Source organism: Streptomyces sp. NPDC003691 (genome assembly GCF_053981115.1).
Genome location: NZ_JBSFNQ010000069.1, coordinates 1 through 40641, shown reverse-complemented (window position 1 = coordinate 40641; position 40641 = coordinate 1). Strand labels below are relative to the sequence as shown.

General features: G+C 70.1%; 29 protein-coding genes, 1 tRNA gene and 4 pseudogenes. 20 read left to right on the top strand and 14 right to left on the bottom strand.

Going from position 1 to position 40641, the window contains the following annotated elements:
• Positions 1 to 87: 87 nt before the first annotated feature.
• From ACWDR0_RS26385 to ACWDR0_RS26365, 5 genes are all read right to left on the bottom strand, one after another.
• Positions 88 to 960 (bottom strand): STM4011 family radical SAM protein, encoded by an 873-nt coding sequence (locus tag ACWDR0_RS26385; RefSeq protein WP_456354255.1) that lies wholly within the window; start codon positions 958 to 960, stop codon positions 88 to 90.
• A 39-nt stretch (positions 961 to 999) separates the two neighbouring features.
• Positions 1000 to 2349 carry an STM4012 family radical SAM protein gene (locus ACWDR0_RS26380; RefSeq protein ID WP_456354254.1) on the bottom strand — a complete coding sequence of 450 codons (1350 nt, stop codon included), beginning with the start codon at positions 2347 to 2349 and terminating at the stop codon, positions 1000 to 1002.
• The gene (locus tag ACWDR0_RS26375) at positions 2346 to 3185 is read right to left on the bottom strand and encodes an STM4013/SEN3800 family hydrolase (protein ID WP_456354256.1); all 840 of its coding nucleotides are present in this window, start codon (positions 3183 to 3185) and stop codon (positions 2346 to 2348) included. The genes ACWDR0_RS26380 and ACWDR0_RS26375 overlap by 4 nt, the downstream gene beginning before the upstream one ends.
• 67 nt (positions 3186 to 3252) lie before the next feature.
• Positions 3253 to 4542 carry an STM4014 family protein gene (locus ACWDR0_RS26370; protein ID WP_456354253.1) on the bottom strand — a complete coding sequence of 430 codons (1290 nt, stop codon included), beginning with the start codon at positions 4540 to 4542 and terminating at the stop codon, positions 3253 to 3255.
• Positions 4543 to 4546: 4 nt separating this feature from the next.
• Entirely contained in the window at positions 4547 to 5506 is a 960-nt protein-coding gene (locus tag ACWDR0_RS26365; RefSeq protein ID WP_456354252.1) for an STM4015 family protein, read from the bottom strand.
• A gap of 240 nt (positions 5507 to 5746) precedes the next feature.
• Here ACWDR0_RS26365 and ACWDR0_RS26360 point away from each other — a divergent pair, with 240 nt between their 5' ends.
• The 3 genes from ACWDR0_RS26360 (at position 5747) to ACWDR0_RS26350 (ending at position 7977) form a co-directional block, all read left to right on the top strand.
• Positions 5747 to 6244 (top strand): hypothetical protein, encoded by a 498-nt coding sequence (locus ACWDR0_RS26360; protein WP_456354251.1) that lies wholly within the window; start codon positions 5747 to 5749, stop codon positions 6242 to 6244.
• 111 nt (positions 6245 to 6355) lie between these two features.
• Positions 6356 to 6682, top strand: a complete 327-nt coding sequence (locus tag ACWDR0_RS26355; RefSeq protein ID WP_456354250.1) for a hypothetical protein — start codon at positions 6356 to 6358, stop codon at positions 6680 to 6682.
• A gap of 158 nt (positions 6683 to 6840) precedes the next feature.
• Positions 6841 to 7977, top strand: coding sequence for a DUF6745 domain-containing protein (locus ACWDR0_RS26350; RefSeq protein ID WP_456354249.1), 1137 nt, complete (start codon positions 6841 to 6843; stop codon positions 7975 to 7977).
• A gap of 106 nt (positions 7978 to 8083) precedes the next feature.
• On the opposite strand, the gene ACWDR0_RS26345 is transcribed toward ACWDR0_RS26350, so the two are convergent.
• From ACWDR0_RS26345 to ACWDR0_RS26325, 5 genes and pseudogenes are all read right to left on the bottom strand, one after another.
• Positions 8084 to 8716 (bottom strand): TetR/AcrR family transcriptional regulator, encoded by a 633-nt coding sequence (locus ACWDR0_RS26345; RefSeq protein ID WP_456354248.1) that lies wholly within the window; start codon positions 8714 to 8716, stop codon positions 8084 to 8086.
• Positions 8713 to 9420: a DUF4166 domain-containing protein gene (locus ACWDR0_RS26340; RefSeq protein WP_456354247.1), complete on the bottom strand. Its 708-nt coding sequence runs from the start codon at positions 9418 to 9420 to the stop codon at positions 8713 to 8715. Before ACWDR0_RS26340 ends, ACWDR0_RS26345 begins: the two co-directional genes overlap by 4 nt.
• Positions 9421 to 9427: 7 nt before the next feature.
• Positions 9428 to 10111 (bottom strand): annotated as a pseudogene (locus tag ACWDR0_RS26335) (hypothetical protein); the annotation flags it as partial.
• 153 nt (positions 10112 to 10264) lie between these two features.
• A complete protein-coding gene (locus tag ACWDR0_RS26330; protein WP_456354246.1) occupies positions 10265 to 10885 on the bottom strand; it encodes a TetR family transcriptional regulator C-terminal domain-containing protein in 621 nt (206 codons plus the stop codon).
• A gap of 406 nt (positions 10886 to 11291) precedes the next feature.
• Entirely contained in the window at positions 11292 to 12482 is a 1191-nt protein-coding gene (locus ACWDR0_RS26325; RefSeq protein ID WP_456354245.1) for a Glu/Leu/Phe/Val dehydrogenase dimerization domain-containing protein, read from the bottom strand.
• 584 nt (positions 12483 to 13066) lie between these two features.
• Between ACWDR0_RS26325 and ACWDR0_RS26320 the strand changes: the two genes are divergently transcribed.
• The 8 genes from ACWDR0_RS26320 (at position 13067) to ACWDR0_RS26285 (ending at position 19675) form a co-directional block, all read left to right on the top strand.
• Positions 13067 to 14302 (top strand): MBL fold metallo-hydrolase, encoded by a 1236-nt coding sequence (locus tag ACWDR0_RS26320; RefSeq protein WP_456354244.1) that lies wholly within the window; start codon positions 13067 to 13069, stop codon positions 14300 to 14302.
• Positions 14303 to 15058: 756 nt separating this feature from the next.
• Entirely contained in the window at positions 15059 to 16990 is a 1932-nt protein-coding gene (locus tag ACWDR0_RS26315) for an ATP-binding protein (RefSeq protein ID WP_456354243.1), read from the top strand.
• A 7-nt stretch (positions 16991 to 16997) separates the two neighbouring features.
• Positions 16998 to 17432 carry a roadblock/LC7 domain-containing protein gene (locus ACWDR0_RS26310; RefSeq protein ID WP_146483355.1) on the top strand — a complete coding sequence of 145 codons (435 nt, stop codon included), beginning with the start codon at positions 16998 to 17000 and terminating at the stop codon, positions 17430 to 17432.
• A gap of 5 nt (positions 17433 to 17437) precedes the next feature.
• Entirely contained in the window at positions 17438 to 17809 is a 372-nt protein-coding gene (locus tag ACWDR0_RS26305; RefSeq protein WP_456354242.1) for a DUF742 domain-containing protein, read from the top strand.
• The gene (locus ACWDR0_RS26300) at positions 17787 to 18473 is read left to right on the top strand and encodes a GTP-binding protein (protein ID WP_456354241.1); all 687 of its coding nucleotides are present in this window, start codon (positions 17787 to 17789) and stop codon (positions 18471 to 18473) included. Before ACWDR0_RS26305 ends, ACWDR0_RS26300 begins: the two co-directional genes overlap by 23 nt.
• On the top strand, positions 18470 to 19054 hold the full coding sequence (locus ACWDR0_RS26295; RefSeq protein ID WP_456354240.1) for a GAF domain-containing protein: 585 nt from the start codon (positions 18470 to 18472) through the stop codon (positions 19052 to 19054). Before ACWDR0_RS26300 ends, ACWDR0_RS26295 begins: the two co-directional genes overlap by 4 nt.
• Before the next feature lie 42 nt (positions 19055 to 19096).
• Positions 19097 to 19465, top strand: a complete 369-nt coding sequence (locus ACWDR0_RS26290) for an MmcQ/YjbR family DNA-binding protein (protein ID WP_456354239.1) — start codon at positions 19097 to 19099, stop codon at positions 19463 to 19465.
• A 136-nt stretch (positions 19466 to 19601) separates the two neighbouring features.
• Positions 19602 to 19675: transfer RNA gene (locus tag ACWDR0_RS26285), tRNA-Pro, on the top strand.
• A gap of 31 nt (positions 19676 to 19706) precedes the next feature.
• Here ACWDR0_RS26285 and ACWDR0_RS26280 read toward each other — a convergent pair.
• Complete coding sequence (locus ACWDR0_RS26280; RefSeq protein ID WP_456354238.1) at positions 19707 to 20633, bottom strand: tyrosine-type recombinase/integrase; 927 nt, start codon at positions 20631 to 20633, stop codon at positions 19707 to 19709.
• Positions 20634 to 21862: 1229 nt separating this feature from the next.
• On the opposite strand from ACWDR0_RS26280, the gene ACWDR0_RS26275 reads away from it, so the two are divergent.
• From ACWDR0_RS26275 to ACWDR0_RS26250, 6 genes are all read left to right on the top strand, one after another.
• The gene (locus ACWDR0_RS26275; RefSeq protein ID WP_456354237.1) at positions 21863 to 22204 is read left to right on the top strand and encodes a CU044_2847 family protein; all 342 of its coding nucleotides are present in this window, start codon (positions 21863 to 21865) and stop codon (positions 22202 to 22204) included.
• A complete protein-coding gene (locus tag ACWDR0_RS26270) occupies positions 22204 to 23946 on the top strand; it encodes a VMAP-C domain-containing protein (protein WP_456354236.1) in 1743 nt (580 codons plus the stop codon). Before ACWDR0_RS26275 ends, ACWDR0_RS26270 begins: the two co-directional genes overlap by 1 nt.
• 17 nt (positions 23947 to 23963) lie before the next feature.
• Positions 23964 to 24995 (top strand): AAA family ATPase, encoded by a 1032-nt coding sequence (locus ACWDR0_RS26265; protein WP_456354235.1) that lies wholly within the window; start codon positions 23964 to 23966, stop codon positions 24993 to 24995.
• Complete coding sequence (locus tag ACWDR0_RS26260) at positions 24985 to 28311, top strand: NaeI family type II restriction endonuclease (RefSeq protein ID WP_456354234.1); 3327 nt, start codon at positions 24985 to 24987, stop codon at positions 28309 to 28311. The genes ACWDR0_RS26265 and ACWDR0_RS26260 overlap by 11 nt, the downstream gene beginning before the upstream one ends.
• A gap of 90 nt (positions 28312 to 28401) precedes the next feature.
• Positions 28402 to 28938 (top strand): SAM-dependent methyltransferase, encoded by a 537-nt coding sequence (locus ACWDR0_RS26255; RefSeq protein WP_456354233.1) that lies wholly within the window; start codon positions 28402 to 28404, stop codon positions 28936 to 28938.
• A gap of 250 nt (positions 28939 to 29188) precedes the next feature.
• The gene (locus tag ACWDR0_RS26250) at positions 29189 to 32209 is read left to right on the top strand and encodes an NB-ARC domain-containing protein (RefSeq protein WP_456354232.1); all 3021 of its coding nucleotides are present in this window, start codon (positions 29189 to 29191) and stop codon (positions 32207 to 32209) included.
• A 154-nt stretch (positions 32210 to 32363) separates the two neighbouring features.
• Here the strand turns inward: ACWDR0_RS26250 and ACWDR0_RS26245 are convergent, their stop codons facing one another.
• Entirely contained in the window at positions 32364 to 33233 is an 870-nt protein-coding gene (locus ACWDR0_RS26245) for an IS5 family transposase (protein WP_456354231.1), read from the bottom strand.
• Between the two features lie 275 nt (positions 33234 to 33508).
• On the opposite strand from ACWDR0_RS26245, the pseudogene ACWDR0_RS26240 reads away from it, so the two are divergent.
• Positions 33509 to 33980, top strand: a pseudogene (locus tag ACWDR0_RS26240) (IS5 family transposase); the annotation flags it as partial.
• 56 nt (positions 33981 to 34036) lie between these two features.
• Here ACWDR0_RS26240 and ACWDR0_RS26235 read toward each other — a convergent pair.
• Positions 34037 to 34675: pseudogene (locus tag ACWDR0_RS26235) on the bottom strand (TIGR02391 family protein); the annotation flags it as partial.
• Between the two features lie 123 nt (positions 34676 to 34798).
• On the opposite strand from ACWDR0_RS26235, the gene ACWDR0_RS26230 reads away from it, so the two are divergent.
• Complete coding sequence (locus ACWDR0_RS26230) at positions 34799 to 35722, top strand: restriction endonuclease (RefSeq protein WP_456354230.1); 924 nt, start codon at positions 34799 to 34801, stop codon at positions 35720 to 35722.
• A gap of 519 nt (positions 35723 to 36241) precedes the next feature.
• On the opposite strand, the gene ACWDR0_RS26225 is transcribed toward ACWDR0_RS26230, so the two are convergent.
• A complete protein-coding gene (locus ACWDR0_RS26225; RefSeq protein ID WP_456354229.1) occupies positions 36242 to 39559 on the bottom strand; it encodes a hypothetical protein in 3318 nt (1105 codons plus the stop codon).
• Positions 39560 to 39798: 239 nt separating this feature from the next.
• On the opposite strand from ACWDR0_RS26225, the pseudogene ACWDR0_RS26220 reads away from it, so the two are divergent.
• A pseudogene (locus tag ACWDR0_RS26220) lies at positions 39799 to 40008 on the top strand (transposase); the annotation flags it as partial.
• Positions 40009 to 40641: the final 633 nt, after the last annotated feature.

The following is a 40641-nucleotide window of genomic DNA, read 5'->3' as shown; positions in this document are numbered from 1 at the left end:
AGCCGGGCCGCGGTGCCGACGTCCGCCGCCTCCTGCTCGCTCCGGGATTCCCAGGTGCCCTGGGCCCCGGCGGTCAGGGCCCGGCGGTCAGGGCCGGGCCGGGCCCGTGCCGAGCACCCCGGGCGCCGGTATCCGCTCCAGCACCCCGCCCGCGAAGACGTCGTACAGCGGCAGCGATTCGAGGTGGACGTATCCGATGTGGCAGTCGCAGACCGCCAGCGGACAGGCCCGGGGGCGCAGCGCGGAACGGTAGGAGCCGTCGTAGAGGTTGCCGAGCGGCGCCGGGACGAAATGGCAGCGGCGGACCGTGCCGTCACCGTCCACGGAGACCACCGACTCGCCGGTGCGGCAGGGCAGTCCGGCCGAGGGGTGCGGTCGGCGGCTGTAGGGGAACAGCGGGTCGATCGCGGTCCATCCGGCGGCCTCGGCGTCGGTGTAGGTGTGCCCCTCCGCCGCGTTCACCCAGAGATAGACGTGCTCCGGCAGCGCGGCGCGCAGCCGCAGGGCGGGCTCCCGGTGCTCCGGCAGCCCGACGATCCCGACGCTGAACCGGATCCCCCGGTCCGCCAGCTCGCCCGCTTTGCCGAGGAACCGGTCGTACGGTGTCTGGCCCGGGTGGTAGGTGCACCACAGCGCCACCTTCGCCGGGTCGGCCTCGGCCAGCCAGTCGGTGCGGCAGCTCAGATTGGTCTGCATGGCCACCCGTCGCACCTGGGGCAGCCGGGAGAGGTCCACCAGGGCCCGCCGGTACCAGGAGCGGACCAGGCCCTCGCCCCAGGGGGTGAAGAGCACCGAAAGCCGGTCGTCCGCCTGGTCGGTCACCCATCCGCAGAAACGTTCCAGCGCGGTCCGGTCGGCCCGCAGTGTCTCCGGATTGTCCCGCCGTTTGGCAAAGGGGCAGTAGGGACAGTCGTAGTCGCAGGAGGCCAGCGGCCCCCGGTAGAGCAGGGTCAGATCCACGGTCCAGGGTCTTTCTTCCGGAAAGAGAGGCCGGAAGCCTCACTTCGGCTCGTACGCCGCCATCCGGGCGCGCACGGCGGGGGAGAACAGCTCGGGGCCCAGCGCGTCCGAGTGGGCGAGCCCCTCCGGGCCCAGCCTCAGCAGACCGGCGGGCGCACCCCGGTCCAGCCAGCCCAGTGCGGCGAACCGCGCCAGCTCGGGGGCGAAGTCGTCCCCGGGCTCGGTCCCGAAGCGCTCCCGGTACTCCTCCGTCGCCAGCCCCCGGGCCTGGAGCAGGGACTGCAGCAGATGCCGCCGCCGGGCCTCGTCCCCGGCCACGGCGAAGCCGACCTCGGCATGCCCGAAGTCCTCGGTGCGCGTGTAGTCGTCGATGATGCCCCGGACCTCGGCGGCGCCCACCGCGTAGTCGAACGAGTAGTGCAGCCGGGAGGTGTACGAGCGGGCGCCGCAGCCCAGGCCGATCATGCCGTCCGTCTGGCAGGCGTAGTCCTCCGGGCCGCGCTCCTCGCCCGCCCCCGGGGCGTCCGTACGGCGGAACATCCGCATCGACACCTGCTCGTAGCCCCGGTCCAGCAGATGGTCCCGGCCCTGGCGGTAGAGCGCGAGCCGCCGCTCGTCCCACTCCCGCTCGCTCTCCCGGACCCGCCGGTCGAGACCGGTCAGCGGCCGGACGTACAGCGGATAGAGATACAGCTCCTCCGGGCGCCAGTCGAGCGCGGCGTCCAGGGAGTACCGCCAGCTCTGCGCGGTCTGGCCGCCGATGCCGTAGATCAGGTCGATGTTGAGGACCGGGACGCCGCTCTCCCTGATCCGGCCGAGGGCCGCCGCCACGTCGGCCGCCCGCTGGGGCCGCACGGCCGCCTTCGCCTCCTCGGCGACAAAGCTCTGCACCCCGATGCTGAGCCGGGTGGCGCCGCGGGCCGCGAGTACCGCCAGCCGGTCGGCGGTGGCCGTCGACGGCGAGGTCTCCACGGAGAGCGGCACGGCCGTCAGATCCGCGCCCATCCGCTTCTCGGCGATGTCGCAGAGCCGCTCCAGCTCACCGGCGGTCAGATAGGTGGGGGTCCCACCGCCGAAGGCCGCCGCCGCGAACCGCACCGGCTCCCCGTCGCCCAGCGCGTCCCGCACCGCCGTGGCCTGGCGGTCCAGGGCATCGAGATAGCGGGTCGTCAGTTCTCCGGGCGCGCCGATCCGGGTGAACAGATTGCAGAAGCCGCAGCGCACTTCGCAGAACGGTATGTGCAGATAGAGCGAGAGCGCGTCCTTGCGCTCGCCCGCCCACAGGGAGCGCAGCGCCGGGCGGCGGTCGCCGAGCGGCCGGTAGGCCGTCTTGTGCGGGTAGGCGTACACATAGCTCTGGTACGGGCGCGGGGCCGGCGGGGTGGTCATACGGCGGCCTCCGGCCGGACACCGGGCGCCCCGGCCGGCGGGTCGAGGAAGAAGTGGGCGTACGGCACCGTCCAGACGGCCTCGTGGCCCAGGCGGTGGCCGGTGTAGCCGTCGTCGCCGTAGGTGGTGCCGTGGTCGGAGCAGACGATCGTGAAGCAGCGGCGGCGGCTCGCGGCGGCCGCGAACAGCCGGCCGATCCGGCGGTCGATGTACTCCAGGGCGGCGGCGTGGCTGGCGCGGGAGTCGCCCGCTTCCCGGGTCGCGCCCGGCAGATGGAACCAGTTGGGCTGGTGCAGGGACGGGACGTTCACGAAGAGGAAGAGCCGCTGTTCGCGCGGCAGCCCGGCGACGATCTCCTCGACCCGATCGACCTGGGACGCGAAGGAGGTGGGCGAGGCCACCCCGAACTCGGGTTCCCAGTGGCTCTCCTGGAACATCCCCGGCAGTACGGAGCCCAGCGGCCCCTGCCGGTTGAAGAAGCCGACCCCGCCCACGCACACCGTGCGGTACCCGGCGGCGGCCAGCCCCGACACCAGATCCGGGGTGTCGAACACCCAGGTGCGGCCCGCGGTCGTCTCGCTGCCCGCGAACCGGGCGGCGAAGAGCCGCGGATGGGGCCCCGGGGACGCCGGGGTCGGCAGGAACCCGGCGAACATTGCCTGGTGGGAGGCGTAGGTGAAGCTGCCGGGGGCATGCCGCCGCTCCCAGGCGCCGCCGGGCAGATGCCGGGCCAGATGCGGGATGCGCCCGGCCGCCGCCAGCTCCTGGGCGACGTCGTACCGCAGGGTGTCCAGGGTGACGAAGAGCAGATCGTCCCGGCCGACGACCGCGTTCATATCCGGTTCCACGGCGGTTTCCGGGGCCGGGGGACGGCCGCCCGGCGGGCGGATCCCGGTGAGGGTGTCAGAGGTGGGCACGTTCTTTTCCTGCTCTCGGTGCGGTGTTCGGTGGTGCGGTGCCGGGCCGCGGCGCGGTCTCCGGCGAGGGGCCGGACGGCCCGGTGTGCGGCGGCGTGCCGCCCGGAGAGGCGGTGCGCGGCGGGGTACCGGGGCTTCTGCCGGCCCCGGCCCGCCGCCGGATCGCCGCGATCTGCGCCCCGTAGGTGTCGAGTCCGGCGGCCGGGCCGTCCGGCAGTCCGCTCAGTCCGGGCAGCAGATCACCGAAGGCGTTGACCTCGCCGACGGCGAAGCCCTGCCAGTTGCGGAGCGGCAGCAGGTCGACACCGACCCGCAGCGCTCCCGGGAAGCATGCCGCGGCCCGTTCGCAGATCTCCAGCGCCTCGGCCCAGTCGCCCCCGGCGCGGCCGATGGCCGCCCGGGCGGCGGCGAGATCGCCGCGGGCGCCGCCGAGATGGAGATTGGTCATGGGGGAGCGGCTGGTGCGCACGACGGCATGGGTGGCCCGGCCGTCCGTGACGACGACCCGCAGATCGGCCCGGCGGCCGTCCTGGGACGCCTTCGGCAGCCACCGTTCGATATGCAGCCCGTCGGGCGCGAGGGCGTCGACGACGGCGGCGACCTCGGCCTCCCGCGTATAGCGGCGGACCCGCAGGGAGTTGAAGAGCCTGCCGTGCGCGTCGCGCTCCACCGATGTCGTCGCCTGCACCCGGCCGCCGCCCGCCGTCTCGACGGCGAGCACCCCCGAGGCCGACGAGCCGTGGGCGAGCTTGACGAACATCCGGGCCAGCCCGGCGTCCCGGGCCAGCGCCCGGACGTCGTCCCAGCCCCGGACGGGCGGGGCCAGGGGGCCCGAAGTCGGCGAATCGGGCACCGGCACCCCCGCCTCCCGGAGCGCTCCGTGACAGAGCCGCTTGTCGAACAGGACGGCCGGCAGGCCGGGGTCGTCCAGCGCGGTCGCCCCGGCCGCCGAGGCCGCGGCCGACACCTCGCGGACCGCGGCGACGAACCGCGCGTACCAGCGGCCGCTGCCCTCCACCCGGGTCGGGTCGCCGCCGCCGCGCAGGAACGCGTCGGCGGTCGGGTCCTCGCCGGGGGACTCGATGCGCACCCACTCGCCGGGGCGGAACTCCGCCCGGCCGTGGAGGGCGTCGCGCCACGGGACCACCCGGACCGGGGGGAGCCCGGCGGACCGGGCCGCCTCCCGGAAGAGGGCCACCCGCCGGCCCTCCGGACCGCCGACCACGGCGATCCGGGGTTCCCCGGGCGGTACGGCGGCGGACGTCGTCGCGGTCATGGCGTCATTCGCCCACGGAGACGTAGCGGTTGTCCCAGTCGCGGTCCTGATCCCACTCGTCGAACAGGCTCTCGCTGAGGTTCAGATCGACCCCGGCGGCCCCGATCGTGGCGCGCAGCCGCTCCTCCATGGCCTCCGTCAGATAGTGGTGGGAGAGGTCGAGCTTCTTGAGGTGGGTCAGCGGCTGTCCCTCCAGCAGGGCCTGGGCGCCCTCGTCGCTGAGGGTGCCCATGGAGAGGTCGAGGACCTCCAGCCGGGCGACCACGGGCGCACCGGCGAGGGCCTCGGCCACCGCGTCCTGGATCTCGCTGTTGTGCAGTGCCAGATGGCGCAGCTTCGGCAGCCGGGCGCCGGTGAGGAACGGCTCCAGGTCCGCCGGCTGGGACGTCGCCCCGTACTCGGAGGTGCCCAGCCAGATGTCGAGGACCTCCAGCGCGGGGAAGTCGGACGCGGCGAGGTTCCGTACCACCTCGGCGCCGAGCCCGCCGGTCTCGACGGTCAGGGAGCGCAGGCGCTCGTGGCGGACCTGCTCCAGCCGCAGCCCCTGGCCGCCGCGGACGCCGAACTCCTCCAGCTGCGGGAAGTTCTCCAGTAGTTCGGTGACCGAGCCCTGGATGATCCACGAGATCTCGCACTCGTCGGACGAGATGTCGCCGAAGAACAGCGAGCGCAGTGCGGGGAACCGGTCGGCGGCGTCGACCAGCGCCTTGACGATCGGTTCGGGGGAGGTTTCGTACGTCTCCTGCCAGGCGCCGACGACGAACGCCCGGATCCCGGTGGTGTCGACCTGGGCCAGGAAGTCGGCGAACTCGTCCTCCCAGGGCACCTCGCTGTCGTAGCTGTCGACCGCGATCCGCCAGGCGACCGCTCCGGCCTCGGGCAGCGCCTCCGGCTTCTTCTCCCTCGTGCCCTTGGCGGGGAAGTCGAAGACGGGCAGGCCGAACAACTCCTGCAAATCGCTCATGGAAGAACTCCAGACACCGAGGGTGGTCGATCAGCTGATCGGTTCGATGGGCAGAAGTTGTACCAAGGCCCACTGACAACTCGCACTTCCGGGGTGCCCCGGAGCTGCCGTGCTCCCGCCCGTCCGGCCGCCGCACGGTCGGCTCGTTGCGCACCCTGGCCCCGCCCGTATCTGCCGGGACCTGCGGCGTTAATGTATTGAACGCGTTCAAAAATTGGCGCAGGGGCAGGGGGTACGGGGATGAGAAGCAGGACCATGTACATGGTGGCCGTGGCGGCGTTGCTGGCCCTGGTGTCCGTCGGCTGCGAGGAGGGCATCGAGCGGGCGCCGATCGACACCCGGGGCCTCACCGGAGACTGGGCCAACGAGGCGGGTACCCGTTTCGCATTCCGGGCCGACGGCACGGCCACCGGGACCGGGCTGCACGGAAGTCTGCCACGGGGCACGGCCTGCCCCGATACCTGGAACGGGGCCTGGGCGTTTCTGGGCCTGGAGGTCGGCGAGGGCGAGGAGCCGCCGGAGAACCCGGACGGCAGCCTGGCCGCGGGCGATGTCCTCGACCTCACGGCGTCCGGCGCCGGGGCGGAGTGCTCGGCGCAGATGAGCGTCGGACGGGACGAGAAGGGATTCGGCCTCTGTCTGGTCGAGGACCCCGGAGTCCCGTGCACGGGCCGTGAACTCCTCCGCGGTGCCGGGCAGTCCGCCACCGGGCGCCCGGCTCCGGACTCCCGTCCGTGAAAGGCCAGTTCGGAGCCGGTGCCGGGGCCGTATCCCGGGTCGTTGTCAGACCCTCCCCTTAGCGTCTTCACCAGTTCGGCGCACTCGGCGCCGGGCGTCGAGGGGAGAGCTATGTACCGCCAGGGAGACGTGCTGATCGTGCCCGTCACCGAAGAGAGCGTCCCGCCGCACATCGACGGCGCCCCGGACGTGGCCCGCGACCCGCGCGGCCGGCTGGTGCTCGCGCTGGGCGAGGTCACCGGCCATGCCCATGCGGTGCTCGGCGCCGGGCGCCTGGTGCGGGAGCCGGGCCCCTTCGGCCCCCTGGTGCTGCACCTGCCCAAGGGCGGCAAGGTGGTGCACGAGGAGCACGCCGCCATCGACCTCCCGCGCGGCTGGTACCGGGTCGTGCGCCAGCGCGAGTATCTGCCGGGCGCGGTCCGTATCGTCGCGGACTGACCGCGCGACCGCACCGGATGCCCTACGGCGAACGGTCCCGCCGCTTCCGGACCGGCACAGCAGCACCGGCGCAACAGCACTCGCACACCGCACCACTGGTACAGCGGAAAGACGACAAGCCCGGGCCGGCACCGGGGGACAAGGGGACGGGGAATCCGATGCAGAAGTTCGCCGATGTCGAGCAGACCGAGCACACCGAAAGCGCCGAGCGCACCGGGAGCGCCGGGGAGGCGGGGAACACGGGAGGCGCCGACACCGTCGCCAAGTGGCGGGCCGTCGCGGCGGCCACCGGCGCCGCGGACCGGGCCGCCGCCGAGGAGGCCGTCCGGCTGGCCTACCGCGGCGCCGGACTGCCCGAGCCGGAGCGGATCGTCTGGGCCGGATCGCCGCTCGCCGCGGTCGGCCTGCTGCGTGACCTCGGAGCGGAGAAGGGCGCCTCCGTCCGCGACCGGGTGCGCACCAAGCCGTGGGCCGACGAGCGCCGCCGGGTCCACGACGCCCTGGGCCCCGGCGGCTGGATGGAACTCTGGAGCAACACCGGCGCCCGGCTCTGGGACACCACCCGCTCGCTCGCCGACCGGATCCGCGCCGGGATACTCGACCGGCTGGCCGAAGCCGCCGGCATCGACGAGGCTTCCGAGGACGGTCCGGCGGAGCGGCTCGCCCTCGAAACCGAGACCCGGCAGGTCCTCCTCGACGCCGTGCTCGGCCAGCACGACGCCGCCTGGCTCGCCGCCTTCGACAGACGGAGCGAGCGCCTCGAACCGCTGGCCCGGATCGCGGCCGCGGCCGGCTGGTGGTGGCCGTACGAGAAGGCCGTGGTGATCTGCGAGCGCCCCACCGAACTCCACCGCGACGAGGCCGGACGCCTCGACCACGGCGCCGGACCGGCCCTCCGCTTCCCCGACGGATTCGCCCTCTACGCCTGGCGCGGGATGCCGGTGCCCGCCGCGTTCCTCGACGAGCTGTCGTCCCTCACCCCCCTGCGGATCCGGACCGAGGAGAACGCCGAACTGCGCCGGGTGATGCTGGAGTTCTACGGCTACGAGCGCTATCTCGCCGAGGTCGGCGCCCGGCCCATGGACCAGGACGAGGCCGGCAAACTCTGGCGGATCCCGATGACCGGCGACGAGGACGTGGTGATGGTCGAGGTGGTCAACTCCACCCCGGAGCCCGACGGCACGTACCGCACGTACTGGCTGCGCGTCCCCCCGTCGACCACCACCGCGAAGGAGGGCGTCGCCTGGACGTTCGGCCTGGACGAGAAGGAGTACACCCCGCTGCGCCAGACCTGAGCGGGGAGCGGGCCGCGGCAGAACCGCGGCGGCCCCTGCGGAGGCACAGCTCCGGACGGGGACGGACCCGCCGTCCGCCGGGGGCCGGGCCGCCCGCCCGGCGGGCTCAGCCGGTGGTGTGCCGTCTGAGCCGGTGCCGGACCGCCCGCTGGCCCAGCGGCCCCAGTCCGTCGAGCACGGCGGCCAGCTCGGCGAGCCGCTCCAGCGCTTCGAGGGCCTGCTCCGCCCCTTCCGGATCGACGCCCTCGTACAGTTCCAGGCCGACGAAGGAGGCCGAGACGGCCCGGGCGAGGCCCGCGGGGTCGGCGAACTCCGCCAGGGGAGTGTCCGCCAGCACCCGGACGAGCACGGCCTCTATCTCGGTGATCCACAGCTCCAGCCCGGCCGCGGTCGCGGGCCCCAGCCGGGGCTGGGTCTGGGCCCCCGCGAGCAGTTGGGCCAGTGCGGCGACACTGCCCTCGGCGCGCTCCTCCCGGTGCATCTCCCGCCCGAATGCCAGCAGTTCGGCGAGGGTGGAGACCGCCGCGAGCCGTTCCCGGTAGTGGTCGACACGCTGCCGGGCGCCGTGGCGGCAGGCCTCGGCCAGCAGTTCGTCGACCGAGCCGAAGTGGTAGAAGACCAGCGCCTGATTGACCCCCGCCGTGGTGGCGATCGCCCGGGCCGACGCCTTGGCGATGCCCTGCTCCCGGAGTGTACGCAGGGCGCCGTCCAGCAGCTTCAGCCTGGTCTCCTGGCTCACGCCCGTATCTCCTCGCGTACCGGGCGCAGCCCGGCGCGCACCCCGCACGAGCCTACGTCGTGGTACGAGACGGTGAACGTCCCCTCGTACCCGAACAGCGGCCCGAAGCGGCGGTTGGTCACCCGGACCCGTATCCGGAAGCGGCCCGTGGTCTCGTCGTACGCCTCCCGTACCTCCGCGTCCCCGCCGATCAGCTCCGGGACCCGGACGTCGACGGGCCCCTCCCGGAAGCGGTGGATCCCCGAGCGGATCAGCAGCGAGCCGTCGGGTTCGGCGGTCGGGTGGAGTTCGCTGGCCAGATGCTGGTGGGTGCCCAGATAGTCGACGATGCGGTCGCCGCCCGGGCCGAGGACCATGGTCGCGTCGAACCGCCGCGGCCCGCCGGGAAAGGCGAAGGTCCGGACGAAGGTGACGGTCTCCCGCCCGAAGGAGTCCCGGTAGGGCACGTTCTCAATGGTGAAGGGGATCGCCCGGCCGGTGCGGGGCAGCAGGACGTTCCGGGTGGCTCCGAGGGCGAGGAACGGCCTCAGCAACGGGGCGGCGAGAAACGGCCCGCCGTGCCAGACCCGGTCCATCACCCCGCGCCCCGTACAGGCCTCCCCGCCCGCCAGCCCGACGGAGAACCGGCGCCGCAACTGCGGGTGCAGCCGGTCGAATCCGTCGCCCATGACGGTGCGGAACAGCGAGGCGGGCGCGGGCGTCATCGGTGTGCTCCAGGGCGGTGAGCAGGGTCGGGGTACGGGCCGGTGAGGGCGGGGTGCGCAGACAGCGCCGGGCCGCCGGAGTGCCGGGCAGAGGCGGCAGCAGCAGTACGGCCGCGATCGCGGCCGGTACCGCGACGGGGCCGGCCGCCAGGGCCGCGACCACGACGGCCAGCAGCCGGACAACGGTTTCGGCGACCGCCCGCAGCAGCGCGCGCTCGGGACGGATGCCCCGTTCGCACCAGAGCCTGAGCCGGTCGAAGGACCATGCGGTGGCCCATCCCATCAGCGGCCGGACGACCAGCCGGTCGGCCGTCCCGCCGAGTGGACCGCTGCGGGGCCGGTAGTCGTATCCGGTCAGAAAGCGGATGCCGCCGGGGACGGGTACATAGCGCCAGTAGCCGCTGCCCTCCCGGATCGGCGAAAGCGGATGGGACGAGGCGAAGCGCAGCGCCGACACCCGCCCGCCGTCCGGCCGGTGCCGTTCGCCCGCGCTCACCCCGACCCCGGCCACCGTGAGGAACGGCAGCACCCGGGTGGCGTACCGGAACCTCCGGGGTTCGTGCGGGGCGGCCGGCAGACAGTCGATCTCGGTGAAGCGCGCGTCCCAGCGGCAGTGCAGGTCCGGATCCTGCGTGCGGTCCCACAGGGTGTCCATATCGGTGCGGATGAGCGTCTCTATATAGAGGCCCATGGCCGTTCCCCCTCGTCGCGGCGAGTTTTGAGCGACTGCTCAAGTCGACGGTACCGAGTTTTGAGCAGTCGCTCAAGCGAGGGTGCGGCTATCGATAGTGCAAGGTCATGGGCATGACAAAAATGCGCACGGCCGCGAGGGAGCGGAACCGGTTCAGCGAAGGGCGGCGGTCAGTTCCGCCCGGGCCAGGCCCAGTTCGCGGGCGAGTGCCTCGTCGGTCCACTCCAGCATGGCGGCGCGGGACAGGGATCCGGCGTACGAGGTCATCTGGACGGCCAGTCCGTCCAGAAACGCCGTCAGCCGCCAGGCGGCCGCGGCCGGGTCGGGGCAGGGGAACTCCCCGCGGGCCGCGCCTTCCGCGATGACCTCGGTGAGCGCGGCCTTCCATTGCTGGTCGAGATCGCGGGCCACCTCGCGCAGCGCGGGCTCGCGCAGCGAGGCCGCCCAGCCCTCGATCCAGAGTTTCCAGCCCTTGGCGGATCCGGTCGGGGCGTACCAGCGGACCGCGGCGCGCAGCCTCCGTACCGCGGAGGTCCGCCGGCCCAGCAGTCGGCGCAGATGGGCCAGATCGGCGTCGGCGGCATGTGCGAACGCGGCCGCGACCAACTGCTCCTTGGTGGAGAAGTGGTAGAGCACCAGGGCGTTGCTGACTCCCAGGGACGCGGCGACATCGGCGATCCGGACGTTCGCGACACCGCGCCGCTGGATCTGCTCGACGGCGGCGCCGAGGAGTTCTTCCCGCCTCTGTGCCACGCTCAACCGGACTCTTGCCACGGTTCTCACCCTACACAGCGGATTCCGTCGTCGACCGGGGGCGGAGGGACCGCGTCCGCCGGCCCCGCGGCCCGGGCCGACCGGTGGCCGAACGGACGTGGCACGACCGGGAAGCCCGGCCTCCGGCCCCCTGGTCCGGCCCCCGTCGGCCCCGGTCCGGTCTCCGCCGCGGCGACCGGACCGGACGCCGCCGTTCCCGCCCCGCGCCCGGACCGGGGTCGCCGTCGCCGTTCGCCCCGGCGCGCCGGTTCAACCCCGGCCCCGTTCATGCAGTGTTCGTGGCGGTTCAACCGCGGCCCGGTTCGTGTCCGGTTCGTGCCGGGCCGTACGGCTGCCCGGTTCGTGCCCGGCCCGTACGACTGCCCGGCACCGGCCCGCCCCGCCCGCCACCCGCCCCGCCCGCCTCTCAGCTCCGGTCGGCGAACCGCTCCGCGATCACCGGCAGCCGTTCGGCGACGATCGCGTGCGCCGCCGCGCGCGGTGTGGTGCCGTCGGCCTCCGCCCGGGCGAGCATCGCCTCCACCAGCGCCCGCATCGAGCGGCGCAGATGCGCGAACGCCTCGTCCGCGTCGGCCCCGATGTCCCCGAACAGGGTCCACCACCACCAGGCGTTCGTACCGGAGTTGACCACCACGTCGGGCAGCACGGTCACCCCGCGCCGGGCCAGTACCGCCTCCGCCTCCGGCAGGACCGGCATATTGGCGGCCTCGACCACCCAGCGCGCGCCGATCCGGGCCGCGTCGGCGGTGTCGATCGCATAGGAGACGGCGGCCGGAACCAGAACCTCCGCCGGCTCCGACAGCCAGGCGTCGCCCGGCAGTTCGCGGTCGCCGGGGCGCAGCGCGGAGCGGTCGACCGTGCCGTAGGCGTCCCGGGCCGCCAGCAGCGCCTCGACATCCAGTCCGCCGGGACAGGCGATGGTGCCCTTCAGATCCGCCACCGCGACGATCCGCAGGCCCGCGCGGGCCAGGAAGCGGGCCGTGGCCCCGCCCATCGTGCCCAGCCCCTGGAGGGAGACCCGGGTGCCCCGGTACGGCACCCCCGCCCGGTCGAGGGCGGCGAGGACCGACTCCGCCACTCCGCAGCCCCCGGCCAGCTCGTCGAGCCCGATGCCGTCGACCTCCACGGCGAAGGCGTCCGCGAGCCGCCGCCGCGCCGCCGCCTCGTCGTCCAGCAGGCCGTAGACGGCCTGCACCGACGAGACCAGACCGGCCTCGCGCACCGCCCTGTCGACGGTGTCCTGGGTCAGGCCGAGGTCCTCTCCGGTGGCCCACACCGTCTCCAGATACGGGCGGACCGCCCGCAGGAAGCGGACCAGCACGCCGTACGCCTCCGGATCGCGGGGGTCGCAGTCCAGGCCGCCCTTCGCCCCGCCGAGGGGGAGGTACTTCCCCGCGGGGCCGTCCGGGTCGTAGTGCAGGGCCTCCTTCATGGTCATCCCGCGGGCCAGCCCCGTCACCTCCGCCAGGGTGCAGCCCGGCCGCATCCGCAGCCCGCCGCTGGCCACGCCCCGGACCAGCCGGTCGACGACAAGATGCCCCTGCCGGCCCGTGACCGGGTCGGTCCAGGTGAGCGAGAGCAGAGGGTGGTCGTTCATGGCGGGCTCCAGGAAGCGGGCCGCGGCCGCCGCCGGCCCCCGGGGCGACCGGCGTGCGGTCCCCGGCGGATCGGTCGGGCGGCCCCCGATCCCGCCGGGCCCGGCGGTCCTGCCGCTCCGCAGGAGCCGCCGGGGTCCGTCCGGTCCGTACGCCCCGGCACGGCCGCCGGGGCCGGACGCCGGGCCGCGCGTCCCGGGAGGGACCCGTGGGACGGGCCCGCCGCACGGGCGGCGCGAAGCAGGGGCACCGGGTGGCCGCACAGACACCCGGCTGAATCACCGTTCAGTATCGGAAGCCGCTCCACCCGCTGTCAATGTGATCGTCAATCCGCCGTTGGAGTGGTGTGCCAGCGTATGGAAGCGCGGAACGGGCATGCGGCGGGCGGGGTATCGGCGCCGGTCACCGGCTCATGGGGCGCGGTCAGGAACATCCGTGCCGGCGCCGGCGTTGACCGGGCACGGCGGAACGGGACCCGGGGGCGTCACCCTTCCGTGCCTCGGCAGGGCGCCCGTGCGGGCGATTCCGCCTCCGCACCGCCGTACCCCGCGCACATAATGAGAAGACCCCGACACCAGGAGGTGCCGTGACCGGAGCCGGTTCACCCCGCACACTGCGATCCCGGCTGCGCGCCCTGCGCCCCGAGCCGTTCGGCGCCGACCCCTCCGGAGCCCGGCTGGAGCGGATCCGGCGCTCGCCGAACTTCGAGGACGGGTCGTTCCGGAATCCGGTGGGCGCCAGGACCAGGCCCTCCGGGGCGTCGATGGCGGAGTTCGCCAAGATCTACTTCCATAAGGAGTCCCGGGTCCGCAGATCCCCCGCCGGGCCCGTGCCGGTCCATCCCGGCACCGCCGCCGACCTGGCGAAGCCCCCCGCGACCGGCCTCCGCCTCACCTGGATGGGGCACTCCACCGTCCTTGCCGAGCTGGACGGCCGCCGGGTCCTCTTCGACCCGGTCTGGGGCGAGCGCTGCTCCCCCTTCTCCTTCGCCGGGCCGAAGCGGCTGCACCCCGCGCCGCTGCCCCTGGAGGCGCTCGGTCCGGTCGACGCCGTGGTGATCTCCCACGACCACTACGACCATCTCGACCTGCCCACCGTCAAGGCGCTCACCTCGGCGGACACGGTCTTCGCGGTCCCGCTGGGCGTCGGCGCCCATCTGGAGCGCTGGGGAGTTCCCGCCGCCCGGCTCCGGGAACTCGACTGGCACGAGTCCGCGGACATCGCCGGACTGCGGTTCACCGCCACGCCCGCCCGCCACTTCTGCGGCCGCGGCCTGCGCAACCAGCAGCACACGCTCTGGGCGTCCTGGGTGGTCGCCGGTGCCGAACACCGCGTCTACCACAGCGGCGACACCGGCTATTTCCCCGGCTTCCGCGAGATCGGCGCCGCGTACGGCCCCTTCGACGCCACCATGATCCAGATCGGTGCTTACAGCGATTACTGGCCCGATATCCATATGACACCGGACGAGGGCATGCGGGCCCATCTCGATCTCCAGCAGGGCGAGCCCGCCGGGGTGATGCTCCCCATCCACTGGGGCACCTTCAATCTGGCCCCGCACCCCTGGGCGGAGCCCGGCGAGGGCACCGTCGCCGCGGCCGCCCGCAGTGGCGCCCGGCTCGCCCTCCCGGTCCCCGGCCGCCCCTTCGAACCGACCGCCGGGGACGCCCCGGACGCGCCCTGGTGGCGCGCGGTGGCCGCCGCACCGGCAGGTGGCTGGGACGCCCCGGCCGCCACCGCGGAGCGCCCGGCCACCGCACCGGCCGGCACGGACGGGCCGCAGCCCGGCACGGACGACCGGAAGGTCGCCCCCTCGGCCTGACCCGGGGCCGTCCCCGGGGCGCCGCCGGGACCAGTGGGCCTTCCGCGCCCGCGGGTGCGTGGCGCGCCGATGGGCGCGCACCGGGAGCGCCCGGGTAGCGGAGGCTGTCCGTCGGCAGGCCACCGCGCCCGCCGCGGGCTCCGCGCCCACCGTACGGCCGTCGCGTCGCAGAGCGCGGAGCAGCGGCACCGGTCCGGGCGGCCCGGGTGACCCGGCCGACCTCCTGGCGGGCCGCCGCCCCACCGCCTCCCGGCTCCGGGCCGGCCGCGCGCCGTATGCCCGCGGCACTCCGCCTTGCCACGGGCCCGGCGGCACGGGCGCCGGACACCGGCCCCTCCCGGACCGCCACCGAACACCGGGCTGCCGCCGGACACCGGCCCCTCCCGGACCGCCACCGAACACCGGGCTGCCGCCGGACACCGGCCCCTCCCGGACCGCCACCGAACACCGCCCCCGGCGGCACCGGCGCCGCACACCGCCCCCCGGCGCCGAACACCTACCCTCCACCCTCCCCCCCAGCGGAATCGTGCTGGGGTGCGACCCCTCATACCAGAGCGGGACCTACGGCGGGCAAGTTCGGCAACTGCCGGACACGCCCGACCCCGTCGCGACTACCGTGTGTTGCCGGTGATCAACAACGTGTGGCATCTCGGAGGCCGTGAAACGCCGTGAGCCGACCAGCGGGACCCGGTCACCGCGCCCATCACCCGGGACACGGCATGCCGAGGTCCGGGGAACGACGCACCGAGGACACGGATGTCTCAACAACGCCCACCCGCCCCCCGGACCGGCGGCCGTGACAGCGGCGGACGGCACGGCAGGCAGGCCGCCGCCCGGCCCGGGCCGCGGCCGGACGGGCCCCGGCCGGCGCGTTCCCGCCCCCCGCACCGCCCTGCGCACCACCCCCCGGACCAGGAACACCACTACGGCCGGGACCAGCGGATCCGTCCGCAACTGCTGCGCACGACGGTCCTCCCGACGCTCGCCGCCGCGCTGAGCGGCGCCACCGCCGTGGCGTTCACCGTCCAGACCACCGGCGCCCACCCCTCCACCGCGCTCTGGACCGCTCTGGCCACCTCCGCGGTACTGGCCATGGCGTCCGTCGCGGCCGCCGCCATCGGTGCCGACCGGCTGGCGACCACCGTGCTGTCCCGGGCCGCCGCCCTGCGCCGCGCCGCCGAGCGCGACCAGGCCGATCTGGCCGCCGCCGTCGAGGGAATCCGCCGGGGCGAGCGCCCGGCGCCGCCCCGCCCGCCCGCCCCCGTACCCCCCGACGGAGACGAGTTCGACCTGCTCTCCCGGGAGCTGGGCAGACTGCGGGAGGGTGCCGTCGCCGCCGTCGTCCAGGCCTCCCGGCTCTCCACCAGCGTCGGGAACGAACAGAAGGTCGAGGTCTTCGTCAATCTGGCCCGGCGGCTCCAGTCGCTGGTCCACCGGGAGATCCAGCTCCTCGACGATCTGGAGAACGAGGTCGAGGACCCCGAACTCCTCAAGGGCCTCTTCCACGTCGACCACCTCGCCACCCGTATCCGCCGCCACGCCGAGAACCTCGCCGTGCTCGGCGGCGCCGTCTCCCGCCGCCAGTGGTCCCATCCCGTCACCATGACGGAGGTGCTGCGGTCCGCCATCGCGGAAGTCGAGCAGTACCCCCGCGTCAAACTCGTCCCACCGATCGACGGCACGCTCCGGGGCCACGCCGTCGCCGACGTCATCCACCTCCTCGCCGAGCTGGTCGAGAACGCCACCCTGTTCTCCGCCCCCCACACCCAGGTGCTGCTGCGCGCCCAGTACGTCACGGCGGGGCTCGCGGTCGAGGTGGAGGACCGCGGTCTCGGCATGCCCGGCGACGAACAGGCCAGAATGAACGCCCTCCTCGCCGACCCCGACCAGGTGAACGTCGCGCACCTCCTCCAGGACGGGCGCATCGGGCTGTTCGTCGTCTCCGCCCTGGCCCGCCGGCACGGGATCGCCGTACGGCTCCAGAACAACATCTACGGCGGTGTGCAGGCGGTTCTCGTCCTGCCGCGGGGTCTCCTCGGCACCGACCCGGAGGGACTCCGGGCGGGCGGCGGTATCGCCCCGTCCCCGTCGGGGCGCACCCGCCGGGCCCGTACCCGCTTCGACGGACCGCCGCCGCCCGTGACCACGGCCGCCGTGCCGGTACCGGCCGGCGAGACCGGACCCGCACTCCGCCCGGCCACGCCCCCCGCACCCCGTATGCCGGGCATTCCGGGTGTTCCGGGCCCGCTCCCGGTACGCACCGAGAACCCCGGCCGCCGCAACCCGGCCGGGGCCGCGCTGACCGGCACCGTCCCCCGCCCCGCCGACACCTTCCCCGACCAGGACTTCCCCCGCTACGAACCGGTCTACGAACCCCGGCACGCCGCCCCGGCCCCGTCCGGGGAACCCGAGCGCCCCAGCCTGCCCCGGCGGCGCGTCCAGGAGCACATCGTTCCGCAACTGCGCACGCCACCGCCGCCCCGGCGGCCCGACGAGAACGCCGTCCACGACCCCGGGCTGATGGCCGCCTTCCAGCGCGGCATCACCCTCGCCGAGGCCGCGGAGGCCGAACACGACCAGGAGCGGCTGCACACGCCGCTGCCGCACCACGAAACCCCGACCGCCTCGCACGCCCCCCCGACCGCGCCCGGCGATCCGCGGCGCAACGACACCACCACCAAGGAGTAGATACTCGATGGCGAGCGACGTGCCGAACGGCCCCGTGCCGGATCTCGACTGGCTGCTCAGCGGCCTCGTCCAGCGCGTGCCGTACACCCGGAACGCGGTCCTGCTCTCCTCCGACGGACTCGTGAAGTCGGTCCACGGCCTCGACCAGGACGCCGCCGACCATATGGCGGCCCTCGCCTCGGGCCTCTACTCCCTGGGCCGCAGCGCCGGAGCCCGCTTCGGCGACGGGGGAGAGGTCCGCCAGGTGGTCGTGGAGCTGGACTCCACCCTGCTCTTCGTCTCCACCGCCGGATCCGGTACCTGCCTGGCGGTCCTCGCGGGCCGCGAGGCCGATGCCGCCGTGCTCGGCTACGAGATGGCGATGCTGGTCAAGAGCGTACGGCCGTATCTCGTCACCCCGGCCCGGCAGCAGGCCGGAGCCGTCGGCGCGCCGGGGCACTGAGGCCGGTGCCGCTCCCCCTCGACCGCCCGCTGCTCGACGACGCGGCGGGCAAGCTGATCCGCCCGTACACCGTCAGCGGCGGGCGGACCCGCCCCACGGCCGCACTCGACCTGCTCAGCCTGGTCCTGGTCACCGGCGCCGCCCCGGCCGGCCAGCCGGGCCCCGAACACCTCCAGGCGCTCGCCCTCTGCCGGGGGCCGCTCACGGTCGCCGAACTCTCGGCCCATCTGAAGCTGCCCGTCGCCGTCACCAAGGTCCTCGTCTCCGACCTGGTCGACGGGGGAGCGGTCACCGTGCGGCCGCCGCATCACCACGACCACCCCACCGACCGTTCTCTGCTGGAGGCAGTGCTCGATGGCCTACGACGACGGCTGTGAACCGGACGGCCCAAGGGAAGAGGCCGCCCCGCCGAGCCGCTACGACCCGCCCCCGGGCGGCCCGCCCCCCACCGGCCGCGATCCGTTCCCCACCGCGCTGAAGATCCTGATCGCGGGCGGTTTCGGGGTCGGCAAGACCACCTTCGTGGGCGCGGTCAGCGAGATCGACCCCCTGAGCACGGAGGAACTGCTCAGCCAGGCCGGGGTCACCACCGACCACCTCGACGGCATCGAGTCCAAGACCACCACCACCGTCGCCATGGACTTCGGCCGGATCACCCTCGACGACCGCCATGTGCTCTACCTCTTCGGCACCCCCGGCCAGGAGCGGTTCTGGTTCATGTGGGACGAGCTGTCGGAGGGCGCCCTCGGCGCGGTCGTCCTCGCCGACACCCGCCGTCTGGAGGACTCCTTCTCCGCCGTCGACTTCTTCGAGGCCCGCGGCATCGGCTTCGCCGTCGCCGTCAACGAATTCGACGGCGCCTACCGCTACGACCCCGAGGAGGTGCGCGCCGCCATGGATCTCAAGCCCGATGTGCCGATCGTGCCGTGCGACGCCCGGATCGCCAGCTCAGGCATCGGGACCCTGGTCACCCTGGTCCAGTACCTGCTCATCACCGCCGCCGTTCCGGCCCGTGCGACGACCCGGGGAGTGACGTCGTGATCTACGACCCGACCAGCAGCCTGCTGCTCACACCCGTCGACCGCGAGGCCCCGGAACGGACCCGGCGACTGCGCACCCTCGGCCTCGGGGACCGCCCGGACGCGGGCTTCGACGCCTTTGCCCGCCAGCTGGCCGGGGTGTTCGCCGCCCCGTACTCCATCGTGAATTTCATCGACGAGAACCGTCAGTTCTTCGCCGGACTGCACACCCCCGCGGACACCCATCGCGGCAGCGATCTGACGGCGACGGCCGCGGCCGCCGCGGGCTCGTCCGGCGGCGTGGGCCGGGTCATGGCCCGCGACCGGGGCTACTGCCCCCATGTGGTGGTCCGCCGCAAGGCACTCGTCCTGGAGGACGTCTGCGACTACCCCCGGTTCGCCGGCAACCCGGTGGTCGACGAGATCGGCGTCCGCTCCTATCTGGGCGCCCCGCTGATCGACCGCACCGGGATGGCGCTCGGCACCGTCTGCGTCGTCGACACCGAGCCCCGGCCCTGGGGGCGGGTCGGGCTGGAGAACATCAAGGCCATGGCGGGCGAGCTGGTCGAAGAGATCCACCGCCGCGAGGACGGCCTGCTCTGACGTGCGGCCGCGGATGTCGGTGCCGCGCCGTACCGTCGTGCCATGGCCACTGCCGACGACGTACGCCGTATCGCGCTCTCCCTGCCCGGCGCCCTGGAGAAGCTCGCCTGGGGCATGCCGACCTTCCGGCTCGCGGACCGCGGCCGGATCTTCGCCTCCCTGGACGACGACGACCGGACGATGGGGGTGAAGTGCCCCAGGGACGAGCGGGCGGAGCTGATCGCCGCCGAGCCGGAGAAGTTCTTCCTCCGCCCCGGCCACGACGACAACTACGCCTGGCTGCGGGTCCGCCTGGCCGCCCTGGACGACGACACCGAGCTGTACGCGATCCTCCTGGACTCCTGGCGCCAGGCCGCCCCCCGCTCCCTCCTCACCGCCCACCCCGACCTGGCCACCCCACCCACCCCCTGACCCCGCGCCGCCACGCACGGTGACACCCCCCTCCCGCTCCGCCACGACCCGAAAGCCGTTCGTGACCACGCCTCGGAGTGCGGTATTGTTCTCATGCGCGTTCGGCACAGGGGGAAACCCCAGGTCAGACGGGCAACGGGACGTGGCGCAGCTTGGTAGCGCACTTGACTGGGGGTCAAGGGGTCGCAGGTTCAAATCCTGTCGTCCCGACTTGTGTTTTCGCAGGTCGGAGGTCGTTCTCTCATCCATGAGAGGGCGGCCTTTCATGCGTCTGAGGGCCGTGGTGGTCGCAGTGTGGTCGCACGCCCGTCCGGGGCCGGTTCGCCAGGGTGCTGGTGGCGGATCGGGCGTGGGCGTGGAGCCGATTGAGGGCTTCGCGGAGGCGGTGGAGGTGGTCGCGTGGTGGTCGCAGCCACGCAGGCTGGTCCGTACGGACAGTCGTCTGCTGGGCGCCGCTGAGGACGTGGTCGATGGTGTCGACGGCCTGGTGCGCGGCTTGTTGGGTGAGGTGGCTGTAGAGGTTCGCGGCCGTCGACAGGGTGGAGTGCCGCAGCGTCTTGGAGACCACGGTGAGGGGAACGCCGGCGGTGATGGTGATGGTGGCGGCGAGGTGCCGCAGGTCGTGGACCGTGACCCGGGGGACGCCAGCTTCCTCGGACAGTCGGTGGAGGCGGTCGAGCACCAGGTGCGGCCCGAGCGGGCGGCCGTCGGGCCGGCAGAAGACCAGCCCCGCGAACGGCTCGTTGGGGTCGCCGCGGAGACTTGGAGCGGATCGTGCGCGGCGGCGGAGGGCGGTGGCGACGCGGGGTGAGATGGCGATCCAGCCTCTGCTCGATCGGGTCTTCGGCGTGGTGATGACGAGGCGATTGTTGTCGATGGCGGAGAGCGTGCGGCGGATGTAGAGCATGCCCTGGTCGAGGTGGACGTCGTTCCAGTGCAGACCGAGGGCCTCGCCCTTGCGTATGCCGGTGCCGATGAGCACTTCGAACAGGTCGGCCATCTCCGGGTCGGCCCGATGGCAGTAGGTGAGGAAGCGGGCAGCCTCTTGCGCCGTCCAAATCTGCCGCTCCGGCGACGGCGGCCGGCGCAGGACCGGGGGACAGGCCGCGTTGTGAGAGAGGCGGTGCTGGCGGACGGCGTCGCCGAGGGCGCTGGAGAGGGTGGCCATGCACCGGTAGAGGGTGGTGCGGCCGCGGCCGGCGGCGAGCTGGCCGGTGACGAAGGCCGAGATGTGGCGGTGTGCGAGCTGGTCGAGCTGAACGCGGGGACGAGATCATTGCGGACGTAGTCGCGGTACCGGGCCATCGTTGTCGGCTTCAGCACGAGCGCCTTCGCTGCAAGCCATGCGTTCAGGTAGGTGGCGACGGTCTGGTTCGGGTCCGCGTCGAATCCGCCGGCTTCACCCTCGAGGAACCGCCGCAGGGCCTCTTCGGCCGAGTCCTGGCTGGTGAAGCCGCCCCGGCGCACCGTCGTCCGACGGTGGCTTGGGTTGGGGATGTCTACGGCGAAGCCCCAGGTCCCGTGGGTGCTGTCGGCGAGTAGATGAGGGCAGCGGGCACCTACTTGGTGACACTGGGTGTCCCGGCAGCCACAACGACGGTAGACGCGGCCTCGGCCGGTGCTGGTACGCATGGTGATCGCCTCCAGGGGGCGGAGGAAGCCCTGGCATCCTCAGCGTGCGACCACGCGCGACCACCACGCCTGTCGGAGAGGTAGTGACCAGCGGTTTTCCCTTGCATGGGCGCCAAGGGTCCCGCGGACGCTCAGCAGATTTTGGTCTGCTTGTGGTAAATGGATCCAACCCTCTGGCCAGCAGGAATGCTCATTCCGACCGCAACCGGCCGGATCTTGGCCCGCGTATGGTCCGGATCATGGTTCTGTGATGCGGCAGTGGCCGGGTGGAAGTGCAGGGTCCGCCGCGTACTCCAGATGTGAGTCATGTGGTTCAAGACAGGTGCGGGCCAGAGGCTGCCCGGAGCACGGGGTTGCAGCGAATTCCGGGCCCGGACGTCTTTGCGTTACCGGGTGCCGGGGGCAGAGGACCCGGGGCGGCCCGGGAATGCAATGCCGCGGTCACCGCACGGCTGCAGGGAGGCTCCTTGGACTCGGGGACCGGTGCGCCCGGTCCCCGAGTCCACCGATCGCAGGGCCTTCGCCGGCAACGTCGCGTACACCCCCGAAGCGCCGGTAGTCATGGCCGCCGCTATGGCCTCCCGCCGATGTGCCCTCGGGGGAGTGGTCAAGAACAGTGAGCTGGGAAGAGCGCCAAGTCAGAGGCTTTTGCTGGCCCATCTGGGGGATACCGGACCAGCGGCTGGCTGGGGCGGGCCGGGCGGGGTCCAGCGGCTGGTGTCTTAGGATGACGTTGCTTTTTCGAGGCCGGGCGTGGGGGGACATATGGAAGAATTTGTCGAATTTAAGACGGACAGCGGTGCTTCGGTCGTGGTTGCCGTGGATGACGACAGGCCCGGTGCCCGGCCCGTGTCCCGTGGAGACGGTGTGCTGCGGCAGGCGGGGCAGACCTTCAACGGTGCGCTGGAGAGCATCCACACGGCGGCCGAGTCGGCGCTTCGTGTCTTTCGTGACGGGCAGCTCAAGCCCGACGCAGTGGAGATCGAGTTCGGCGTCAAGCTCACTGCCGAGGCCGGGGCGGTCATTGCGAAGACCTCCATGGAAGGACACCTCGTGGTGAAACTCAGCTGGACGCCGGGTGCCGATGGGGTAACTCCGGTCAGCTGATGGGTTCGCAGTCCTGGCAGGTGCGGGTCCTGGCCAATGGTGTCGGCTCCGGGTTCCTGCTGACCGACCGGCATGTGATGACCTGTGCACACGTCGTAGCTGGTGCGGAGCGCGTCGAGGTGAGGTTCGCCCAGTATCCGGACCTTGGCCCGCTCGAAGCGACCGTGGTCATCGGAGGCGAATGGCCCGGTGCGGATCACCTTCGCGGCGATGTCGCTGTTCTGGAGCTCGACCGGCCGGTGCGTGTGGCGCCTGCCAGATTCGCCGCCCTCGACGCGCAGTACACGCGTCTGGCGGCCAAGCTGACCGCGTACGGCTTTCCCCGTGGCTACGACGAAGGGATCCTCGGCGAATTCCGGAGCGCCAGCGATCAGCGGATCGCGGGGGAGTGGCTTCAGCTGGAGGCGTGGACGGGCCATGGTCAACCCCTGGACGAGGGGTTCAGCGGCGCGGCGGTCATGTGGGAGGACACCGGCGAGGTGGTGGGCATGGTGACCGCCAGGTACGCGGAAGGAGGGGGCGGAAGGATGCTCCCCTCCTGGGCCCTCGTCCGGCACTGGCCAGGGGCGGCAGGACTGGTGCCCGTGCCCGGGCACAGCTCCGAGGCGGTGGCCGGGCTGCGTGACCTTGTCCAGAGATGCGTGGTCGACTGCGCCCCGGAGATCGTGTACGGGAGCGTCATGGGATCTTCGCTCACACTTGCGCCCGCCGACGGCTTTCTGTCCTTGTGGGACGTGGCCTGGTTCCTGCTGACAGAGGTCAGCCCCGCCCCTGGCACCGCACCCTGGGCGGACTTCGCCGGGTACCTCGCGGACCGAACCCAGGACGGCGCCGTCCGGCGCGCACTGTACACATGGGCGGCGGACCATCGACCGGGACCGGCACCGCAGAAGCCGACGGCCCACCTGGTACCGGACGGAGGCACGAAGTGGTCCCCGATCCTTGTCGAGATCGAACGCAGCGGCGCCGACCGTGACGCTTACCTCGTCTCCGTCTACGCGATCCGTGACGGCCGCACGTGGCTCGTGGCCACTGACACCCTCGCCAGACGGCACGTGGAGGAGTACGTGACGGACCGCCTCGACCACGCCTTCCGGCAGATCGACCGCAGCGGGGACGAGCTCATAGCCTTCGCGCTGCCCAGGGACTGGCTCGGTGAGCCCGTCGACGAATGGCGGACCAGTGCGGACGACCCGACTCCGCTGGGCTGCTCGTCGCCCGTAGTGGTGATGGATCTCGGCCGGCGACGGCAGTCCATGCTCCAGTTCAAACTGGAGAAGGTCTGGCGGACTCTCGACCGTCGATCCGGCACCGACTGGCACCGGGTCGAGTGCGGCAGCCCCCAGGACCCCGCCAAGCTCACCGTCCGGCTCAGAGGGCTGGAGACCGCCGTGGGGTACGGGACACCCCCCGAAACCGATCGGGCGCGCGGGCTGCTGCAGGCGGGTCTGAACGCGGCTGTGCCGATCATCGTCTGGCCGAGACCAGGCTGCTCCGGCCGGCACAACAGTGACGGCACGGGTGAAGACTCCTGCGCCGGTACTCGGTTTCTCGACGCCTTGGACGAGCGCATGGCGTCGCTGCCCCCGGGGGACCTCCCCCGCCATGTCCGTGAGCTGCGGTGCGAGGCGTATACGGACGAGGAGACCAAACCGCACTGGGCCGCCGGTCTTTCCCTCGTTTGGGAGGATCCGCGGTGGTTCCCGGAAGCCCCTGTCTATTCGCAGTCCCCGGTCAGCTGAGCGATCTGGAGAACCCCATGTCCGCGTGGCCCGTGTACACCGCTTCGGAAGAGCCGCACGACGGTGTGTCCCGTCTGCCCGATCCGCCGCCCTGGCGGGCCTTCGACGGCGGACCCGTGCTGCCCCTTCCGCCGCAGGACGACGACTTCGCGTCCCCCGACCGCAAACACCGGGCGAGTACCTACCAGGCCACCGCGGAAAGCGTTGAGCTGGTGAACGCCGCCCTGGTCCTGCGCAGGCCACTGCTGATCACCGGCCCGCCCGGTAGCGGTAAGTCCTCTCTGCCCTATGCGGTGGCCAGGGAGCTGAAGCTCGGACCCGTACTGCGCTGGAACATCACCAGCCGGAGCACCCTCCAGGACGGGCTGTACCAGTACGACCCGATGGCCCGCCTCTACGCCGCCAGCAAGGGCGTGCGGCGCGGCCGGCCGGAAGAGGCCGACAGTGGGGACTCCTCGGGCGACGCCATCGAGGACCATCTGCGGCTCGGGCCCCTGGGGACTGCGCTGCTTCCCTACAAGCTGCCCCGTGTGCTGCTCATCGATGAGATCGACAAGAGCGACCTCGATCTGCCGAACGACTTGCTCAACGTACTTGAGGAGGGGCAGTACGAGATCCCCGAGCTGGTCCGGACCGCCCGCCACACTCCCACGGCGCGGCTGACGGTCTCGGACAGCGAGGACCCTGTCGCCGTCGAGCGGGGGCGTGTGCGCTGCCGCGCGTTCCCGTTCATCGTGCTGACCAGCAATGGTGAGCGGGAGTTCCCGCCCGCCTTCCTGCGCCGGTGCGTGCCACTGCACCTCCGCCGGCCCGAGCCGGACCATTTGGAGTTGATCGTACGGGCGCATCTCGGTGAGCTGGACGATGAGATGAAACGGATCATCGCGACATTCCTTGAGCGAGGCAGCACTGGTGAGCTGGCCACCGATCAGTTGCTCAACGCCATCTACCTCTCCAAGGTCCCGGGTCTGGAGGCCGGCTCCCGCGAGGCGCTGGCCGCCGGCCTCATGACCCATCTCGGCCCCGCAGCGGAGTTCCATGACTTCTGATCCGGCTCAGCCGTCGTCCCCGTCCACGCCCCCGTCCGAGCTGAAGCGCCTTCTCGACGTCCTCGACCGGGCGGGTGGGCTCGGCGCGTCCTCGACCGAGCTCGCCGAGCTGATCTGGCTGGCGAGCCACAGCAGCATGCCCGCGCAGGCCACGCAGGCAGGGTCTGGGCAGCTGGCCGATGAAGAATCCTCCTCCGCACCTGCCGACGCGGTGGGAACCGCTGGTCCCGGCAGCGGTCCGGAGCCGCCACGCATGCCGGGCCGTCCTGGTCTGCCGCTGTCGCAGCGGCTCGACACCGAGCCGGTGGACATCGGCTCGCACGCGTCGTTGCTGGCCCCGCTGCCGCCCATGCTGGGGGACCGGCTCCAGCTCCAGCGGGCCCTGCGCCCACTCCGACGCAGGGTGCCCTCGCGTCTGGACATGGAGCTGGACGAGCGGAGCACGGCGTACCGGATCGCTCGCCAGGGGGCGTTCCCCGGTTTCTGGCTGCCAGTACTCCGGGCAAGGCCTGAGCGCTGGCTCACCCTCTACCTCGTGTACGACACGGGGCCGACGATGCCCATCTGGCGCCCGCTGCTCCGGGAGCTGCACCACGTCATCGGCCAGACAGGCGCGTTCCGGGGAATCCAGCTCCTGGAGCTGACCGAGAACGGCCGGCTGCGCCGGTCGCCCGGCGGGCGACCGGCCGGTTCACCCCCGCGCGACGGCCGGTCCGCCGCTCTCATCCTCAGCGACTGCGGCGGTCCTCAGTGGTACCCCGGCAGCGAGGCCTCCGCGGAGTGGTACCGGACCCTGAGCCGCTGGGGGCGCTCCATGCCGGTGGCGGTCGTCCAGCCGCTTCCGGAACGGCTCTGGCGGCGTACCGCCCTCCCCAGTTCCGCAGGTCTGCTGACGGCGCGCGGACAAGCCGCCCCCAACTCGACCGTGCGGTTCAAGCCGTTCGACCCGTCCGGGGGAAGCCCCGCCGGGCTGCTGCTGCCCGTGCTGGAACCCTCCGCCCGCTGGTTCGCGCACTGGGCGGCACTGGTGGCGGGGCCACCCGGTACTGAAATACCAGGGGTGGTCGCCACGCTGCCCGCCGACCCGTCGGCCGTCTCTCCGGAAGCCGGACGGTCCGTCCCCCACGCCCTCTCCCCGGAGGAACTGGTCCTCGGCTTCCGCGCCCACGCCTCGCCGCAGGCACTCCGGCTCGCTGCCCACCTGGCGGTGGGGGAACCGAGCCTTCCCGTGATGCGGCTGGTCCACGCTGCCACGGAAGCACGACCGGAGCCACAGCACTTGGCCGAAGTGATCCTCAGCGGCCTGCTCACGACGGTCCCCGGCAGACCGGCCGCGGCGGGCCACTACGCCTTCCGGCCAGGGGTGCGTGAGGTGCTGCTCCGCACCCTGCCCCGTTCGGCGGCCGCGCGCGTCGGTGCCGTCATCCAGCACTTCGCCGGTTCCCGGCCCGGAGAGTTGCCCCTGGTGGTGCCGGCCGGGAACGCCGAGAGAGGGCGAGGCCGCCCCCACGGAGAACCCCTGGCAGTGGTGACCGAGAAGACGGTACGGAGGCTGGGCGGCGGCCCGGACATGCTTGCCGGTAGCCCGAGCTCCCTCGTCGACGGACGTTACCGGCTGGACGAGCGACGCGACGTCGGACCGACATTCGACATCTGGCACGCGACGGACGAGCAACTGGACCGAGCGGTGATTCTCAAGCTCTTCCACGTGTCCCTGACGGATGGCTCCAGAAGAAACAGGTTCCTCGCCGATGCGAACCGACTGGCCGCAATCGACACTCAAGGGCTAGTGCGGGTCGGCGGCTACGGGTTCCACGACGGCCGTCCGTACATGGTGATGGACCCGGTCGACGGAGTGGGCTTCGGGGAATGGCTGAAGCGCGCCCCTGAGGGCCTGCCCCTGGAGACGGTCAGGGCGATCGGCGGACAGATCACCGAGGCACTCGCCGAACTTCACCTGAACGATCTGCCCCATCTGGATCTCAGCCCGGCGGCTCTGGTGATGCGCCGCGACGGGCGGGTGGTCGTCGCCGATCCAGGTCTGAGTATTCATGGTCGGCCGGACAACGACAGCGGTGAGTACCTGAACAGGTTCCTCGATTCGTCCGGCCAGCTGTCCGATCATCGCTCGTTCCAGCAAGTCTCCGGTCCGGTGGGTGATCATCGCAGCGACCTGTACTCCCTCGGCTGCCTGCTCTACGAGATGACCACCGGTGCCGCGCCCGACGCCCGCGCCCTGCGCGACGCCTGGGCGCACGGAGTACGGCCCGCTCACCCGGAGCTGCCTTCCAGCTTCCCGCCCGAGTTCCGCGAGCTCGTCACAGACCTCCTCGCCGCCGACCCCAGGAACCGGCCGGCCCATGCTGAGGAGGTCCTGGCCAGGCTCATGGACACGCGGACGGACGACGGGGAACTCGACGCGGTCGCCCGTGCCGTGCTGGCTCTGGACCCGAGCGGTGCTCGTATGGGGCGTGTCCTGCGGGACGCCATCGACCAGGTGCTCGACGGCCCCCGGACCGGCCGCTACGACTGGAGGACCCTTTTCAAGACGGAAAAGGTGCATTTCGGGACCCTGGTCGAGATCGCCATCCAGCGTGAGTTCGGGTTCCGGGACGGAGCCGAAATGGACTACCGGATCGCCGGGGTGGAAGTGGACTGCAAGTATTCGCAGCAGTTCGGTGCCTGGATGATTCCACCCGAAGTGCACGGACACTTGTGCCTGTTGGTCTGGGCGGACGACTACAAGAGCCATTGGAGTGTCGGCCTGCTGCGGATCAGGGAGGAATGGCTCAATGCCAGCATGAACCGGGACCTGAAGTCGACGCTCAAGGCTGAACACCGAGACAAGGTCGTCTGGCTCTGGCACAACGCGGACCTCCCGGAGAACGCCCTGCTGCACATACCCGCCGACGACCGTGAGGCGATCCTTCAGCAGCCGTCCAGTCAGGCTCGGCTCAACGAGCTGTTCCGGCGCTGCCAGCAGCGCCGGATCGGACGCAATGTGCTCCACACCCTGGCTCAGCAGCAGGACTACATGAAGCGACTCCGCGGAACATTTGGGTCCCGCTCAGTACTTAGGCACGAGGGGATCATCATCCTGGGCGACTACCGTGCACACCAAAACATTGCCCGTCAGCTTGGGCTCCCCGTCCCCCAGGAGGGAGAGTTCGTCAGCACTCGGCTTGTACCTGCTGTGCCCGGGAACGACATGCCCGTCGCCGAGATCAGCGGTGAACTGTGGTCTCAGGCCTCCCCGGGAGACCCTGAGGCTACCGGTCCGGCGCTTCCCATGCCTGCGGCCGAGGGCAAGCCGTGAGTACTGACCCAGGAACAGGACCGGCATCGACGCGGCACCCTCGCCGGTGCCTACTACTCCGCTCGGCTCGCTGACGAGCAGACCGAGACTGTGATCGTGGATGGCGTGGCCCTCGACGGGAACATGCACGTCGGCTACTGGGACAGCGCCGCGGACGACCGCTTGCTTTGCCAAGCCGCCGACCGGCTCACCGATCTCGTGGGCGAGCGGCTGGTCGCCGCACCCGGTTGGCACGTGCTGGACGTCGGCTGCAGAACTGAACGGCCCGTCCTGCGCATTGCCCGGGTCGCTGGCGCCCGTGTGCCAGGAATCTGGGTAGCGACCACGACATCGGCCTCGCGTGAGCCCGGGCCGGAACTCACGGCGCTCACTGACCAGGTGGTCTTCCGGTATGCGGACGCCTGCACGCTTCCCATCGAAACCGCGCCCCTTCGGCGGTGCCTGTGCGATCGAGCCCATGAACGCACATCCACGGCCGGACCACCGCCCTCACTGAGATCGAGCCTTCCTACCGAAGGGGCTTCCGGTAAATTTGATCAGCTGTCGTTCACGTGGTGCGTCATCGGAGTCATGTCCGGATTTTCCATCCGGAGAGAACCACAGGTGAGGGGATTGTCTGCCTACTGAACTCAACGGCGACGCCACTGGGTCGCTACGGAAAATGCTCACCGACGCAGCAAGAGCTTGGACGTCCTGAACCCTCGCGGGGGTCGGATCCTCTTCCCGAGCACCCCGGCGGAGCAAAGTCCGCCTCACACCTCGAGACCGATGTCAGAGGTGACCGGTAGGTTGGGTCACCTTTCTACGGACGGAGGGGCACCGGGTGGCGGAACGCGGAGGACAGGCGGCATCGGATGGATTTCAGTACCAATACCTTGTGACGCTGGAAGCGCTTCTTGATGCAGCGGAAGACCACATTCCCCGCGTCGCTGCGGCCCTAATCGAGCCGTCGATCGATCCGACTCAAGACTCGACGGACCCTGACGCAATCGACTTCGAACTCGTCGACCACAACCGCCGTAGCGTGCATGCAGCACAAGTGAAGTCCGGCGGGTCAGGCACGGAGATGTCGGCTCCCGACGCCTTCGGAATTCTGCTTCGGATGATCCGCGCGCGACCATGGGCCGAGTCGTACCGGCTGATCACGAATATGCGACCGCACCCCAAAGTGCGCCAGCTGAATCGGATCTTTGGCATGGGTGATCTACACGAGCTCCGCGAGAACCTGCGTCAGCTGATGGCGCGCAGCCGCTGGCGTGACGAAGCGGCAGACGTGAGTGATGGCGAGCTGACCCAGATACGTCGCGCAAGAGTCTCGGTGGATTCCAGGCAGCGTTACCAGCTGCGTGACCAGCTCCGAGAGCGCATGCGACGACTTCGCAACGAGCACCGCAGCGGTCTTGGTCATGAGTCGGCTGGCCGTCTCACGAACTATCTGGCCTTCGAGATTCATCGTCGTGCTTCGGGTGAATTCAACGGGGAATTCACACTGGCGGATTTCCGTGAGGAAATCCTGACCCCGGGACGGAATCTTGCCTATGAACTCGGCTACTTCGACTGGGGAGTCATGGTGGGGGCGATGCCAGCCCCACCAGACATCCCCCGACCGGATCTCATCGACAGTATTCGTACGGCACTGACGAGTGGAGGGCGGGAGCGCGAGGTGCGCACCTGTGCGCTGCTTGGCCCCTCCGGCATCGGCAAGACGAGTGCCGCCGCGGACTACGCCTACGACCATGCTGACTCGTACGATCACATTTTCTGGGTGAACGGTGAGAGCAGTGCTTCCCTGCGCACCTCCTTCCAGAATATTCATGACTGGCTACTCCGTCGCACAGACGCAGGCCCTGATCCGGATAGTGGTCGGCTCCGTGACCAGGTACGAGCCCTACTCAGCTCCTCAGCACGCCCCTGGCTCATGGTCGTCGACAATGTCGTTGACCGCCGTCTCGTGGACCCTTGGGTTCCGACAAGCGGGCGTGGTCATGCCCTCATCACTTCGACTAACCAAGTCAGTTGGGCAACCCAGCGCGCCAAGGTACTGGTGCGGAGCATGACTCTTCGCCAGGCCACGGAGCTGATCCGGATGCGCCTGCACCACGGGGACGACTGGGATTCCGCCAGCGAGCGAGTTGCCACGGCTTTGGCGAAACAGCTCGAGTGCTGGCCGCTGGCGATGGAGCTCGCCTGCGGCCATCTCGCCGGCTGCGAGTTCGGGCTCAACGAGGCAGGCCGCTACCTTGAGCAGATTCGCGATCTGGCCCTGGGCGACCGAGGTGCCATTCCCTACGGGTACCCCGAAACGTTGGTCGGGGCAATCCGCTTGGCTCTGCGACGTCTGATGGACAAGCAGGAGCTGCAGCCGGCGTCCCAGGGTGCAGCGCATGCGCTCTTCCCGGCGGCCTATTTCGCGTCCCGGCAGATTCCGGTCTGGCTGCTCTACTTCTCCACTCTGATGTCCAGTGACGACGCTGCCCGGTCAGGTCTTCGCCATCCTGCGGTCTTCGGTCCGCGAGCCAAGGTTCTCTTCACCGCTCACGAGATGTATCGCGCGCTGCGCGCCGAGTCGCTAGCTCAACGCGATGAACCGCTGTGCACGCTGCCTCAACAAGAATGGTCCACCGCACACTGCGAGGGCATTGACGATACGATCAACATCAACGAGATCGTGCAGCATGTCATTCGTATGTTGTCAGAGGACCGTACCGACGTGCCCGAGATTCTGAGCCGGGCTGCCTACCACGCTCAGGGCTGGCTGACAGCATTCATCGAGGCGAATGACGACGCTCACCTCCTCGCGATCTTGCCGCACGTACAGAGTCTCGCCGGTCATGCCAGCCGACTCGGCATCGCTACGGACACGCTGGCGGTCATGTGGGGCAACCTGGCCGGTGCCTACGTACTGCGGGGGAAGCTAGACGACGCCCGGGAGGCATTCGAGAACGAGCTGGAGTACCTGCTGGCCCGCAAGGAGCCCGCGCCTGTGCTGGAACTCAAGACCCGTTCCCAGCTCGCCGACGTACTGAGAAACTTGGGTGAAGCGTCGTCAGTGTGGCTGCCTCATCTCATCCGCGCCCGAGATATCGCCGTCCAACTGGCCGACTACCGGCCCGAGGACGTGTCTATGGCCGTGGTCAACTGTCTGACGGTGCTCCGCAGTCACACCGGCCGTGGGGTCATGGAGCCAGAGGTGCAAGCCCTCGCAGACGATCTAGAGTCGCTGCGCCAACGAATGCCGACTACTCGGCTCTTGAGCATTCAGCGCGAGATCAGTCAGGTCAATGAAGCCCTGACTACCGGGCGCATGACGGACGAAGAAGTCGAACAGCGCTGCCGAACGCTGCTTGAAGACGAGGCTCTTCGTGGTCCGCAACGCCTCGAACTGACAGGGTTCCTCATCGAGGCCCTGGCGTACCAGCATCGATGGGGCGACGCGATGGAACGCCTTCGGGATATCCACGAGTACACGGTGGAGCGGTCGCTGCACCCGCAAGTGATCGCTAAGGTGCTGCACAATGTGGGGCTGCGTGTGGGGCTGGCCGTCGCCTCCGGGGTGCCCGAGTGCCGCGCTGAGCTCCTGGCACTGACCGGTGAAGCCGACGCGGCGTCCGTTCCCGAGTGTCAGCAGCTGCTGTCCCTCATCGTCAGAATCGCATCACTCATGCGGGTGGAGCATCTCAGTCTTCAGGCGGGGACGACATGTATGCCGTTCAAGATGCAGACCCTGCGCCTCCTGGAGGCCGTGTGCAAAAAGGAGCACCACTCGATTCGCAAGATCCACGAGGGCTTGGCGGATCTTGACTCGGCAGCACTCGACCGCGAAGACGAGTTCGGTTGGCATCTACTTTCCCAGGTCATTATCGCCCCTGCGATCAGGATGGCGCAGCGGGACGATTGAGCTGCTCACGCTCGTCCCGGCGGACTCCAGCCACGTGCCGTGGGTGGCCAACAGTCCCGTGTCGATGATGGCAGCCCAGCTCGCACGACACCGTACTGTCTGGCGGAACCCGGTCACTCTCATGATCTCTTAGAGGTCGTTTTCGTCCGATGTTTCATCCCGGGATGGTGTGTTTAGTGGCCTTTTTGGGGTCGCGCCAGGAGACGGTGTTCTCTCCGGTGAGGCGGCGGCTCATAAGGTCGGTCATGGCGATGTGGATGACGGCTTCGGAGCGGGTGGGAAGGGTTTCGTAGTCGCGGGCCAGGCGGCGGTGGAGCATGATCCAGCCGTAGGTCCGCTCGACCGCCCACCGTTTCGGGATCGGGGCGAAACCCCTGGTTCCGGGCTTGCGGGCGGTGATCTGCATGTCGATGCCGAGGGTCGCGGCGTGCTCGACGAGGTGCTGGCGGTAGCCTCCGTCGACCCACACCTTGCGGATGCCGGGGTGGTCGGCGGCGACCTGGTCGAGCAGCCCGGTGCCCGCAACGGAGTCCTGCACGCTCGCCGCGGTCACGAGTACTGCGAGGAGGAGGCCGAGCGTGTCTGTGACGATGTTCCGCTTCCTGCCTACGATCTTCTTGGCCGCGTCGACGCCCTGGCTGGCAGCGGGGACGCTGGTGGAGGTCTTGACGCTCTGGGCGTCGATCACGCAGGCCGTCGGCTCGGCGTCTCTGCCCTCCTTCTCCCGCAGAAGCTGCCGGAGCAGCCCGTTGAGCTGGGCGAACACGCCTTCGTCGGCCCATTTGGCGAAGTAGCCGTAGACGGTGTTCCAGTGGGGGAAGTCGTGCGGGAGGTAGCGCCACTGGGCCCCGGTGCGGTTGATGTACAAGATCGCGTCCATGATGTCGCGCAGGTCGTGCTCGGGCGGGCGGCCGAAGTCCAGAGCCCTGCCGCGGCGCTCGAACCGCCATGCGGCCAGGACCGGCTCGATCAACTCCCAGCGGGCATCGGACAGATCACTCGGATACGGACGTCGCTTCGCCATGTTTCCGGCGTACCGTCGCGGGTCGAGTGCGCCCAGGCGCGCAACCACGGCGGGCAAAAGCACGTGGCCGCGAAGGCCGGGCATCCTGGGATGAGACAGAAACAGGTCACCATCCGCCCCACCCTTAACCCCACCCACCCCTCAGACACCAACCACCTTGCTGACCTCATCTGCACCGCAACCCGACATCCCGAGAATCCATCGGTAAGCGTCTAAAACAGAGGAAAACGACCTCTAAGGCGTGTCCGCAATGTCGATCGGTCGTTACTCCGTTCGTGGTCCGACGTCATGAACTGACCGATCAGGCCTGGGAAGTGATCGGGCCGCTGCTGGCTCCGCCCCGGATGGGCCGTCCGGGGCGGGATCGGCGGCAGGTCCTCAACGGGATCCCGTGGAAGCTGTCCACGGGTGCGGCCTGGCGGGATCTGCCCGAGCGGTACGGGCCGTGGAAGACCGTCTACGAACGCTTCTGCCGCTGGTCGGCGGATGGAACCTGGGACCGGCTCCTGGCACACGTCCAGCAGCACTTGGATGCGATCGGCGAGGTCGACTGGTCGGTCGTATGCGTCGACTCGACGATCGTGCGGGCCCACCAGCACGCCGCCGGAGCCCGAAAAGGGGCCCTGGACCGGTGAGGCCCTCGGCCGGTCCCGCGGCGGGCTGAGCACGAAGATCCACCTTGCCTGCGACGGCCGGGGCCGGCCTCTCGCGTTCACGCTCACGGGCGGCAACGTCAACGACTGCACCCATCGCGCCAGGATACTGAAGGCGGCCAGCTGTTCGAGCGCCTGATTCTCGTCCAGCTCGTGATCAAGTTCGTGAGCGATGGGGTTGCGGATCGCCGAGCACACACCGCGGGCAAAGCTGCCCGCACCTTCATGACGGCTTCTGAACGTGTCGCTGCCGTCGTCGGTGCCCAGGCGGAGTCGCGGGTGCCCATCAGACGGCGGCTTGGTGGAGAAGGCGTCCCCCAGGAGCTTCGCCTCCGAAAGAACCCTCCGGCCCAGCTTCGCCTGAGCCTGGGCATTGACCGCATTGGCAGCCATCCCCACCGCCTCTCGGAAGTGGCCACTGTCCCAGAGCCCCTGGACGCTGCCCCATACCCACGGGTGAAGCGTCGCCGCATCAAGCTGAGGGGTACCACTTCCGAGATTCTCGATCAGCTCCTGCTCAGCTTCCAACTGCGCGATCGCACGATGGGTAGCCTCCCGTTCCCGCCAGAAGGGCTGCCTCTGTCCCTCAGGCCAGTCAGCAGTTCGCCAACCAGGCAGGACTCGGTCCAGAACTTGCTCAATGATCTGGGCTGTTGCCTGAATCTCGGACCTCGGCTTGTCGAGTCTGTAGTGCGCAAACCCAACGGACTGGGGAGGACTTGGGACATAAGTGATGGAAGCTGTCTCGAGGAACGACTTGAGCTTGTTGATCGCCCACTCGCGGTTCATCTGGGTCATCACCCAATGGTCCAAGATTCGGCGGCGAGTCGCTCGGAAGAGGGGATAATAGGTGTCGCGGCGGACTAACCGGAGTCAAGTCACCCTCAGGCTGAGTGGAGTAACTCTGTGACCATGCGTCAAGAACTCGATGACCTGCTTGCACTGAGGGACGGCATCACCCCTCAGGCTCGAGGCCGGAGGTTCGAGGGATGGCTGAACAGGCTCCTCTCTCAGGGCAACCTGGCCCCTCGGACGGCGTTCCGGCCAGATGGCGAGGAGGTCGACGGCTCCTTCGTTCACGGACACAAGGCGTACCTCCTCGAGGCTAAGTGGCTCAAGGGTGAAGTGCCCGCCTCGGCCATCTATCAGTTTAAGGGGAAGGTGGATGGCAAGCTGGTCGGAACCATCGGAGCCTTCATCTCGATGTCGGGCTACAGCCGGGACGCTGTTGATGCTCTCCGCGTCGGCAAAAACCTGAACGTCATACTCTTCGACCGCGCCGATATCGAACTGGCCGTGCGAGTCGGATTCGCCGAGGTGTTCGGCTTCAAGCTCCGCCAAGCCGCCGAGAAGGGCGAGGTTTTTATTCCCTATGAGGTAGTTCCTGCTGTCGACGTGGCTCCGTCTCCAGGCATGCCGTTGACTGTCATCGTGGAAGGGGGGACGGATGCATCCATCATTCGCGGGATCGCCGAGAACCTCCGCCGGAGCGGTACCCCGACGCGCGATCTGCACGTTATTGTCGCGCGCGGAGTGATGGGGATGTCGCACATTGCACAGGCCGCAGCGCAAGCACGTGGTGGAGATGTTCTGGCCATCGCTGACTCGGACGGCCACCTCACCGCGATCCCTCACCTGGACCCGCTTCCGGGGCAGAACATTGAGACCATCATCGTCGACCCCTGGATCGAGAAGTGGCTCGGCTTCGCCTCGCCCGCAGAGGCGAGGCGGGTCCCGCGAGGAGAGATACCTCGCCGAGTGGCAGAGATTGACGTCGCCGACCTCGCGGCACGTGACCTGGAGTTTGGGCGGTTGATCAAAATTCTTAGTGCATAGACCCGACCGTGCTCCGATGAGCCGGTGGATCTCCGAAACTCACTGAACAGAGTGCACTCAGCGCTTCTCCGGGCATCGAGACAATTCCTTCGTCCTGCTGGACAAGCTGCCCTGTCACCTCCCTCCCCCAGCCCTCTTGAGATCCTGTTTCGAGGGGGCTCGGTCGTCTCCCCTCGGCACCTCTCCGCCAATCAGTGTTGTTGTGCTGGTCGACCCATTCGGCGTGGTCGGTCTGCTCGACGAGGGCGCGGCGGCCGGCTTCCTGGTGGCTCCAAGGATTGAGAAGGGGACACGCTCAGACTTGACACGGAAGGTGAGTGGCCGAGTCAGGGCTGGAGAAGACGCGGTTCCGGAGTGCGCGGGACATGGTGGGATGAGAGGCCTGGCGGGGATGTACATGGCTGGGGGCATCCCGCGATGCGGCTGTCGAATCGCCAGCTAACCGGCCGGTGTTTCAGAGAGGTATTCGTAGCGTTCCAGCAGGTCGACAACCCTGCTGTGGAACCTCGGGTCCGGTGTTCATGGCCCGCAGTAGTCGCGCGGCCTGAGTGCCTCCAGAAACTCCATGCGTACGGTGCGACGGCAGTCCTTCCGGAGGGCGGCCCGAATGGCGGAGTACGGCGCTGTGTCGGGAAGGAATCGGGCCAGAGTGCGTCGGACCGGGAGGGCGGGGTCGTTGGCGAACTGTTGGCCGAGTGAGGCCAGATCCGTCAGGCCAGCATGGCACCACAAACGCGCGGCCAAAGCGCGGGCCCAGGGCGAGGTGTGTCCTGACAGGCTCGGGATCAGGGGAATGAGGTCTTCGTGGGGCAGCGTGGCGAGATCGCGGGCAATGAACCGGTCAGTGCCCTTGTCGTGGTGGGCCAGCAGGGGCAAGGCTGCGGTCCTGACGTCGCCCTGCTGGGCTGGTGTGTGGGCGAGGCTGCATGCCGCGCTGAGGCCTGCGTATCGCAAGGTGCTCGGGCCTCGGTCGAAGCGAAACCGCTCGTAGGGGTGGATGGCGTTGTCGTCGTCTCCGCCGCTGCCGTCCAGCCGCCCACTGACGGCGTCCATGGCAATTGTCAGGAAATGGGAGCGGCGCCTCAGGGTGAGCCTCGGGGCCAGAAGCCTGAGTCCCTGCAGGGCGTCCTGGCGGATGTGTGCGGTGTTCGTGTGGTCTCGTATCTGGGTTTCCAGCGCATCGGCGAGAGCGTCGCAATCTGCTGACGTCAGCAGGTGGTGCGCCAGTAGTGCTGTTCGGGGCAGTGTTGCCGCCGCGGGCAGCGGGTCGGCGCCCGGCCGTGTGAGGGCTCCGTCGAGCAGCGACTGTGCAAGGGGGCGGGCCGCGTCGGCCGGGGTTCCGGCCAGGACGAGCGCGAGTGCCGCTTCCACTGATCCGCGGCTTGCGCTGGTGGTGCAGCGTTCGACGACGACGCTGGGCAGCAGCTTGAGGACGCTTCCTGCGCCGAGGACGATCTGCGACATCGTGTAGTCGGCGAGCATCGCCTGGCATGCCCGGTCGATGGCTTCAGCTCGTTCCGGGCCCGTATGGTGCAGGGCAATGGCGAGCAAAGTCCGGGCGTAGGGGCCTCCTACCCTGGGGTCGGCTGTCGTCCCCGTCGCGTGCCACTGCTCGGTGAGGTCGAGGAACTGGCGGGCTTGTTCATGTGTGAAGGCGGGGGCTGCCTCGGCGAGCAGTCCTGCAGCGGCTTCGTGAACGTACGGCAGGTCAGGGTGGGTCGTCTCGAGACCGGAGACTTCCTCCAGGGCCAGGTCCGTCCACGCACGGGCCTGCGTGTCGGGTATCAGGTCGGTCATGGTGTGGGCGTTGGTGAACATGCTCTTGCGTTTCCACCGGGGCAGGTCCGGCCAGTGCGGGGGTACGGGCAGGTGGAGCTGTTCCTCCGGGAGGTGCTTGCTCAGTTGCTTGAGTAGCTTGCCGTTGCCAGCTGCGGTGAAGTGGCTGGCTGCCTGGCTCACGAGGTCGTGATCGAGGTGCAGGCGTCCGAACAGTTCGTGGGCTTCGCGTTCGGCTGACCAGTTCGCCGATGCCACGCTATGGCGCAGGTACTGTGTCAGAGCCTGGCGGCATTCTGCGGAGTGGGCTCGGTTCGAGAGGCGCCCGAGAGTCCGCTCGCGGACCGCTGTCGGGATACCCAGCACGCTTCCCTGACCTGCTGCCCGCAGGACCGTGGTCGTCGGAAACGGGTCGATCTCGTCGGTCTGGAGGTGGTAGCGGATCCGGACCAGGCTTTGTGCCTCGAGCCACGTCGCGGCGTCGAGGTGGTTCCTGCAGCGGACGGCGCGCTCGACGGCCTCCTCGTACCGTTCGAGTGCCTGCTGGCCCTGGCCGGCCTCGGCCAGGAAGCGGGCGTGGCGAGCGCGCAGGAGCGCGGTGATCGACGGCAGGTACGACGATGCCGTGAGTTTCTTCCATGCCGTCCCTGCTCGGTCGGTGTCCGCCAGACAGGCGTACAGGCGCGCCCGGAGCACCGTGTCGCTCTCGGCCGCGCCGTCGGCGAGAGCTCGCAAAGTGTCGATCCGGTCCTGGACGAGTTCCAGCCGCCCTTGGGCGACAGCATGCTCGGCGAACCAGGCTCCTGCCAGGACGGCATGAGGGCATTCAGGCTGCAGGGCGTCGATGCTGGTGGTGATGTCTGCTAGTGCGACGTCGTGGTAGTGCTCGAAGGCCGCCAGGTCTCCCAGTGCGTTTGCCGAGCGGATCAGGTGGTCGGAGGCGTGGGTCTGTTCTTCGGACAGCCGGTGGATGACGGAGTTCGCCAGCCACGGCTCGCCTGCTTCGAGAGCTGCGGCCATGACGGACACGTCGGTCGATGTGCCGCCGTCGTGATCACCCGCCTGGTGCAGAACGCGCGCCTGCCTTCGGCGCATGGACAGAGCGAATGACGGCCAGCCCGCGTCATCCAGGGCCTGCGCCAGCCCCTCGTACCGCGCGGCTGCCTCGGCAGGATGCGTCGTCTCCAGTTTCCGGGCCTGCTCGAAGTCCTGTTCCAGTCCCAGGTAGGCCATGGGACCGCGCGTCACTGCGTCCGGCTCGACAAGCTGCCGCTGTTCTGGCGTGATGGCGGAGAAGCGCTGTTTGAGCCGCGGGGCGAGCTCGCGGCGCAGCATGCTCTCGGTAATCCACGCACCGCTGGGGGCCCAGTCGCCAACCCGCTGCTCGATGCCTGCGAAGACGGCCTCCGCCGCCTCCGGGGAGTCCTCGAACGCCTCACGGCGCAGGCGGTCGACAGCGTGGACGCGATCCTGCATGTCGCCGTCTTCCAGGCGCAAGTGCTTGACCCGCAGCTTCGACAGCAACCGCCAGGACAGCTCGGCTGCGTCAACGGCCCGGGTATCCAGACGGCCTCGAGTGGCTGCTTCGGCAACGACCTGGTCGAACATAGCAAGGCGGTCGCGCAGTCCGGTGTTCGTGGGTCCGGACCGGGCAGCCTCGTGCCTGAAGCCGTCCGGACTCTTCCCGTCCGCAAGTCGGGTGAGGGACGCGACCTGAGAAGCGTGGATGCTCCGTTCGGCGGCGGCCAGCACGAGTTTGCGGTGCCCGGACTCGATCTCTCCCCAGTGTTCCGTGATCTCTACGAGGTAGTTGCCGACGAGCTTGACCGTCGCGTCGTCCGAGGGAATGAAGGTGGGGTTACGCCGGACCCCGATGCACGCCGTGAATTCCTCTGTCCCGCCGCGACGGCGCCCGATGACCATGACGTCGTCCACGTGGCTCAGATCCCTCGTCTGAAGACGGATCTCCACCGGCTCGAGCAAGGCATCACCGAGCTCGTCCAGTGGGCTCTTCGTCAGCAGCGCGGAAAGGAGAACAGCCGCGTAACGGTGTTCCAGCACAGTCCCTCCGCCGCCGGTCGCGTACGGCGACACCCCCATGACCGCCTCCGTCCTTGTGCCCACGGCATCGGCACGACCCTATCCCCCGCAAGAAGCCAATCCTTGCCCGCAACCGCTATTGGGATGCCACAAGCCCAAGCCAACCACTGGGACTCAACCCGCCGCCGCTAAGGGGGCTGCATAGCAGGTAGTCCAGAGTGATTATGTGACCGATGGTGTTAGTGCTCGTTGCCAGGTGTGTGAGTGAGCGTCGTCCGTACCGCGGTGATGTGTCCGCTGTCCGCTGGGCTTTGATCGAGCCAGTCTTTGCCGTCTGGCGGGCCGGGCGAACGGGTCCTGGCACGGCGGCCCAGGTGCACGATCTGCGCGAGATCGTCAACGCCATCCTGTACGTCAACCGCACCGGCATCCCGTGGGAGAACCGGCCGCACGACTTCCCGCCGTACGGACACCCTCGGCATGGTTGTCGCCGTCCTCGTCACCGCCGCGTCGGTGTCCGACACAACCGGCGGGAAGCTGCTGCTCGACGACCTGGCCGCAGTGCACCCCACGGTAACCAAGGTCTGGCCGACGGCGGTTACTAGGGCGTGTCCGCAAAGTCCCGTCTGGCCCGCGACGCCCGGCACTCGGGGCTTCCGTGAAGCTTGCCCTTGCCTGTTGCCGAGACGTGGCAGGCAAGGAGTATGTCCCGGGCTGGTCCCAGGGGAACCTCAGGTGTGAAGAGGGAACCGAGCATGACGTGGCGAAGCTCATCGCGAGTCGAGGACATGTCCACAGGCTATGCGTAGGCACTGACAGCCCGCCGGTCAATCCGCCCACCCTGCAGGGACCAGAGATGCCAGAGCATGCTTCGTCGTCAGGACGGTGATCCTGGGGACCAGTTGGGGACCACACGCTACGCGCGGTGGTGCACGATGCATGCTTTCACGCACAACTTGCGACCGGATTAAGTCTGTTATGTCCAGAAAATAACCTTAACCCTCACTCCTGGGGGTCAAGGGGTCGCAGGTTCAAATCCTGTCGTCCCGACCAGCTCTTGAAGCAGGTCGCAGGCGGTATCGGAGTAATCCGGTACCGCCTTT

What these genes read in the sequence shown, in the direction of transcription:
- ACWDR0_RS26315 (WP_456354243.1), top strand. Translation starts at nt 15,059, where the DNA reads ATGTCTCAACAACGCCCACCCGCCCCCCGGACCGGCGGCCGTGACAGC.
- ACWDR0_RS26310 (WP_146483355.1), top strand. Translation starts at nt 16,998, where the DNA reads ATGGCGAGCGACGTGCCGAACGGCCCCGTGCCGGATCTCGACTGGCTG.
- ACWDR0_RS26355 (WP_456354250.1), top strand. Translation starts at nt 6,356, where the DNA reads ATGTACCGCCAGGGAGACGTGCTGATCGTGCCCGTCACCGAAGAGAGC.
- ACWDR0_RS26325 (WP_456354245.1), bottom strand. Translation starts at nt 12,482, where the DNA reads ATGAACGACCACCCTCTGCTCTCGCTCACCTGGACCGACCCGGTCACG.
- ACWDR0_RS26365 (WP_456354252.1), bottom strand. Translation starts at nt 5,506, where the DNA reads ATGAGCGATTTGCAGGAGTTGTTCGGCCTGCCCGTCTTCGACTTCCCC.
- ACWDR0_RS26300 (WP_456354241.1), top strand. Translation starts at nt 17,787, where the DNA reads ATGGCCTACGACGACGGCTGTGAACCGGACGGCCCAAGGGAAGAGGCC.
- ACWDR0_RS26340 (WP_456354247.1), bottom strand. Translation starts at nt 9,420, where the DNA reads ATGACGCCCGCGCCCGCCTCGCTGTTCCGCACCGTCATGGGCGACGGA.
- ACWDR0_RS26245 (WP_456354231.1), bottom strand. Translation starts at nt 33,233, where the DNA reads ATGGCGAAGCGACGTCCGTATCCGAGTGATCTGTCCGATGCCCGCTGG.
- ACWDR0_RS26280 (WP_456354238.1), bottom strand. Translation starts at nt 20,633, where the DNA reads ATGGCCACCCTCTCCAGCGCCCTCGGCGACGCCGTCCGCCAGCACCGC.
- ACWDR0_RS26275 (WP_456354237.1), top strand. Translation starts at nt 21,863, where the DNA reads ATGGAAGAATTTGTCGAATTTAAGACGGACAGCGGTGCTTCGGTCGTG.
- ACWDR0_RS26380 (WP_456354254.1), bottom strand. Translation starts at nt 2,349, where the DNA reads ATGACCACCCCGCCGGCCCCGCGCCCGTACCAGAGCTATGTGTACGCC.
- ACWDR0_RS26265 (WP_456354235.1), top strand. Translation starts at nt 23,964, where the DNA reads ATGTCCGCGTGGCCCGTGTACACCGCTTCGGAAGAGCCGCACGACGGT.
- ACWDR0_RS26375 (WP_456354256.1), bottom strand. Translation starts at nt 3,185, where the DNA reads ATGAACGCGGTCGTCGGCCGGGACGATCTGCTCTTCGTCACCCTGGAC.
- ACWDR0_RS26260 (WP_456354234.1), top strand. Translation starts at nt 24,985, where the DNA reads ATGACTTCTGATCCGGCTCAGCCGTCGTCCCCGTCCACGCCCCCGTCC.
- ACWDR0_RS26350 (WP_456354249.1), top strand. Translation starts at nt 6,841, where the DNA reads ATGCAGAAGTTCGCCGATGTCGAGCAGACCGAGCACACCGAAAGCGCC.
- ACWDR0_RS26270 (WP_456354236.1), top strand. Translation starts at nt 22,204, where the DNA reads ATGGGTTCGCAGTCCTGGCAGGTGCGGGTCCTGGCCAATGGTGTCGGC.
- ACWDR0_RS26370 (WP_456354253.1), bottom strand. Translation starts at nt 4,542, where the DNA reads ATGACCGCGACGACGTCCGCCGCCGTACCGCCCGGGGAACCCCGGATC.
- ACWDR0_RS26360 (WP_456354251.1), top strand. Translation starts at nt 5,747, where the DNA reads ATGAGAAGCAGGACCATGTACATGGTGGCCGTGGCGGCGTTGCTGGCC.
- ACWDR0_RS26290 (WP_456354239.1), top strand. Translation starts at nt 19,097, where the DNA reads ATGGCCACTGCCGACGACGTACGCCGTATCGCGCTCTCCCTGCCCGGC.
- ACWDR0_RS26230 (WP_456354230.1), top strand. Translation starts at nt 34,799, where the DNA reads ATGCGTCAAGAACTCGATGACCTGCTTGCACTGAGGGACGGCATCACC.